The 56,156-nt window shown below is 69.3% G+C and carries 49 protein-coding genes and 3 pseudogenes (2 of these 52 cut by a window edge); 29 read left to right on the top strand and 23 right to left on the bottom strand.

All coding sequences use genetic code 11. The annotated features are described in order from the left end of the window. Window positions 1-171: the beginning of a class I SAM-dependent methyltransferase gene (locus tag ACFVJQ_RS31715; RefSeq protein ID WP_385788994.1), read on the bottom strand. The gene continues 549 nt to the left of window position 1, outside the view; the window shows 171 of its 720 coding nt (coding positions 1-171); it begins with the start codon at window positions 169-171; its stop codon lies beyond the left edge, outside the window. 135 nt (window positions 172-306) lie between these two features. Next, window positions 307-744, bottom strand: coding sequence for a hypothetical protein (locus ACFVJQ_RS31710; RefSeq protein ID WP_385513840.1), 438 nt, complete (start codon window positions 742-744; stop codon window positions 307-309). Window positions 745-864: 120 nt separating this feature from the next. Here ACFVJQ_RS31710 and ACFVJQ_RS31705 point away from each other — a divergent pair, with 120 nt between their 5' ends. The 7 genes from ACFVJQ_RS31705 (at window position 865) to ACFVJQ_RS31675 (ending at window position 7,750) form a co-directional block, all read left to right on the top strand. Next, window positions 865-1,290 carry a VOC family protein gene (locus tag ACFVJQ_RS31705; protein ID WP_385513841.1) on the top strand — a complete coding sequence of 142 codons (426 nt, stop codon included), beginning with the start codon at window positions 865-867 and terminating at the stop codon, window positions 1,288-1,290. A 366-nt stretch (window positions 1,291-1,656) separates the two neighbouring features. Beyond that, a complete protein-coding gene (locus tag ACFVJQ_RS31700) occupies window positions 1,657-2,733 on the top strand; it encodes an ABC transporter substrate-binding protein (protein ID WP_385788991.1) in 1,077 nt (358 codons plus the stop codon). Then, window positions 2,730-3,587: an ABC transporter permease gene (locus ACFVJQ_RS31695; RefSeq protein WP_385788989.1), complete on the top strand. Its 858-nt coding sequence runs from the start codon at window positions 2,730-2,732 to the stop codon at window positions 3,585-3,587. The genes ACFVJQ_RS31700 and ACFVJQ_RS31695 overlap by 4 nt, the downstream gene beginning before the upstream one ends. Then, a complete protein-coding gene (locus ACFVJQ_RS31690; protein WP_385788987.1) occupies window positions 3,563-4,321 on the top strand; it encodes an ABC transporter ATP-binding protein in 759 nt (252 codons plus the stop codon). Before ACFVJQ_RS31695 ends, ACFVJQ_RS31690 begins: the two co-directional genes overlap by 25 nt. Continuing rightward, complete coding sequence (locus ACFVJQ_RS31685; protein WP_385788985.1) at window positions 4,318-5,655, top strand: LLM class flavin-dependent oxidoreductase; 1,338 nt, start codon at window positions 4,318-4,320, stop codon at window positions 5,653-5,655. Before ACFVJQ_RS31690 ends, ACFVJQ_RS31685 begins: the two co-directional genes overlap by 4 nt. Further along, the gene (locus tag ACFVJQ_RS31680; protein ID WP_385788983.1) at window positions 5,652-6,908 is read left to right on the top strand and encodes a vanadium-dependent haloperoxidase; all 1,257 of its coding nucleotides are present in this window, start codon (window positions 5,652-5,654) and stop codon (window positions 6,906-6,908) included. The genes ACFVJQ_RS31685 and ACFVJQ_RS31680 overlap by 4 nt, the downstream gene beginning before the upstream one ends. A gap of 191 nt (window positions 6,909-7,099) precedes the next feature. Beyond that, window positions 7,100-7,750, top strand: a complete 651-nt coding sequence (locus ACFVJQ_RS31675) for a DUF4360 domain-containing protein (protein ID WP_385513847.1) — start codon at window positions 7,100-7,102, stop codon at window positions 7,748-7,750. A 358-nt stretch (window positions 7,751-8,108) separates the two neighbouring features. Here ACFVJQ_RS31675 and ACFVJQ_RS31670 read toward each other — a convergent pair whose 3' ends face one another. The 3 genes from ACFVJQ_RS31670 to ACFVJQ_RS31660 are packed head-to-tail and all read right to left on the bottom strand — an operon-like array spanning window position 8,109 to window position 11,294. Beyond that, window positions 8,109-9,371 (bottom strand): sugar ABC transporter permease, encoded by a 1,263-nt coding sequence (locus ACFVJQ_RS31670; protein WP_385788981.1) that lies wholly within the window; start codon window positions 9,369-9,371, stop codon window positions 8,109-8,111. A 14-nt stretch (window positions 9,372-9,385) separates the two neighbouring features. Next, window positions 9,386-10,168: an ATP-binding cassette domain-containing protein gene (locus ACFVJQ_RS31665; RefSeq protein ID WP_385788979.1), complete on the bottom strand. Its 783-nt coding sequence runs from the start codon at window positions 10,166-10,168 to the stop codon at window positions 9,386-9,388. A gap of 37 nt (window positions 10,169-10,205) precedes the next feature. Continuing rightward, window positions 10,206-11,294, bottom strand: coding sequence for a sugar ABC transporter substrate-binding protein (locus tag ACFVJQ_RS31660; protein WP_385788977.1), 1,089 nt, complete (start codon window positions 11,292-11,294; stop codon window positions 10,206-10,208). 663 nt (window positions 11,295-11,957) lie between these two features. Here ACFVJQ_RS31660 and ACFVJQ_RS31655 point away from each other — a divergent pair. Next, entirely contained in the window at window positions 11,958-14,390 is a 2,433-nt protein-coding gene (locus ACFVJQ_RS31655) for a SpoIIE family protein phosphatase (RefSeq protein ID WP_385788975.1), read from the top strand. Further along, window positions 14,387-15,469 (top strand): sugar ABC transporter substrate-binding protein, encoded by a 1,083-nt coding sequence (locus ACFVJQ_RS31650; RefSeq protein WP_385788973.1) that lies wholly within the window; start codon window positions 14,387-14,389, stop codon window positions 15,467-15,469. Before ACFVJQ_RS31655 ends, ACFVJQ_RS31650 begins: the two co-directional genes overlap by 4 nt. A 20-nt stretch (window positions 15,470-15,489) precedes the next feature. Here ACFVJQ_RS31650 and ACFVJQ_RS31645 read toward each other — a convergent pair whose 3' ends face one another. Then, window positions 15,490-16,512, bottom strand: coding sequence for an MASE1 domain-containing protein (locus ACFVJQ_RS31645; RefSeq protein WP_385788971.1), 1,023 nt, complete (start codon window positions 16,510-16,512; stop codon window positions 15,490-15,492). Between the two features lie 92 nt (window positions 16,513-16,604). Continuing rightward, the gene (locus ACFVJQ_RS31640) at window positions 16,605-17,822 is read right to left on the bottom strand and encodes a PP2C family protein-serine/threonine phosphatase (RefSeq protein ID WP_385789028.1); all 1,218 of its coding nucleotides are present in this window, start codon (window positions 17,820-17,822) and stop codon (window positions 16,605-16,607) included. 438 nt (window positions 17,823-18,260) lie between these two features. Between ACFVJQ_RS31640 and ACFVJQ_RS31635 the strand changes: the two genes are divergently transcribed. Beyond that, the gene (locus ACFVJQ_RS31635; RefSeq protein ID WP_385513858.1) at window positions 18,261-18,998 is read left to right on the top strand and encodes a flavodoxin family protein; all 738 of its coding nucleotides are present in this window, start codon (window positions 18,261-18,263) and stop codon (window positions 18,996-18,998) included. Between the two features lie 383 nt (window positions 18,999-19,381). Beyond that, on the top strand, window positions 19,382-23,152 hold the full coding sequence (locus ACFVJQ_RS31630) for a S8 family serine peptidase (protein WP_385788969.1): 3,771 nt from the start codon (window positions 19,382-19,384) through the stop codon (window positions 23,150-23,152). 64 nt (window positions 23,153-23,216) lie between these two features. On the opposite strand, the gene ACFVJQ_RS31625 is transcribed toward ACFVJQ_RS31630, so the two are convergent. Both ACFVJQ_RS31625 and ACFVJQ_RS31620 read right to left on the bottom strand, forming a co-directional pair. Further along, the gene (locus ACFVJQ_RS31625) at window positions 23,217-24,218 is read right to left on the bottom strand and encodes a helix-turn-helix domain-containing protein (protein ID WP_385788967.1); all 1,002 of its coding nucleotides are present in this window, start codon (window positions 24,216-24,218) and stop codon (window positions 23,217-23,219) included. Window positions 24,219-24,335: 117 nt separating this feature from the next. Then, on the bottom strand, window positions 24,336-24,869 hold the full coding sequence (locus tag ACFVJQ_RS31620) for a MarR family winged helix-turn-helix transcriptional regulator (protein ID WP_385513861.1): 534 nt from the start codon (window positions 24,867-24,869) through the stop codon (window positions 24,336-24,338). A gap of 246 nt (window positions 24,870-25,115) precedes the next feature. Here ACFVJQ_RS31620 and ACFVJQ_RS31615 point away from each other — a divergent pair, with 246 nt between their 5' ends. Continuing rightward, window positions 25,116-26,189 carry an alkene reductase gene (locus ACFVJQ_RS31615; protein WP_385788965.1) on the top strand — a complete coding sequence of 358 codons (1,074 nt, stop codon included), beginning with the start codon at window positions 25,116-25,118 and terminating at the stop codon, window positions 26,187-26,189. 168 nt (window positions 26,190-26,357) lie between these two features. On the opposite strand, the gene ACFVJQ_RS31610 is transcribed toward ACFVJQ_RS31615, so the two are convergent. Then, window positions 26,358-28,805, bottom strand: coding sequence for a SpoIIE family protein phosphatase (locus ACFVJQ_RS31610; RefSeq protein WP_385788963.1), 2,448 nt, complete (start codon window positions 28,803-28,805; stop codon window positions 26,358-26,360). A 400-nt stretch (window positions 28,806-29,205) separates the two neighbouring features. Between ACFVJQ_RS31610 and ACFVJQ_RS31605 the strand changes: the two are divergent. The 3 genes and pseudogenes from ACFVJQ_RS31605 to ACFVJQ_RS31595 all read left to right on the top strand — a co-directional run. After that, window positions 29,206-30,153: pseudogene (locus tag ACFVJQ_RS31605) on the top strand (thiamine pyrophosphate-dependent enzyme); the annotation flags it as partial. 32 nt (window positions 30,154-30,185) lie between these two features. After that, window positions 30,186-31,844, top strand: coding sequence for an NAD-dependent malic enzyme (locus tag ACFVJQ_RS31600; protein WP_385788961.1), 1,659 nt, complete (start codon window positions 30,186-30,188; stop codon window positions 31,842-31,844). Between the two features lie 147 nt (window positions 31,845-31,991). Continuing rightward, window positions 31,992-32,378: pseudogene (locus tag ACFVJQ_RS31595) on the top strand (LysR family transcriptional regulator); the annotation flags it as partial. 83 nt (window positions 32,379-32,461) lie between these two features. On the opposite strand, the gene ACFVJQ_RS31590 reads toward ACFVJQ_RS31595, so the two are convergent. Next, a complete protein-coding gene (locus ACFVJQ_RS31590) occupies window positions 32,462-32,620 on the bottom strand; it encodes an Arc family DNA-binding protein (RefSeq protein ID WP_385272963.1) in 159 nt (52 codons plus the stop codon). Window positions 32,621-32,670: 50 nt separating this feature from the next. On the opposite strand from ACFVJQ_RS31590, the pseudogene ACFVJQ_RS31585 reads away from it, so the two are divergent. Continuing rightward, window positions 32,671-33,901, top strand: a pseudogene (locus tag ACFVJQ_RS31585) (RNA-guided endonuclease InsQ/TnpB family protein). Window positions 33,902-33,919: 18 nt separating this feature from the next. On the opposite strand, the gene ACFVJQ_RS31580 reads toward ACFVJQ_RS31585, so the two are convergent. The 7 genes from ACFVJQ_RS31580 to ACFVJQ_RS31550 form a co-directional block, all read right to left on the bottom strand. Continuing rightward, a complete protein-coding gene (locus ACFVJQ_RS31580) occupies window positions 33,920-34,729 on the bottom strand; it encodes a CE1759 family FMN reductase (RefSeq protein ID WP_385788959.1) in 810 nt (269 codons plus the stop codon). 147 nt (window positions 34,730-34,876) lie between these two features. After that, on the bottom strand, window positions 34,877-36,064 hold the full coding sequence (locus ACFVJQ_RS31575) for a CE1758 family FMN-dependent luciferase-like monooxygenase (RefSeq protein WP_385513930.1): 1,188 nt from the start codon (window positions 36,062-36,064) through the stop codon (window positions 34,877-34,879). A 99-nt stretch (window positions 36,065-36,163) separates the two neighbouring features. Further along, complete coding sequence (locus ACFVJQ_RS31570) at window positions 36,164-36,730, bottom strand: NADPH-dependent FMN reductase (protein ID WP_385513866.1); 567 nt, start codon at window positions 36,728-36,730, stop codon at window positions 36,164-36,166. A 90-nt stretch (window positions 36,731-36,820) separates the two neighbouring features. Then, window positions 36,821-37,198: a DoxX family protein gene (locus ACFVJQ_RS31565; RefSeq protein WP_385513867.1), complete on the bottom strand. Its 378-nt coding sequence runs from the start codon at window positions 37,196-37,198 to the stop codon at window positions 36,821-36,823. A 137-nt stretch (window positions 37,199-37,335) separates the two neighbouring features. Beyond that, on the bottom strand, window positions 37,336-38,067 hold the full coding sequence (locus tag ACFVJQ_RS31560; RefSeq protein ID WP_385513868.1) for an NADPH-dependent F420 reductase: 732 nt from the start codon (window positions 38,065-38,067) through the stop codon (window positions 37,336-37,338). 4 nt (window positions 38,068-38,071) lie between these two features. After that, window positions 38,072-39,103, bottom strand: coding sequence for an LLM class flavin-dependent oxidoreductase (locus ACFVJQ_RS31555; protein ID WP_385788956.1), 1,032 nt, complete (start codon window positions 39,101-39,103; stop codon window positions 38,072-38,074). After that, window positions 39,096-40,145: an LLM class flavin-dependent oxidoreductase gene (locus ACFVJQ_RS31550; RefSeq protein WP_385513870.1), complete on the bottom strand. Its 1,050-nt coding sequence runs from the start codon at window positions 40,143-40,145 to the stop codon at window positions 39,096-39,098. Before ACFVJQ_RS31550 ends, ACFVJQ_RS31555 begins: the two co-directional genes overlap by 8 nt. Before the next feature lie 107 nt (window positions 40,146-40,252). Here ACFVJQ_RS31550 and ACFVJQ_RS31545 point away from each other — a divergent pair, with 107 nt between their 5' ends. The 6 genes from ACFVJQ_RS31545 (at window position 40,253) to ACFVJQ_RS31520 (ending at window position 44,806) form a co-directional block, all read left to right on the top strand. After that, window positions 40,253-40,726: a MarR family winged helix-turn-helix transcriptional regulator gene (locus ACFVJQ_RS31545; protein WP_385788954.1), complete on the top strand. Its 474-nt coding sequence runs from the start codon at window positions 40,253-40,255 to the stop codon at window positions 40,724-40,726. 325 nt (window positions 40,727-41,051) lie between these two features. Next, entirely contained in the window at window positions 41,052-42,002 is a 951-nt protein-coding gene (locus tag ACFVJQ_RS31540) for an NmrA family NAD(P)-binding protein (RefSeq protein WP_385513872.1), read from the top strand. Between the two features lie 220 nt (window positions 42,003-42,222). Beyond that, complete coding sequence (locus ACFVJQ_RS31535; protein WP_385513873.1) at window positions 42,223-42,690, top strand: MarR family winged helix-turn-helix transcriptional regulator; 468 nt, start codon at window positions 42,223-42,225, stop codon at window positions 42,688-42,690. A 226-nt stretch (window positions 42,691-42,916) separates the two neighbouring features. Then, a complete protein-coding gene (locus ACFVJQ_RS31530) occupies window positions 42,917-43,120 on the top strand; it encodes a hypothetical protein (RefSeq protein WP_385513874.1) in 204 nt (67 codons plus the stop codon). A 119-nt stretch (window positions 43,121-43,239) separates the two neighbouring features. Further along, window positions 43,240-44,346, top strand: a complete 1,107-nt coding sequence (locus ACFVJQ_RS31525; protein WP_385788951.1) for an LLM class flavin-dependent oxidoreductase — start codon at window positions 43,240-43,242, stop codon at window positions 44,344-44,346. A 25-nt stretch (window positions 44,347-44,371) separates the two neighbouring features. Continuing rightward, window positions 44,372-44,806 (top strand): tetratricopeptide repeat protein, encoded by a 435-nt coding sequence (locus ACFVJQ_RS31520; protein ID WP_385513876.1) that lies wholly within the window; start codon window positions 44,372-44,374, stop codon window positions 44,804-44,806. An 84-nt stretch (window positions 44,807-44,890) separates the two neighbouring features. Here ACFVJQ_RS31520 and ACFVJQ_RS31515 read toward each other — a convergent pair whose 3' ends face one another. From ACFVJQ_RS31515 to ACFVJQ_RS31505, 3 genes are all read right to left on the bottom strand, one after another. Next, complete coding sequence (locus tag ACFVJQ_RS31515; RefSeq protein WP_385788949.1) at window positions 44,891-45,811, bottom strand: NADP-dependent oxidoreductase; 921 nt, start codon at window positions 45,809-45,811, stop codon at window positions 44,891-44,893. 421 nt (window positions 45,812-46,232) lie between these two features. Then, a complete protein-coding gene (locus ACFVJQ_RS31510) occupies window positions 46,233-46,649 on the bottom strand; it encodes an SsgA family sporulation/cell division regulator (RefSeq protein ID WP_385788947.1) in 417 nt (138 codons plus the stop codon). 128 nt (window positions 46,650-46,777) lie between these two features. After that, complete coding sequence (locus ACFVJQ_RS31505; RefSeq protein ID WP_385788945.1) at window positions 46,778-47,227, bottom strand: hypothetical protein; 450 nt, start codon at window positions 47,225-47,227, stop codon at window positions 46,778-46,780. Between the two features lie 350 nt (window positions 47,228-47,577). Here ACFVJQ_RS31505 and ACFVJQ_RS31500 point away from each other — a divergent pair, with 350 nt between their 5' ends. After that, window positions 47,578-48,111, top strand: a complete 534-nt coding sequence (locus tag ACFVJQ_RS31500; RefSeq protein WP_385788943.1) for a MarR family winged helix-turn-helix transcriptional regulator — start codon at window positions 47,578-47,580, stop codon at window positions 48,109-48,111. 299 nt (window positions 48,112-48,410) lie between these two features. Here ACFVJQ_RS31500 and ACFVJQ_RS31495 read toward each other — a convergent pair whose 3' ends face one another. Continuing rightward, window positions 48,411-49,445: a TrmB family transcriptional regulator gene (locus ACFVJQ_RS31495; RefSeq protein ID WP_385788941.1), complete on the bottom strand. Its 1,035-nt coding sequence runs from the start codon at window positions 49,443-49,445 to the stop codon at window positions 48,411-48,413. A gap of 238 nt (window positions 49,446-49,683) precedes the next feature. Here ACFVJQ_RS31495 and ACFVJQ_RS31490 point away from each other — a divergent pair, with 238 nt between their 5' ends. Further along, a complete protein-coding gene (locus tag ACFVJQ_RS31490) occupies window positions 49,684-50,154 on the top strand; it encodes a MarR family winged helix-turn-helix transcriptional regulator (protein WP_385789025.1) in 471 nt (156 codons plus the stop codon). 273 nt (window positions 50,155-50,427) lie between these two features. Further along, window positions 50,428-50,835 carry a hypothetical protein gene (locus tag ACFVJQ_RS31485; protein ID WP_385513882.1) on the top strand — a complete coding sequence of 136 codons (408 nt, stop codon included), beginning with the start codon at window positions 50,428-50,430 and terminating at the stop codon, window positions 50,833-50,835. A 679-nt stretch (window positions 50,836-51,514) separates the two neighbouring features. Here ACFVJQ_RS31485 and ACFVJQ_RS31480 read toward each other — a convergent pair. Next, window positions 51,515-52,351 (bottom strand): helix-turn-helix domain-containing protein, encoded by an 837-nt coding sequence (locus tag ACFVJQ_RS31480; protein ID WP_385788939.1) that lies wholly within the window; start codon window positions 52,349-52,351, stop codon window positions 51,515-51,517. Window positions 52,352-52,464: 113 nt separating this feature from the next. On the opposite strand from ACFVJQ_RS31480, the gene ACFVJQ_RS31475 reads away from it, so the two are divergent. From ACFVJQ_RS31475 to dapE, 4 genes are all read left to right on the top strand, one after another. Beyond that, window positions 52,465-53,061: an NADPH-dependent FMN reductase gene (locus ACFVJQ_RS31475; RefSeq protein WP_385788937.1), complete on the top strand. Its 597-nt coding sequence runs from the start codon at window positions 52,465-52,467 to the stop codon at window positions 53,059-53,061. Between the two features lie 112 nt (window positions 53,062-53,173). Beyond that, window positions 53,174-55,066, top strand: a complete 1,893-nt coding sequence (gene nhaA / locus ACFVJQ_RS31470) for a Na+/H+ antiporter NhaA (RefSeq protein ID WP_385788935.1) — start codon at window positions 53,174-53,176, stop codon at window positions 55,064-55,066. 38 nt (window positions 55,067-55,104) lie between these two features. Further along, on the top strand, window positions 55,105-55,884 hold the full coding sequence (locus ACFVJQ_RS31465; RefSeq protein ID WP_385788933.1) for an SDR family NAD(P)-dependent oxidoreductase: 780 nt from the start codon (window positions 55,105-55,107) through the stop codon (window positions 55,882-55,884). A gap of 194 nt (window positions 55,885-56,078) precedes the next feature. Beyond that, a protein-coding gene (gene dapE / locus ACFVJQ_RS31460) for a succinyl-diaminopimelate desuccinylase (protein WP_385789023.1) crosses the window boundary here: on the top strand, window positions 56,079-56,156 show its beginning. The gene runs 1,005 nt beyond the window's last position; the window shows 78 of its 1,083 coding nt (coding positions 1-78); it begins with the start codon at window positions 56,079-56,081; its stop codon lies beyond the right edge, outside the window.

Genomic DNA, 56,156 nt, shown 5'->3' with positions numbered 1-56,156 from the left:
ATCGTGTCTCTTGAAGAGCGCCGCGGATGTGCCCCGCCCGCACCCCAGGTCGACCACCTGGTCCGGCGCGCCCGGCGCGCTCATGACTTCGTCGAGGTAATAGCGCGAAGTGACCTGGCGGGCGTGGTCGTCGGGGATGCAGTCGTGCATGAGGTCCCACAGGGTCGCCATGCCCCGAGGCTAGGGACGTGCCGCACCCGCGGACCAGGATCCGGTCGGCGGTTCGCGGCAGCCGCCACCCATAAGGCGTGACGGCCATGCTGCCGCCGTCCGGCAAGCAGCTGGTCTGCGGCGGATCGCCCGGCGTCAGGCGGCGGCCGGGTCGTCGACCTCGGCGGGGGTGCGCTGCCTTTCGTAGCGGAGGGCCGCACCCGTCGCCACAGCACCGAGTCCCTCCCACAGGCCCACGCCGAGGAAGGCGGTCGGCGCTCGGCCGCTGATCACAGCGAGAGTGAAGACGGTGCAGGTGAGCAGGCGGAAGGGGACGGTCCAGCGGAAGAATGCCTTCCAGTCGGCGAGCGAGGCCAGCACGTAGTACACGCCCATGTTGAGCGCCGCCATGGAGGAGGCGGTGAGAAAGGCCAGAGTGTGGTCCGCCTCCGCGCGCGTACCCGCTACGGATGTAAGGCCCATGAGGGTGAGCAGGGCGTTCGGGGCGATCAGCCCCACCGCGCCCATGGCGGCGGCGAGAACACCGAAGACGGCTATGGTCCAGCCGGGGAAGGAGCGGGGGAGAAGGTGCACGAAGTCCTCCGTATGCCAAGGGAAGTTGACGCCTGAAGCACCCTTGCATACCCACGTCGGCCCTCAACCGTGGTCGGGTCGGTCAGGCCTTCGGCCACCGAACCACGGCACACTGAAGACATGAACGCAGACGACCGGAGCCTGCTGGCCCGGGCACGCGTGGCGACCAGACTTCCCGCCCAGAACCTGGACCGGGCACGCCGGTTCTACGCCCAGCGGCTCGGCCTCGAACCCGTGGACGAACGGCCCGGTGGGCTGCTGTACCGGTGCGGCGGCGTGGACTTCGTGGTGTTCCAGTCGACGGGTGCCTCTCCCGGAACCTTCACCCAGATGGCGTGGGAGGTCGACGACATCGACACCCTCGTGTCGGAGCTCAAACGGCGCGGTGTGGTGTTCGAAGAGGTTGATGTACCTGGGTTGCGCACCAGGGACGGGATCGCCGACGTCGAAGGCAACTACCCGAGCAAGGGCGCACGTGGAGAACGCGCCGCTTGGTTCCGTGACAGTGAGGGGAACCTGTTGGGAATCGGCGAGCCGGTCGTCTGAGAAAGCGCCGATCGACGCCCGTACGGTTCCTGAGCGATCGCCGGTGACAGGGCTCGGCCGGCACCCGCCACGCTGATTTGTTACGCATACATGGCGCGCCGACGAAGCTGTCATTGCAGTGGCGGCGAAACCAATGCCCGCTTCTTGACCGGTTTTTGACGTACGGCTAGCTTCGTCGGCATGCGGAAGCCCCGGCAGTTCCGAAAGAGGCGAGCCATCGATCTGATGCGCGTCGCCACCGCGGTGTGTCGCTGACCTGCACCCAACTGCCCGCGCCGCACGTCTCCATTCCGGTTTCGCTTTCACCGTCTCCGGTGTCACATCCCGTTTTCTGGAGCGGTTTCTCCATTCTCTGTGAAGGCCATCATGACCCCTCGCATACGCATGCCCGGATTTCGGCCCCTCACCATCGTGGCCGCTGTGGCCCTCCCTTTCGCCCTCACCTCATGCGTGGACAGCGCGCAGTCCACGGCCGACAGCAAGGACGTCTCCGCCGAGAAGATCCCGGGCACGGTCTCTCCCGGCACCACCCTCACGGTCGGCGCGCCCGATCTCAAGGTCGCCCTGGAGCTGTCCGGGCAGATCGACAAGCTGCCCTTCAAGGTGAAGTGGGCCAATATCAGCGGCGGTCCCCAGTGCTCCGAGGCCTTCCGGGCCGACGCGCTCGACATCTGCTCGGCCGCGGAGATCCCGTCGATCAACGCCCACTGGACGGGACTCGACACCAAGCTCGTGGCGGCGAAATTCCGCAAGGACCCCATCGAGAACCCGATATACGAGTTGGGCACCGCCCCGGGCGCCGACATCACCACCCTCGCCGACCTGCGCGGAAAGAAGATCGCCTACAGCCCGGGACAGGCCCAGGGCGCCCTGGTCCTGCGTATCCTGGCCAAGGCCGGTCTCACTCAAGAGGACGTGGAACTGGTGGAAATCGCCAGCACCGGCGACGTCTATCCCACGGCGCTCGGAAACCGGCAAGTGGATGCCGCCCCCATTGGGGACGTCAATATCAAGCGCTATCTGACGAAGTACGGAAAAGACGGCGGCACGACGATCAAACACGGGCTGCGCGACGACCCCGCCCATCTGTGGGCCCTCACCGAATCCGTCAGCGACGCACAGAAGTCGGCCGCGATCAGGGAGCTCATCACCTTCTGGGCGCGAGCGCAGATCTGGATCGACCAGCACCCGAAGGAATGGGTCGCGGGCTACTACGTCAAGGACCAGGGGCTGAGCCGCGAGGACGGTGAGTATCTCGTCGCGCGCGCCGGTCACCCGGACATTCCCGCGGACTGGACCGCCGCCATCCGCCGTCAGCAGCAGACCATCGACCTGCTCGCCAAGGAGCAGAACCGGGAGCCCTTCACCGCGGACCTCCTGTTCGACCGCCGCTACGAGCCGGTGGCCGCCGAGGCCATCGCCGGAGAAGGGACGCCGTCATGAGCAGCACGGCCTTCGACCGACAGGCCGCGCCGGCCGTGCACGCCCCGGCGCCCGTCATCCCAACTCGTCGTACCGGCCGCAAACGGCTCGGCCCCGGCCGGGCCGTACCCTACGGCTGGGCGATCGGCCCACTGCTGCTGCTCGCGCTCTGGGCGGCGGGCTCCGGCCTCGGCCTCATCGACGCCCGCAGTCTGCCGGCACCGTGGATCATCGCGCAGACCACCGGCGATCTCGTCGCCGACGGACGGCTCCAGTCCCACCTCGCCACCTCCGCCCAACGCGCCCTGCTCGGACTGCTCTTCGGCGTGCTCGCCGGGCTCGTCCTCGCGCTCGTGTCCGGTCTCAGCCGACTCGGCGAGGCGGTGATCGACGGCCCCGTGCAGATCAAGCGGGCCATCCCCTCGCTGGCGCTGATCCCGCTGCTCATCCTCTGGTTCGGCATCGGCGAGACGATGAAGGTGATCACGATCGCGCTCGGCGTCTTCGTCCCGATCTACATCCACACGCACAACGGACTGCGCACCATCGACAACCGCTACGCCGAACTCGCCGAGACGGTACGGCTCAGCAGGCTCGGCTTCGTCCGCCATGTCGTCCTGCCCGGGGCCCTCCCCGGCTTCCTGCTCGGCATGCGATTTGCGGTGACCGCCGCCTGGCTCGCCCTGGTGGTCGTCGAACAGGTCAACGCCACCAGCGGCATCGGCTACATGATGGAGCTCGCGCGGACCTACGGACAGACCGACATCATCATCGTCGGACTCGTCGTCTACGGTCTGCTCGGCCTCGTCTCCGACGCCCTCGTACGGCTCGTGGAGAGGAGGGCCCTGTCATGGCGACGCACCCTGGCGGGCTGAATGACACCGACGGCCGCCCGACGGTCCGGATCGAGAACCTGGTGCGTTCCTTCGGGCAGCGCAGGGTGCTGGACGGACTGGACCTGGCCATCGCCCCCGGAGAGTTCGTGGCCCTGCTCGGGCGCAGCGGATCCGGCAAGAGCACCCTGTTGCGCGCGCTGGCCCGGCTCGACCACTACGTGGCGGGCAGCGGCGACCTCACCGCCCCCGAGCATGTCTCCGTCGTCTTCCAGGACGCACGGCTGCTGCCCTGGAAACGGCTGCTCGACAACGTCGTCCTCGGCCTGAACGGGCCGCTCGCCGAGGAGCGCGGCAGGGCCGCCCTCGCCGAAGTCGGCCTGGCCGGCCGCGAGCAGGCCTGGCCGGTGGAGCTGTCCGGTGGCGAGCAGCAGCGTGTCTCCCTCGCCCGCTCCCTCGTACGCGAGCCGCAACTGCTCCTCGCCGACGAACCGTTCGGCGCGCTGGACGCACTCACCCGGATCAGGATGCACGCGCTGCTCAAGCGCCTGTGCGAGCGGCACCGGCCCGCCGTGCTCCTGGTCACGCACGACGTCGACGAGGCCATCGCTCTGGCCGACCGCGTCGTCGTGCTCGACCGTGGCCGGATCGCGGCCGACGTTCCCGTGGAGCTGTCGGCGCCACGCCGCCACGGCAGCACCGAGCACGCGGCACTGCGCGGCCGGCTGCTCGTTCAACTCGGAGTGGACCTCATGGAAGAGGACAGCGCGGCATGAGCGCCCGGAAGCTGCATCTGAACCTGTTCGTCTACCCGGGCGGCCACCACGAGGCCGCCTGGCGCTACCACGGCACCGACCCCGGCCGAATCCTGGACATCGGCTTCTACCAGGACCTCGCCCGCCGGGCCGAACAGGCCACGCTCGACGCCGTCTTCTTCGCCGACGGCCCGTCCCTGGCCGACAACGTGCGCTACGCCAGCCGCTTCCGGCTGGAGCCGTTCACCTGGCTGTCCGCGATCGCCGCGGCCACCGAGCGCATAGGGCTGATCGCCACCGCCTCGACCACGTACACCGAGCCGTACAATCTGGCCCGGCTCTTCGCGTCGCTGGATCACCTCAGCCGGGGACGCGCCGGATGGAACATCGTCACCACCGGTGCGCCGCAGGCCGCCGGCAACTTCGGCCTGGACGCGCACCCGGTGCACGCCGAACGGTACGACCGGGCACGGGAGTTCGTCGAGGTCGTCACCAGGCTGTGGGACAGCTGGGAGGACGAGGCCCTCGTCGCCGACCAGAAGAGCGGGCTGTTCGCCGACACCGACCGCATCCACGAGATCAACCACACGGGCCGCCATCTGAAGGTGCGCGGACCGCTCAACCTGCCCCGCTCTCCGCAGGGCCGCCCGGTCTACGTCCAGGCGGGATCGTCCGAGGACGGCCGTTCCTTCGCCGCGGCCCACGCCGAGGCCGTGTTCACCGCCCACCAGACCCTGCGCAGCGGCCAGGAGTTCTACGCCGACCTCAAGGCGCGGACCGCGGCCCTCGGCCGGAACCCGGACCGGGTTCTGGTCCTGCCCGGCATCAGCCCCTTCATCGGGTCCACCGAGGCGGAAGCACGCGCGCTGCACGAGGAGTTCAACGACCTCACCCAGCCCGAGTACTCCCTCCACCTGCTCCACCGGCTGCTGGGCCTGCGGCTCAGCGCCGACGAGCTCGACGGCCCCGTACACCGCAGGCTCATCGAGACCGGCGGCGAACGCGGCAACGGCAGCCGCTTCCAGCTCGTCCTCGACATCATCGACCGCGAACAGCCCACCGTGCGCCAGCTTCTGCACCGCCTCGCGGGGGCGCGCGGCCACCGCGTCGTCACCGGCACACCGGAACAGGTCGCCGACCAGATCCAGGAGTGGTTCGAGCAGGGAGCCGCCGACGGCTTCAACATCATGCCGCCCTGGCTGCCCGGCGGCTTCGACCTCTTCGCCGACCAGGTGGTGCCGATCCTGCAGGCGCGCGGACTGTTCCGCACCACGTACGACGGCACCACCCTGCGCGAGCACTACGGACTGCCGCGTCCCACCGCCGTCCCCGCCTCACCCAAGGAGTACGCGTGACCCCGCCCGGATCCCTCCCCACCCGCCGCACCATCGTCGCCCTCGGCGCGTCCGCCGTACTCACCGCGTTCGCCGCCGTCCCGCAGGCCGCCGCGGCCGACCGCACCTCCACCGTCCTGACCTGGTACGACGCCACGGCCGAGACCCTCGCGGCGGCCGGAGCGTCCACCCAGGTCACCAACAGCCGCACCTGGGCCATCGCCTGGCTCGCGGCGGCCCGCGCCACCCGCAGCGTGCCCGGAGGCGTCGACCGCGCCGCATACCGGGAAGCGGCGCTCGCCGCGGCCGTACATCACACGCTGGTCACCCTGGCCCCGAGTCGCACCGAGCATCTCGACACGACGCTGCGGCAGACGCTCGCGTCACTGCCCGACGGTGAGGCCCGAGACCGCGGCATCGCGGCTGGACGACGCGAGGCCCGGCTCGTCCTCGACTCCCGGCAGGGCGACGGCCTCGATCCCGCCTCGGTCAACGCCCCCTACCCGGTGCCGGCCCCGGCGCCCGGCCGGTGGCAGCCGACGCCACCGGCGTATGCGCCCGCGACGCAGTACGGCAACCGTCTGGCCAAGTCCTTCCTGCTCAGGACCCCGAGCCAGTTCCGGCTCGGCCCGCCGCCGGTGCTGGATTCCCGCCGCTACGCCGCCGACCTCGCCGAGGTACGCGCCTACGGCGCCGCGGACAGCACGGTGCGCAGCGCGCACCAGACGGAGACGGCCAACTTCTGGCTCGGCTCCTCCCTCACCCTCTACACCGAGCCGCTGCGCGTGGCACTGTCCCGCTCCCTGCACGCAACGGCCGAGCAGGCACGGTGGATCGCCCTGTTCCACGTCGCCCTGGTCGACACGCAGGTGGCGACCTCCGACAGCAAGTACGCCCACACACGATGGCGTCCGGTCACCGCGATCCGCACCGGAGCGATCGACCCGGACCCGAACTGGACGCCGCTGCACACCACGCCGGCCCATCCCGACCACCCGAGCGGCCACACCACCTACTCAGGGGCCGCGGAGGCCGTACTGTCGGCACTCTTCGGGGCACGCACCGCCCCCTTCGACCTGACCAGCCCCACCGCGCCAGGCGTGAGAAGGACGTACACCATGTGGAGGCAACTCTCGGACGAGAACGTCGAGGCGCGCATCCTCTCCGGCATCCACACCAGATCGGCCGACGAGGCGGGCATCGAGCTGGGCAGGCAGGTAGCCCGATTCGTGCTGGAACACGCGGGGGAGCTCTTCACCCACGGGCGGGTCTGAGCGGCATCTGTGCCTGCGGAATGGCCGGACATCGCTCTGGCCTCCCGATGCCTGGATACGTACGCTGCGAGCGCTCCCGGCATTCACAGGTTGTCCACAGTTTCTCTTCGAGTCGCTGCAGATTGGCATGTGCATGCCTGGAGCGCTGCATGGTCGCCACCCCCCGCACGGAAGTACCAGAAGGGAGAACCATGGCTGCTGGGCTGCTCCTGAGCAGTGCGATCGCCGCTCTGTTCGCCACCGCGGTACCCGCACAGGACCCGTCGTCCGGGTTCGTCGACCCGCCCCCGGACCGGATCGTCATCAAGATCGCCACGGTGAATGGCTCCGGCTGCCCGCAGGGCACCGCCGCCGTCGCCGTCTCCGCGGACAACACGGCCTTCACGGTGACCTACAGCGAATACCTCGCTCAGGTCGGCGGCAATGCCGAGCCCACGGCGTTCCGCAAGAACTGTCAGCTCAACCTGGTCGTCCATGTGCCGCAGGGCTTCACGTACGCCATCGCCAGCGCCGATTACCGGGGCTTCGCCTCGCTCCAGCCCGGTGCCAGTGGCGTTCAGCGGGCCTCGTACTACTTCCAGGGCTCTTCGAACACGGTCTTCAAGAACCACCCCTTCAGCGGCCCCTACAGCGACAACTGGCAGGCCACCGACACCACGGACTGGGCCCAGCTGGTCTGGGCGCCGTGCGGTGTCCAGCGCAACTTCAACATCAACACCGAGCTGCGGGTCAGCGCCGGCACCTCCGACCCCGCCAAGAGCAGTTTCATGACGATGGACTCGACCGACGGGGACATCAGCACCGTCTACCACCTGGCATGGAAGGAGTGCCCCAACTCCTGATGCCGCCTCCCCGGTGGGCGGCAAGTGCCGCCCACCGGGGCTCGATCCCAGGACCCGCCACGTGTCCGCCTCACCCGATCGGCCGACATCACCGCGCGCTCCGGGCACGCCCGCCCTAGCGTGGATCTCGGACGCGCCGCCGAACCTCGTGCGGCGGGCCGTGCGTTGGTGGTCCAAGGCAAGACGTCCCGCTCCCCGCGGGAAGATGCAGGTGCAAGGCCTGCCCAACGCTCGACCGACGGCCCCGGCCCCTGCACCTGTGCAGGGGCCGGGGCCGCTTCGGTGTCGGGGGGGAGGGGCCACAAGGGGGAGGGGCCACAACCCTGATGTGCGAAACGTGTGCCGGGAACCGGACGGATCAAGCCCGCCCATGCGCTTCCTGCGAGCGTCGTGACAGGGCGTCGAAGACCACCGCGGCGAAGAGCACCCCGCCCGTGATCATGAACTGCACGGCAGTGTGGATGTCCGTGATCGCCATGCCGGAGGCGATCGACTGGATGACCAGCATGCCGAGCACCGCGGACCAGGTCGTGCCGCGTCCTCCGAACAGGCTGGTGCCCCCGATGACGGCCGCTGCGATGGCATTGACCAGCAGGACACTCGAACCTGAGCTCTGGCTCACCGACGTGATACGGGAGGCCAGGAACAGGCCGCCGATCGCGGCCATGGTGCCCGAGACCGCGAGCACTGCCGTCTGCACCTGCGTCACCCTGAGGCTGGCGCGACGGGCCGCCTCGACGCCGCCGCCGAGTGCGTAGACCTGTCGCCCGTAGTGCGTGTGGCGGAGAACGATGTCCAGGCCGGCCACCACCACGAGGAAGATCAGCAGGGCGAGCGGCAGACCCTGGAACTGGTTGAGCAGATACGCGGCGGCGAACGCGATCACGGCCACCGCTCCCGTGCGCACCGCGATTCCCCGAAGTGAACGGTGCGGCATGCCGACGGCCTTGCGGCGGCGCATGTCCTGGTAGGGCATGAAGAAGACGAGGCCCGCGCCGACCGCCGCTACCGCGTAGGCGGCGGCGTCGTTGGTGAAGTAATAGTTGGTCAGCTTGGCGACGAGCCCGTTCTCGTCGAGGTTGACGGTGCCGCTGGTCCCGAGGATGTAGAGCATGAGGCCGTTCCAGGTGAGCAGCCCCGCGAGTGTGACGACGAAGGCCGGTACCCGGGTCCTGGCGAAGGAGAAGCCCTGGATGGTTCCCGCCGCGGTACCTGCGAGCACCGCGAGGATGAGGGCGAGCCATTCAGGTACGCCGTTGTTCACGTTCAGAACGGCGAAGACGGCCGCCGCGAGCCCGCTGATCGAGCCGACCGACAGGTCGAGCTGACCGAGCAGCAGTACGAAGACGATGCCGACCGCGATCAGACCCGTACCCACGATGTCCACGCTGAGATTGGACAGGTTCCGGGGCGAGAGGAAGTTCTGGTTGAGGGACTGGAAGACGATCCAGACTGCGGCAAGAACCAGGACGACGGGAAGTGAGCCCAGTTCGCCGGCGCTCAGCTTGCGCCGGAGGACGCCCACCCAGCCCTCCACGGCACGGGCGGCGGCCCGCCCGGGGTGCGGAGGACGGGCCTCGGGGGTGGGTGCGGCGGGGGCGGTCCGCGTGTTGTCCGCCATGTTGCGCAGTCCTTTCACCACACCGCGTCCCGGGTGGCCGGTCGGCGGGGCACGTTTTCGGTGGCGCCGGTGATGGAGGAGATGATCTGTTCCTGGGACGCGGTGTTCACGTCGAAGAAGCCGTTGTTGCGACCGAGCCGCAGTACGGCGGCCCGGTCCGCGAGAGCTTTGACATCGCCCAGGTTGTGGCTGATGAGCAGTACTCCCACGCCGCTGTCACGCAGTTGGTCGACGAGGTCCAGCACCTCGGTGGTCTGCTCGAATCCCAGAGCTGCGGTGGGTTCGTCCAGGAGGAGGACGCGTGGGCCGCCGAGGAGCGAGCGAGCGATGGCGACCGTCTGGCGTTGGCCGCTGGACAGTGAGACGACGGGGGCGCGCAGATCGGGGACGTTCCTGGTCAGGCGTTCCAGCAGACGCCTGGTGCGGCGCTCCATCTCCATCTCGTCGAGGAATCCGAACCTGCGGATCTCCCGTCCGAGGAACACATTGCCGACGACATCGAGGTTCCCGCACAGCGCCAGGTCCTGGTACACGGTGGCGATACCGAGGTCCCGGGCGTCATGGGGGCGCCTGATGTGGACCGTCCCGCCCTCCCACTTGATCACGCCCTTGTCCGCCGGGGCGACGCCGGAGATCACTTTGACCAGGGTGGACTTACCGGCCCCGTTGTCGCCGAGGAGAGCGACGACCTGGCCGGCGTGGATTTCCAGCTCGATGTCTGTGAGGACCTCGACGACACCGAAGCGCTTGCACACCCCGTGCAGTGCCAGCAAGGGGGGAGCCGGCACGGAAACCATCTCCTTCCGGAGCCCGGGCCAGGTCGGAACCGGCGCGTCAGGCCAACCCGGCCCTGTTGCAGGCGGACGTGAGTGGGGGGGTGCAGATCTGCTGGACGGTGTACACGCCGTCCTCCACCAAGGTGTCCTTGATGTTGGTGACGGTCACGGACACCGGGGTCAGCATGACGGCCGGAACCGCCTTTCCACTGCTGCTCCTCACCGTGTCCGTGGCAACCGGGTCGAGGCTTTCACCTCGGGCGGCGGCCACGGCCATGTCGGCGCCGGCGGAAGCTTCTGGCCGGAAGGGCTTGTAGACGGTCATGTACTGATCGCCCGCGACGATACGCCGCACGGCTGCGAGCTCGGCGTCCTGCCCGGTGACGGGGGGCAGCGGGTTGACCTTGTTGCTTTTGAGGGCGGTGATGCAGCCGGCAGCGAGACTGTCGTTGGCGGCGTAGACCCCGTCGATGTTCTCGGCGCCGAGAGCGGAGATGGCGCCGGACATGTTCGTGTTCGCCGCCTCCGTACTCCACTGGTATGTGTCGTACGCCTTGCTGATCTTCACTCTTCCATCGAGCACGGACAGCGCGCCCTTCTTGAACGAGATCGCGTTGGGGTCGCTGAGGTCGCCGTTCATCATGACGATCTGGCCGCCGTCCGCCCTGTCGCCCATGGCCCGCAGCAGCGCCCTGCCCTGGAGCCTGCCGACCTCCTCACCGTCGAAGCTGACATAACCCGAGATCGGGCCCTCCGCGAGGCGGTCGTAGGCGATCACGGGGATGCCGGCGTCGGCCGCCTTCGTGACCGCGGGGGCGAGCGATCTGGCGTCCACAGCCACGAGCACCATCGCATCCACCCCCCTGGTGATCATGGCGTTCACCTGCTGCTGCTGAGTAGCCACATCGCCCTTGGCGTTAGCGTGCTCGACCGTGCAGTCGGCGCACAGCTCCTTGATCCTCTTCTTGAAGAAGGGACTGTCCTGTGTCTCCCAACGAGCCGTGGTGGCGTCCGGCAGCAGCAGACCGATCTCCGGCCCGTTTCCGCCGTTCGAGTTGTTCCCGGTGCCCGGCCCGCAGGCCGCAAGGGCAAGGGCCGTCGACACCGCGGTCAGGGCGATGGCCGCATCCCGTGTCCAGGCCTTCATGTGAGAGACCTCCTACGGGTTCCCGGTACCGCGCCCCGTCGGCGTTGCCGCGCGCGTGGGACATCGAGGCGTGTGCATCGCGGCGTCAAGGCTTCGTCCGCAATTCGGCCGGGCCGCACGGTGGAGGGCCCGGTGGGACAGGCCTCGCTGAGCCGGATGGCCACGTCGGCACGGAGCGGCTCGGGCGGTCGCAAAGCGACGTCGCCCCACCCCGGCGGGGTGGGGCCTCGGCCCGACCAGCCCAGCACCGGCGGCTACCTCATCGAGCATGGCGACACCCGGCCTCCTCACCATGCCACGCGTACGTGGAACGCACCGCGTGGAAGTGGCGAGACGGCCACGTCGTCAGTGTGACACCGGCTGCGGTGATCTGCGAACGCAGCGGAAACGGCCATCGCTACTCGACGCCGGGCACCCGCTCTGGGACCGGTGACCCGGGCTGCCAGGCCTGCCACGATGGCTGAAGGGACTCTGTCCGGTTGGTCCGCATATGCGATTCTGGAACGTGACTGCCCCGAGCTTGTCGGCATCTGCGGCATGGACGGGAGGTAGGTGGCGGACATGCCTCATGACGGCCCTGCCCGGCCCGGCGCCACGGAGCTGCGGGCATCCGGGACCGGCGCCGCAGGCACAGGTTCTCCGCCTCCGGAGCCGGCGGCCGCCATGAGCGATCGGGCCCTGACGTTCGCCGCAGCGGAGCTGGCAGCGGTCTATGTGCCCGGTATCGGGAGCGAAGAACTGCGGTTGGTGGAAACGGCTGGATGCGCCCCTTCCCGTTACCGGCTGCCGGAGTCCTTGCCCCTGTCCGGTGACGCACCTGCCGCGCAAGCCTTCCGCACCGACCAGCCGCTGTGGCTGAACTCCGCCGAACTCGCCTCCTACTCCGCAGGCGGGCCGACACCGCCGCCGGCGGAGGCGTCGCTCGGCGCGCTGCCGCTCCGGACCGGGAGCACGCGGCTGGGCTGCCTCGTCGTCCTGGGGAGTTCCCCGGGCGGCTTCGACGCCGAGCAACGGCGATTCCTGGAGCGCTACGCCGACGCCGTCGTCGGCGTGCTCCAGGCCGGGACCGACCGCACCACGCCGTCGTCGCTGCTCGCTCCCGCCCTGCGGAGTCTGCGTGTCGGCTCCTTCGTCCTGGTGCCGGACACGGGCCTGATCGAGGCGGACGAGACCCTGCTGGAGCTGGTCGGCATCGCGCCGGACGACTTCGACGGCAAGGCGGAGACCCTGCTCGCGCATGCCTTCCCGGAGGACATGCACGCGCTGATGTCGGTACTGGAGCCGTCCACCCAGCCGTCGGTCCGGCGGGAGCTGGAGTTCCGTGTCCGCTGCTCCACTGGTGAAATCCGCTGGCTCAGCCTGAGCAGCCGGGTGGTGGCGAGCGCGGACGACCGGCCGGAGCAGGTGCTGGGCGTGGTGACGGCGACCTCGGTCCAGCGGCGGGGCGACGACGACGTGTCCAGGATCCAGTGGCTGACCGCCGCACTCGACGATGCGGCAACCGTTCGTGACGTCAGCCGGGTGATGGTCACCGCGCTGCGTGAGCCGCTGGGCGCCGACCGGGTGGCGCTCGCCGACTTGCAGGACGACCGGCTCATGGTCACCTTGCTCGACCCGCCACAGCCCGCCGCCTGGCCGGAGATATGGCGTCCCCAGTGGCGTTCGGAGTGGCCCGACGCACCGGTCAGCGCGCTGCCCACACTTCAGTTGGCCCTGCGGGACGGACGCGTGGATCTGTGGCCCGCCGGGACGGCCTTCGAACCCGGACTTGCAGGGATCGGCACCGGAGGTCTGGCCGTCCTGCCGCTCCCTGCCAAGGGCCGGGTCGCAGGCGTGTGCCTGGTCGGCTGGGATCGGCCGCACGAGTTCGTCCCCGAGGAGCGGTCCCTGCTGACCGCCACCGCGGCGCTGGTCGGTCAGGCCCTCAAGCGTGCGCACGAGCACGACGCCGAGCAGGAACTCGCGACGATGCTGCAGCGCAGTCTGCTGCCCCGGCGCCTCCCCGTGCTGCCCGGGGGGACGGCCGTGGCCCGCTATCTGCCCGCCAGGCGGGGGCTGCAGGTGGGCGGTGACTGGTACGACGTCATCGATCTCTCCGAGGAACGCGTGGCGCTGGTCATCGGTGACGTGCAAGGACACAGCGCCGGAGCCGCGACGATCATGGGTCAGATGCGTACCGCGGTGCGGGCCTACGCGGTGGAGGGCCACCCGCCCGACGTGGTCGTCTCACACGCCAACCGTCTGCTCGTCGGTATGGAGACCGACCTGTTCGCCACCTGCTGCTATGCCGAACTGGACATGGAGGAAGGCAACGTCCTGTTCGTCCGGGCCGGGCACCTGCCACCGCTGCTACGCCATCCCGACGGCCGTACCGAGGAGGTGCACGTCGAGGGCGGGCCCCCGCTGGGCATCATCGCGGATGCGGAGTACCCCATGACCGCATGCGCACTGGCCCCCGGCACGGTGCTCGCCCTGGTCACCGACGGCCTGGTCGAGGCCGCCGACCTGCCCCTGGACGAGGGTCTGCGGCGGACGCGCACCGCGCTCGGTGCGGCCGATCCTGCCGATCCGGGGAGGATGGCCGACGAACTGCTCGGCGACATCGGCCGTCGTGAGGACGACGTGGCACTGTTGCTGCTGCGCTACGACGGCATGAAGACCCGGCCGATACGGGCCGGCTGGGCGGTGTGGCGGCTGCCCGACGCGGTGATGCACGCCCGCCGTTTCACCGCGCGCACGCTGCGTCGGTGGAAGGTCGAAGAGGGAGCCGATGCGGTGCTGCTGGTCGTGTCCGAACTGGTCACCAACGCCCTGGTGCACACCGGCGGTCCGGTCCACGTCGACCTGATACTCCGCGGGGACCGGCTGCGCGTCAGCGTCAACGATGCCTCGCCGCGTGCGCCCGCCAAGCCGGTGATCGTGGACTGGGAGTCGACCGGCGGGCGAGGCCTGCTCCTGGTCGAGGCGATGTCGGAGTCCTTCGGCTCGGTGCCGGTGGCCGGCGGCAAGCAGGTGTGGAGCGAGATCGCGGTGCCCCGGCGCGAGCCGGCTCCCTCGGACTCGGACCTCCCGACGGAACGAGGAGGTCTGCCATGAGTACCCGTGTGTGGCGCGCCGTCGCGGCCCTCGTCGCGGGACTCATGACGATGTCCCTGACCGCCTGCGGAGAAGACGACGACGCGGGCACGGACAGTTTCCGCGTCGGTCTGCTGCTCCCGAGCCGAGCGGTTCCCCGCTGGGAGCACTCCGACAAGCCGCTGATCGAGCAGCGGCTGAAGCAGCTGTGTCCCCGCTGCACCATGGAGTACGCCAACGCCGAGAACGACGCGGCACGGCAGCGGCAACAGATGATGTCCATGATCACCAAGGGCGTCAGGGTCATGATCCTCGATGCCACCGACACCAGAGCGCTGCGCTCGTCGATCCAGGAGGCGCACGAGGCGGGCGTACAGGTCATCGCCTACGACCGGCTCGCCGAGGGCCCGATCTCGGGCTATGTCAGTTTCGACGGCGGGCAGGTCGGCAGGCTCCAGGGCGAGGCGCTCCTGACGGCCATGGGCGACAGGGCGGACGGCGGGAACGTCGTCATGATGAACGGCGATCCGACCAGCCCCAATGCGGCGTGGTACAGGAGGGGCGCGCTGTCCGTACTCAAGGGCAAGGTCAAAATCGGCAGGTCCTACGACACGGTGGGCTGGAGCACGGACAACGCCCACGCCAACATGGACGCGGCCATCGCGGCTCTGGGCCCGGACCGGATCGGCGGCGTCCTGGCGGCCAACGACACGATAGCCGCAGGCGTCATCTCCGCTCTCAAGAAGGCCGGTGTCAGGGACCTTCCGCCCGTCACCGGTCAGGACGCCGACCTCGACGCCGTGCGACGCATCGTCAAGGACGAGCAGTACATGACGGTGTACAAATCCTTCAGAGCGCAAGCCGCCGCAGCCGCCGCCATGGCCGTCGCCCTGGGCCGCGGTGAGGAACTCCAGGAAGTCGCCACGACGACGACGGACAGCCCCACCAAGAAGCACATCCCGTCCGTCCTGCTCACTCCGCGCGCCGTGACGGTCGACAACATCAAGCAGACACTCGTCAAGGACGGCGTGTACACCATCGACCAGATCTGCACGCGGGAACTCCGGTCCGCCTGCGAGCGGGCCGGGCTCGCCCCGTAGGAAGACCCCGTGTCGACTGATCACGCCGGTCGTGGGGTCCGTCCGCCCTTCTTTTCCTTCTCGCCCTCGCCCTCGCCGTCGCGGAGCGTCGGGCGGCGGCGGCCGGCGGCGATCTCCGTGACCATGTCGGCGAGCTGTGCGCAGGCCCGCTCGATCTCCTTGTGGGCTTGGTTGCGTTCGCTGACCGCGGCCCCGAGCAGCAGCGCGGTCAGCGAGGCAGAGCCGTTGAACGCCTGCAGAGTGATCATGTTGGTGAGCAGGTCATGACCGGCGAACGGGCCTGCCCCTTGGGCAGCGGCGATGATCGCAAAGGTCGACACGGCCAGCGCGCAGGGCGCCGCCCCGGCCAGCTGGAAGCGGAAGGCCGCCCAGATCAGCAACGGGAAGCCGAGAAACAGCAGCGGCGTTCTGTTGACCTCGAGGAAGCCGACGCAGACAACGGCTGCCAGAAGCAGCAATCCCTCCACCCAACGCGACAGCCGCACGTTCCTCGGCCAGTGTGCCGAGCGGAGAACGAGCAAGACCGGCGCAACCACCAGGACACCCATCGCGTCACCCGTCCACCACACCGACCACGTCGGCCAGAACTCGTCGGCACTCAGCACACCGGCGAGGACCAGGGTCCCGCTGCCTGCCGTGGCACTGATGAGCATCCCGGTGAAAGCACCGAGAAAGATCAGTGCCAGCGCATCCCGCAAACGGTCCATTTCGCTCCGGAATCCCGTACGGCGGAGCAGCAGGTACGAGCCGACGGGTGCGAGGGTATTGCCCGCCACGATCGCGAGCACGGCCGGGATCGACGGCCCGAGCGAGACGTTGACCAGGAACGCGCCGAGCGCGATCCCGGGCCAGATCCGCGGGCCGCGAAGGAGCAGGCCCGCCAGGGCGACCCCGGTCGGCGGCCATAGCGGGGTGACCTGGCCGCGCACCAACTGCTGGAACAGTCCCAGCTTGGCCGAGCCGTAATACAAACCGGCAACGGCGCAGATCTCCAGAGCAGTCACACCACCGCGCCGGAGCCGTTCATGCCGCGCGACAGTCATGGGGCGACCTCCGCATCAGTCACCGAACTCCATCATCCGTCGGATCCCCCGGCTCCTCCACGGCACCGCTACGGCGTCGGCAGACTCGGGGCTCAGGCCTGCGGGGTGCGCAGGGCGAGCACGGCCATGTCGTCGTGACCGTCGCTGGGATGGTGATCGGCCAGTGCTTGAACGAACTCCTGCAAGGGCAGGGCGGCATACCCGGTGGCGAGCTCGGCGAACTCGTTCAGACTCTCGTCGATGGGATGGTCAGGATGCTCGATCAGCCCGTCGGTGAAGAAGACCACGGTGGCGCCCCGGGGCAGGAAGCGCGAGTGGTCGGGGCGGGGCTGCTCGGGGTCGACCCCGAGCGGCAGCCCGGGCTCGGCAAACAGAAATTCCGCTCCGCGCTCAGGGGTGATCAGCAGCGGTGGGACATGCCCCGCAGTGCTCCAGTGGAGTCGCCAACCCGGTTCCTCCGGTTCGATGCGCGCCAGGGTGGTGGTCGTGACGGGATTGTGCGTGATGGCCTGCAGGGTGCGGTCGAGCTGGGCAAGGATGGCGCCCGGCGGATTGCCCCGGTCGAACAGCAGAGCGCGCAGCATGTTACGGGTGGAGGCCATGGCGGCCGCGGCGTGCAGATCGTGGCCGACCACGTCACCGATGACGACGGCCACAACGTTCTCGGGCAGCGGGACGGCGTCGTACCAGTCCCCGCCGAGTCGACTGGGCTCGGCAGCGGGCCGATAGACGGCGGCGGCGGTGAAAGGCCGCAGGTCGGGCAGCGTCGGCAACAGAAGCCGCTGGAACTGCTCGGCTCCGTGCCGAACCCGTTCGAACAGGCGGACGTTCTCGATCGCGATGGCGGCGGCGCTGGCCAGGGCAACGACGACGTTCTCGTCGTGGACGTCGAAGGGCTGTTCGTCGAGCCGCTCGGAGAGGTAGAGGTCACCGTAGATCTCGCCGCGAACACTGATGGCGACGCCGAGCAAGGTGCGCAAGTGCGGGTGGCCGGGCGGGAACCCGACGGAGGACGGATGAGCCGAGATGTCGTCGACCCGCAGCGGCTCGGGGTGGCGGATCAGGTGCCCGAGAACACCCAGACCGCGAGGAAAGTCGGTCCCGGCCAGATCAGCGCGTTCCTGCTCGGACAGGCCGGCAGTGATGAACTGCTCCACGCGCTCTCCGGACTCGTCCAGTACGCCCAGCGCCCCGTAACGGGCACCGACCAGGTCCATGGCGGTGGTCACGATGCGGTGCAGCACCGCAGGCAGCTCCACCTCCCGGCTGATGGCCACCACGGCATCCAGCAGGCCCTGCAGCCGGTCCATGGCGTCGAGCAGGGAGCGCAGTTCGTCGTCGATCCGTCCCAGCTCGGCACGCAGACGCACATGCAGGTCGGGGAGGTGCGGCAACCTCGATTCTTTCCCTCCCTTCTCGCCTGCCATCACGAGCGCCTGGTCCGGCTCGCTCGGTACAGCCGAGTCGACGTCCGCACCGACACGGCCGGGCACGCCCGGCGGGCAGGACGGATCCGCTCGTACAGCCCCTCACTCGAGCGGTACATTCCGTCCTCCTGACACGATCCTGATCAATCGAGACGGCAAACGACGTAGCCGAGCGTGGACACCTATTCCATGGTGCACCGAACGTCCTCGACCTGTTCGTTCGGCGGTACTGCTGTGGTGGCAGCCGGGGCCCGGCCACAAGATGGACGGCAATGCGCCACTGTGAACGGCACGGTGGTCGGTGCTTCATGGGAGGACCGTGTGACCGCTTCGTCACCAGCTGCCGACGCAGCGCCGGGCCGTTACGACGACCTGCGCGCCCTGGTGATCAACTGCACCCTCAAGCGGTCACCGGAGCCGAGCAACACCCAGGGACTGATCGACCGCAGCACCGCCATCATGGACGCACAGGGCGTGCGGGTCGACGTCCTGCGGGCCGTCGATCACGACATCGCCACCGGCGTCTGGCCCGACATGACGGAGCACGGCTGGCAGACCGATGCGTGGCCGCAGCTGTACGAGCAGGTCATGGCGGCCGACATCCTCGTGCTGGCCGGCCCCATCTGGCTCGGTGACAACAGCTCGGTGATGAAGAAGGTGATCGAGCGCCTCTACGCCTGTTCCAGCCTGCTCAACGACAGGGGCCAGTACGCCTATTACGGACGTGTCGGCGGCTGCCTGATCACCGGGAACGAAGACGGCGTCAAGCACTGCGCCATGAACGTCCTCTACAGCATGCAGCACCTGGGATACACGATCCCTCCCCAGGCGGACGCCGGCTGGATCGGCGAGGCCGGGCCCGGCCCCTCCTATCTCGATCCCGGGTCGGGCGGCCCGCAGAACGACTTCACCAATCGCAACACCACCTTCATGACCTGGAACCTGCTGCACCTGGCCCGGGCGCTGAAGGACCTCGGCGGCATCCCCGCCTACGGCAACCAGCGCACCGCCTGGGACGCCGGCTGCCGCCGCGACTACGAGAACCCCGAGCACCGGTAGGCGTACCCCGGTCAGTGTGGTGACCCCATACGTTCACCTGGTTCGGGCTCCAGGCTTCCCGGCCGTGTTTTGCAGCTGCGTGAAGCAAAGGCAACATCGCTGATCTCGACGGCGAGGTCGGCGATCGGCGTCCACGGTGATCTCGACCTGCCCTTGCCGCACGCCTCCCCGCGGCAAGGCGTGCGCCGACGCCATGCGGGCCTGCCTCGCGTTGCTGCGCCCCCGCAACTTCCGGCCGTCGTTGCCGTGATGTGCCGCGCCGTGTCGCCATTGGGACAAGGCCCATCCCTGCCACGCGAATTGAGTGACAGGTCTCCCTTCCTGACCGGATTCTGTCCAGCGCGTGAACACCTTTTCGCGCTGAGTGGAAGGGCTTGGACCGAATGAAAAGAACCCGCCTACTGGTGGCGACGGCCTTGGGGCTCGTGCTGAGCGCCGGCGCCGTGCCACCGGTATCGGCAACGACCGGCACCGCGGATGCGGCGCCGTCCGGGGCCGCCGCCATGGGGAAGACCGCGACCGTGCGGCTGATCACCGGTGACCGGGTGACGGTCACCACGGGTGCCGCGGGCAGGAGCACAGCCTCCGTCGAGCCCGGCACCGGGCGACGGGGAGTGCTGTTCCGCACCATCGAGCAGGACGGGCATCTGTCGGTCATCCCGTCGGACGCCTCTGACCTGGTCGCCACGGGACGGCTGGACCGCGAGCTGTTCGATGTGACCGCGCTCGTCTCCCAGCAGTACGACGAGGCGCACACCGACGCGCTGCCGCTGATCGTGGAGCAGGGCAAGGGCGTGGCGGACGGCACCATGAGCCGGCTCACCCGTCTCGCCGACGACGGCGCACCCGCGCACCGGCTCGACAGCATCGGGGCGCTGTCGCTCCGGGTCGCCGAGAACGACCTCGGCACGTTCTGGAAGCAGCTGGCTTCCGGCGGTTCGGGGGACGGCGCCCGCGCCCAGGGCACGCCCAGGGTGTGGCTGGACAGCCGTGTCCGTCCGTCCCTGGACCGGAGCACCGCCCAGATCGGGACCCCCGCCGCATGGCAGGCCGGGCTGCGGGGCGAGTCCGTCAAGGTCGCGGTCCTGGACACCGGCGCCGACGCCTCCCATCCCGACCTGGCCGGCCGGATCGCCAAGGCCGAGGACTTCTCCGGCAGTTCCGGCACCGGCGACGCCTTCGGCCACGGCACCCACGTGGCGTCGATCGTCGCCGGCAGCGGCGCCGCGTCCGGCGGCACGCGCAAGGGCGTGGCACCGGACGCCGACCTGCTGATCGGCAAGGTCCTCGGCGACGACGGCTACGGCACCGAGTCCCAGGTCGTCGCCGGTATGGAGTGGGCGGCTGCCCAGGGCGCCGAGGTGGTCAACATGAGCCTGGGCTCGGAGGGCGCCAGCGACGGCCAGGACCCGATGAGCCTGGCCCTGAACGCGCTGACCGAGAGCACCGGTGCGCTCTTCGTGGTGGCGGCCGGCAACGCCGGTGAGCAGGGGCAGAGCACCGTCGGCTCGCCCGGCGCCGCGGACGCGGCCCTCACCGTCGGTGCGGTCGACCGCACCGACTCCCTCGCCTCGTTCTCCAGCCGGGGCCCGCGCGCCGGGGACAAGGCCGTCAAGCCCGATGTGACCGCGCCGGGAGTCGGGATCGTGGCGGCACGCGCGGCCGGCACGACGATGGGCAGCCCGGTCGACGCGCACCACGTTGCGGCGTCCGGTACGTCGATGGCCGCCCCGCATGTCGCGGGCGTCGCGGCCCTCCTCGCCCAGCGGCACCCGGACTGGGGCCCGGAGCGGCTGAAGGACGCGCTGGTCAGCACCTCCCGCACGGTCGTCGGCCAGAAGGTCACCGAACAGGGCGGTGGCCGCGTCGACGTCGCCGCCGCCGTGCTGGGACCGCTGACCGCCACCGGCACCGTCGCTCTCGGTACGTACGAGACCGGTGACGGCACCCCCCGCTCGACGAACGTCCGCTACACCAACCACTCCGGCGAGGACCTCACGCTCGCGCTCGACGTCCGGCTGGCCACCACCGCGGGCCGCGAGGCCGCCAAGGGCGCGGTGCGCCCCGGCACGGATTCGCTGCGGGTCGCGGCGGGCCAGACCGTCGACGTGCCCGTGACGGTCGACCCCTCCCGCCTCCAGCGGGGCGCCTACTACGGCTATGCGACCGCCACTTCCGCCGACGGCGAGGTGAAGGTCCACACCACGCTGAGCCTGCTGGTCAAGGGACCCGTCCACCGCCTGACGGTCACCACCTACGACCACAAGGGCAACCGCTCCGGCGCGCTGCCGACGATCTGGGGGACCGACGGGTTCGTCCGGTACGCCGACGAGGACCGGGGCATCGCCGAGGTCGAGGAAGGCACCTACCAGCTCGATCTTCCCTCCATCGCATCGGACGGCTCGGAGCTGCGCCATGTGATCATGCCCGAGGTGAAGGTGACCAAGGACATGGCGGTCACGTTGGACGAGCGCAAGACCACCAAGGTGGAGATCCGCACCCCGCGGCCGGCGGAACAGCGCGGCATCGTGCACTACCAGATGCACCGTGAGATCGACGGTGTCGGCCTGACGCAGGGCGTCATGTACTTCGACAGCGCCCAACGGATCTACGTCAGTCCCACCGCCGAAGTCACCGAGGGAACCTTCGAGTTCGCCTCCCGCTGGCAGCTCGTCGCACCGCTGCTCCGGGCGGAGGTCCCCGGGTCCGGCATCGACCTTCAGGCCTACTACATGCCGCAGTCCCCGCTTCTCGACGACCGCGGCCGGCGCCTGACCGCCGTCGACGCGGGTGATCTCTCTGCGCCGCGCTTCGACCGCGCCCGCGGCAAGCTCGCCGTGGTGACCAACCGCGACAACATCCACGAGCCGGACACGCTGACGAAGGCCGCCGAGGCCGGGGTCGCGGCCGTGGCCCTCGTCCACTTCAGCAACCAGCCGTGGACCCGTTGGGAGCCCGACGGCGACCGCTGGGCGCTGCCCACCGTCAGGATCGGCGCCGACGCGGGTGCCGAGCTACTGGCCCGCATCAAGGACCGCAGGACTCAGGTGCACTTCACGGGCACGGCCCGCAGTCCGTACCTGTACGACGTCATGCAGGTCTCCTCGCAGCGCATCCCCAGCAAGGTGGTGCACACCGTCACGGAGGACAACAGCGCCGTCATCCGCACGACGTACGCCGACAACGGCGGTACACCGTGGGCGTCCGAGCAGCGGTTCGCCCGCCGTCCGTACCAGGATTTCGCCTGGCTCCAGTACTCCCGGTTCGTCCCGACCGGCTTCGAGCGCACCGAGTACGTCTCCGCGGGGGACACCGCCTGGCAGCACAAGGTGCACCACGAGACCATCAGCCAGGACCGCGAACTGACGGTCGGAATGCGCAGCGCCCCGCGCACCTACCGTGCCGGTGAGCAGCTGCGGGAGACCTGGAACGGATCGGTCGTGCGTCCGTCGATCCCGCGCGGCGCCGGTCTCGCCTCCGTCCGCGACGGGAGCGTCCTCGCCCTGCGCATACCGGAGTTCACCGACTCGACGTCCGGGCACTGGTCACGCAAGCTCGAGAATTCGGGCGACGGTGGCGGCGTCGGCACGGGCGCCGGCGCCTCCCAGCAGGGCGACACGGCGAAGGCGGTCCTTTTCCGCGACGGCAAGGAGATCGCCGAGGCGGGCAGCGCCTGGACGGACTTCGAGGTACCCGCCGGGGCGGCCGACTACCGGCTGGACCTGTCGACCAGCCGGGCGTCGCAGGAGTGGGCGTACGGCACCGCGACCCAGACGTCCTGGTCGTTCCGGTCCGCGGCCGGCGGCGAGGCGAAGCTGCTCCCGCTGCTCCAGCTCGACTACGACGTTCCGGTGGACGAGCGCAACGAGGTCAAGTCCGGCCGTACGCATGCCGTTCGGCTGGCGGTCCGGGCCCAGGACGGGCTGGCCGCACCGAAGGGCGTGGTGATGAAGGTCGAGGCGTCGTACGACGACGGCCGTACCTGGAGTCGTGCCTCGCTGCGTGACAGAGGGACAGGCGCCTACGAGGCGACCGTCACACGGCCGTCCGGCGTGCGCGGCGACGCGTACGTGACGCTGCGGGTCACCGCCCGGGACGCCGCCGGCAACAGTGTGCGGCAGACCGTGACACGGGCCTACCTGCAGCAGGGCTGACAGGCCCACCGCTCAGAGGTGGTGCGGCCGGCGATGTGCGTCGGCCGCACCGCTGTTCTCCGACTCAGACCCAGTTGCGGCGCGCGGCCTGCCAGCCGAGCTGCATGCGGGTCGCGACACCGGCGATGGTCATCAGGTGCTGGATGCGGCGCTGGACGGTGCGTCTGCTGACGCCCATCTGCCCGGCGATCGACTCGTCCGTGAGGCCCGCGACCATCAGGGAGAGCAGGCGCTGGTCGTCGGCCGTCGGCGAGTCGGCATCGGACTCCAGCACGTGAGCGCCGATCCGACCCTCCGGAGTCACCCGCAGTGGAGCCCCGATCTCCCAGTACCGCTCGAACAGCGCGACAAGTGCTTCCAGCAGACTGCTGCCCCGCACGACGACCGCCGTCACCTCACGCGGGTCACCCGCCGGACCGGCCGGTGCCAACGGGCAGATCGCCAGGCACCGGTCGGCGATCGCCATCCGCAGCGGCAGCGTCGGCACAGCACGCGCGGTCTCGCCGGCCCGCACCGCCCTGACGATGTTCTCCATGCCGCCGGTGTCGTCGAAGAAGGCCTGCTCGTACAGGACCCGGTAGCTTACGCCGCGCGCCAGGGCGTCGAACTCGGCCTGGTTCGTGCCGGACGGCATGGCGACGTACTGCGCCCTGCAGAACCACAGCATCTCTTCGCGTGCGCTGTCCTGAACCTGCCGCAGCCGCTGGCGCAGCGCCCCGGCCCCGGTGACGAACTCGACCACCTCACCCGCGTCGCGGATCCAGGCGTTGCGCCGGTAGGTCTCCATCAGTTCGGACACGGCCGAGCGGGCCTTGCCGAGCTCGTCGGCGCGGCGTTCGAGCCGCGGCAGCAGGGTCACGTCGGGCGGGTTGGCGGCGAACCGTCCCGAGGCCCCCTCCACCCTGCGGGCCAGCCCCTTCTCCTCCAGCGCGCCGAGCAACCGCTCGGCGGTCCGGGTGTCGAGTCCCGTCGTCGTGGACACCTCGCCCGCCGACGCCGTGACGGCGACGACCAGCGCGCGGTACACATCCGTCTCGGCGACCGACAGCCCCACCGACTCCAGCATGTTTCCCTCCCCAGCCCCTTGCCGGCACGGACTGCTCGCGCACCACTTCAAAGGCAACGAGGGACTCTACGCCGAAGCTGTGCCGGAGATCGACCACTGGCTGCGCGGTGCGGTCCCTCAGGCGTGCTGCGCCGTGGCCGTGGCCCGCGCCAGGTTGTCTTCGATCCGGGCCAGGACCTCGAGGGCTTCGGCCTGTTCGTCAGGGGTCAGTCCGTCGACGACGCTGGCCTCGAGATCGAGCCACACGCGCTCCACCTCGTGCCGCAGGGCATTGCTGGCGGCCGTGGGTTCGACGATGGTGACCCGCTTGTCGCTGGGGGAGGGGCGGCGGCGGACGAAGCCCGCGTTCTCCAGGCGTTGAATCGTGCGGGTCATCGTGGCGGCGTCCGAGCCGACCAGGCGGACGAGGTCGGTCTGGCGCTGGGGGCCACGGTCCCACAGCTGCAGCATGACCAGTTCCTGGCCGACATGGAGGCCGACGCGGCGCAGCAGCTGCCCGGCGAGCATGCGGTGCAGGCGCGCCACGCGGAAGATCGCGTGACTGACGGTGCGGGCGGCGACGGAACACGGCAGCGGCGTGGGTGCGTCCGCCGACGCCGTGGTCTCGGCTGCGTCGGACCGACTGGTGCCCGTGCTTTCCGGCTGGCTCATGTCTTCCTCGTTGTGCGGTCTGAAGTTGGTTGAGCAAGGAAAGGTTACCGCTCCGCTGTGAACCCGAGGGTTGTGGGGGGCGGCCCGTGTTGGCAGGGCGTAGGAGGGGCGAGGTGACGTGGATCACTGGCGCGGCGGGATCGATTCATGCGGTTTACTTGTTCGGACAGTAAACGGCGCGATCAGCGCTCATCCGTCATGGGCTGCCGGAAAGGGTGGCCCGCTCTGAGACAAGGAATGTGATTCATGTCGACGGCCTTCCAGCCCTACGACCTCAATGGCAAGCGCCTGGCCAACCGCATCGTGATGGCTCCGATGACCCGCAGCCGTGCGTACGGGGATGGGCAGTGCGCGACCGACCTGATGGCCACCTACTACGCGCAGCGGGCGAGTGCCGGTCTGATCGTCACGGAGGGCGTCCAGCCGTCGGTGGTCGGCCAGGGCTACCCGGACACGCCGGGTGTCCACTCCGCTGAGCAGGTCGCGGCCTGGCGCAAGGCGACCGACGCCGTGCACGCCGAGGGCGGTGTGATCTACCTGCAGCTGATGCACACCGGCCGGGTGGGCCACCCGAGCCTGATGGGTCTGCAGCCGGTCGGCCCGTCCGCGGTCGCGGCCAAGGGGCAGGTCTACACGCACGAGGGCCCGAAGGACTTCGTGACGCCGAGGGAGCTCACCGAGGCTGAGATCCTCGAGACGATCGCCGACTACGCCTCGGCCGCGCGCAACGCGATCGAGGCCGGCTTCGACGGCGTGGAGCTGCACGGCGCCAACGGCTACCTCATCCACCAGTTCCTCGCCCCGAACTCCAACCAGCGCACCGACGGTTGGGGTGGTTCGCCGGAGGCCCGGATCCGGTTCGCCGTGGAGACCGCCAAGGCCGTCGCCGAGGCCATCGGCGCGGACAAGACCGGCTTCCGCCTCTCTCCCGGAGTGCCCCTGCAGGACATCGACGAGTCCGACCCGGCGGACCGGGAAGAGACCTACACCGCGCTGGTAGACGCGCTCGCCCCGCTGAACCTGGCCTACCTGCACCAGATGGAGGTCCCCGGGATCCGCGACCTGACTGTCCGCCTGCGCAAGCAGTGGCCGGCCACCTACATCCTCAACCCCGCCACCGCCCCGCGCCCCACGGGCCCGGAGGAGCTGCAGCTGATCGAGGACGGCATCGCCGACCTGATCGCCTACGGCAGCCTGTTCCTGGCCAACCCCGACCTGCCCAAGCGGCTCGCCGCCGGCGGCCCGTTCAACACCCCGGACCCCACCACCTTCTACGGCGGTGACCACCGCGGCTACACCGACTATCCGACCCGCGGCTGACCTTCGGCCGCCAGGCCTGTACGAGTGCGCCCGGCCGGGTGGCTGGCCGGGCGCACTGCGGCGTCATTAGTTGTTCGAACAGTTCACGGACTCGTCCTCGAAGAGTATGAAAAAAAGAGGACACCTCGACGAATCGCGTGCATCAGCCCAACTCCCTTTCTGGAACGCTCAGGTCGGCGGCAACCCGGATGAGCGCACGGCAGTAGCCGATGTGCCGCCCGTTACCGGTACACGCTCCTCTGGTGTGGGGATGAGTTGCTCTGCCCAGATGGTCTTGCCCTCGCGGATGTAGCGGGTGCCCCATCGCTGGGTGAGTTCGGCGACCATGTACAGGCCGCGGCCGCCCTCGTCGTAGACGCGGGCGCGGCGCAGGTGGGGGCTGGTGCTGCTGCCGTCGGAGACCTCGCAGATCAGCGTCTCGTCTTTGATCAGGGTCAGGCGGATCGGGCCGCTGGCGTGCCGGATGGCGTTGGTGACCAGTTCGCTGACGATGAGTTCCGTGATGAACGCGGCCTCTTCCAGCCCCCAGGCGGCCAGTTGGTCGCCCGCGCGTCGGCGTGCCTGGGCGACGGCCGCGGGGTCGACGGGGATGTCCCAGGAGGCGACGTGGTCCTCGTCGAGGATGTGGGTGCGTGCCAGGAGCAGGGCGATGTCGTCGGTGTGCGGTTCGGGGTGCAGTGCGTCCAGGACGGCGTCGCACAGCGTGTCGAGCGAGGAGGTGGGCTGGGCGAGAGCACGGCGCAGCGTGGAGAGTCGTTCGTCGATGTCGTGGTCGCGGCCGGTGACGAGGCCGTCGGTGAACAGGGCCAGCAGGCTGCCTTCGGGCAGGGTCATCTCGGTCGCCTCGAAGGGCAGGCTGCCCAGGCCCAGCGGGGGCCCGAGGGGCAGGTCGACGACGGTGCTGGTGCCGTCCGGGTGGACCAGCAAGGGGGCGGGGTGGCCGGCGCGGGCCAGGGTGCAGGTGCCGGGGAGCGGGTCGTAGACGGCATACAGGCAACGGGCGCCGACATCGCCGGGGATATCACCGGTGGCATCCGCCCCTTGCTCGTCGTCGGTGTGGCTGACGATGTCGTCCAGGTGGGTGAGGAGTTCGTCGGGTGGCAGGTCGATGTCGGCGAGGGTGCGCACCGCGGTGCGGAGCCTGCCCATGGTGGCCGAGGCGTTGATGCCGTGGCCGACGACGTCGCCGACCACCAGGCCGATGCGCGCGCCGGGCAGGTCGATCACGTCGAACCAGTCGCCGCCGGCCTGGGCGCCGCCGCCGGCGGGCAGGTAGCGGGCGGCCGTCTCGGCTGCCTGGTGCTCCGTCAGGCCGTGAGGGAGCAAGGCGCGCTGCAGCGCCAGCGCGATGTCGCGCTCGTGGGTGAACCGGCGGGCGTTGTCCAGGCAGATCGCGGCCCGGGCGACCAGGTCCTCCGTGACGGCGAGACAGTCGGGGCCGAAGCGGTCACGGGTCGTGGCGCACCTGACGAACAGGGCCGCGCCGAGGATGGCGCCGCGGGCGCGGATGGGCACCGCGATCAGCGAGTGCGCCCCGCACGCGCGGGCCTGCGCCCCCTGGGCGGGATCCTCGGTGAACCAGCGGACGACCTCGGGATCCGCGAGGCGGTGCAGTACCGCCCGGCCCGTGGCCAGGCACCGGGCGATGGGCGAGGAGGCCGGATGGCGGCTGATCTCACCCGGAGCGAGGCGGTCCCAGGCGATGCGGGACGCAGTCTGCAGCGCCGCCCTGCGCAGCTGGACCGGGCCGGTGAGGACGGGTGCGGGCAGGTCACCTCGGGAGACGGGCTCGAGCAGGTCGACCGCGACGACGTCGGCGAAGCGGGGCACGGCGACCTCGGCGAGCTCCTGGGCGGTGCCGGCCACCTCCAGGCTGGTGCCGATCCGGGTGCGGGCCTCGCTCAGCAGCGCGAGCCGTTCCCGGGAGTCGTACTGCTGGGAGTAGTCGGACGCTGCCAGGCCCGCCCCCTGCGTCCGGCCGGCCGCGTCCCTGAGCGGGAAGACGTCTATGGCCCAGGCGTGCGCCCTCGGCTCGCCCGGCGCTCGGACGAAGGGCTCGAAGGACTCCGGCTTCCCGCTCTCGAGCACCCGGAAGATCCGCCGCTCGATGTTCTCGTACGCTTCCGGGTGGAGGAACTCGGTGAGGAACTTCCCACGGACTTCCTCCTCGCCGTTGTATCCGCTGATCCGGGTCATCGCCAGGTTCATCTGCTGCAGCCGGGCCTCGCGGTCGTACAGTGCGAAGGGGGTGGGGAGATGGTCGAACGCGCACTGCACCAGTGCGTCACCCGCGGGCTGCTCTGCGCTGTTCGCCCGGCGCTGTGCCGTCAGCAGGAACCCTGTCTCCCCCTCGGCGTCCAGCAGTGGACGCAGGTGCACCTGGACATCCAGCGGGTGGCCGTCGCGGTGCAGGACCGTGTCGTCGGCCGAGAGTAGATCGGTCACCGGCCTGCCGATGATATCCGCCGCGGTGTATCCGAGCAGTTCCTCCGCCTCGCTGCTCCAGCAGGTCACCCGGCCGTCCCGGTCCGTCACCGCGACGGTCGCGGCCATGTCCGCATCAGCGCTGGTCAGCCGGCAAGCGCGCCGGTCGACCAGCTTGCGGAATCCGTCCATGGCGCCTTCCTGAACTCTCCTGCCGCAGGTGCAGGCACCATCCACGATGGTCCTGGGGCCACCGGATGGCAAGGCGAGCGGAGCGGGTAGGTGCTCGGCCACCTCACCTGCGCCTTTACCCCAGTGCGCATGGTCCGAGCCGTTCACTGAGAGGGCGGTCGGGATGCGGGGCGCTACCGGGGCAGGAAGAGGGCCAGGAGCAGGCCGACGGCCATGGCAGCGGTTGCGATCAGGAAGGAGACGCGGAAACCGTGCATGGTCGGGGTCTCGATACCGCCAACGGTGTCCGCGGTGGTCGCGAGGACCGGGCAGCGAGGAGTAGGCGAGGCCGAGGCCCACACCGAGCATCACCGAGGCGCTGTGAGCTGCAAGGGTGAGCGTCACGTCGAAGTTGTCCAAGCACGACGCCGACCTGGTCGTCCTGCTGGGCACCGACTTCCCGTACAACGACTTCCTGCCGCAGGCGCGCACCGTGCAGATCGACCACGACGCAGGCCACCTCGGCCGCCGTACGGTGCTGGAACTCGGTGTCCACGACGACGTACGGGAGACGTTGCGCGCGGTGCTGCCGCTGGTTGAGGCGAAGCGGGACCGCTCCTATCTGGACCGCATGCTGCGCAAGCACGCCAAGTCCCTGGAGACGGTGGTCTCCGCCTACACCCGCAACGTCGAGCGGCACATCCCGATCCACCCCGAGTACGCGGCCTCGGTCCTGGACGAACTTGCCGCCGACGACGCCGTGTTCACCGTCGACACCGGGATGTCCAACGTCTGGGCGGCGCGCTATCTGATCCCCAACGGGCGGCGCCGGGTGATCGGTTCGTTCCTGCACGGCACGATGGCCAGCGCGCTGCCGCACGCCATCGGCGCGCAGTTCGCCGACCGCGGCCGCCAGGTGATTTCGATGTCGGGCGACGGCGGACTCGGCATGCTGATGGGCGAGCTGCTCACGGTGAAGTTGCACGACCTGCCGGTGAAGACGATTGTGTTCAACAACTCCTCGCTCGGCATGGTGAAGCTGGAGATGCTGGTCGAAGGCCTGCCCGATCACGAGACCGACCACGGGCCGGTGGACTACGCGGCGATCGCCCGCGGCGCGGGCATCGAGGCGATCCGCATCGAACGGCCCGAGGACGTCGTCGAGAGCCTCAAGCAGGCGCTCGCCCACGACGGACCGTTCCTGGTCGACCTGGTGACCGACCCCAACGCGCTGTCGATCCCGCCGCACATCTCGGCCGGTCAAGTGAAGGCGTTCGCCTTCGCGGCGGGCCGGATCGTGCTCGACGGGGGCGTCGGCAAGATGCTCGACCTGGCGCGCGCCAACCTGCGCAACGTCCCCCGTCCCTGACACCCGTCCACCCAGCCCATCCGAGGAACGTCATGACATCGACCAACCCAGCCCGCGCCCACGGGGCGGCCCTGCTCGCCGATCCACTGCTCAACAAGGGAACCGCCTTCAGCCCGCAGGAGCGTGCCGAACTCGGCCTGGACGGGTTGCTGCCGCCGGCGACGGAGACGCTTCAGGAGCAGGCGGACCGTGCGTACGAGGCGTTCCTCGCGTACGACAAGCCGCTCAACCGGCACATCTACCTGCGGCAGCTGCAGGACACCAACGAGGTGCTCTTCTACCACCTGCTCACCCGGCATCCGGAGGAGCTGCTGCCGATCGTCTACACCCCGACGGTCGGCGAGGCCTGCCGCCGCTTCAGCGAGATCTACCGCAGGCCACGCGGTCTGTTCCTTACCTACGAGGACCGGCACCGCTTCCGCGAGATCCTGCGCAACCGACCCAACCGCGAGGTCGACGTCATCGTCGTCACCGACGGCCAGCGCATCCTGGGCCTGGGCGACCAGGGCGTCGGCGGCATGGGCATCCCGATCGGCAAGCTCAGCCTCTACACCGCCATCGGCGGCATCCACCCGGCGCGCACCCTGCCGATCCTGCTCGACGTCGGCACCGACAACGAGGTACTGCTGGCCAGCGAGCACTACCTCGGCCGCAGGCGGCACCGTGTCACCGGTGCCGAGTACGACGAAATGATCGAGGCGTTCGTCTCCGCCGTGGAGGCCGAACTCCCCGGGACCCTGCTGCAGTGGGAGGATTTCGCGACCGCCCACGCCCGTCCGATCCTCGGCCGCTACCAGGACCGGCTGCTGACCTTCAACGACGACATCCAGGGCACCGCGGCCGTGGCGCTCGGTGCGCTGAGCACCGCCACGAAGGTCGCCGGATCACGGCTGACCGACCACCGCATCGTGGTCCTGGGCGCGGGATCGGCGGCGATCGGGGTCGTCGACATGATCCGCACGGCACTCGTCGACGAAGGCCTCTCCCAGCAGCAGGCGGCCGACCGCTTCTGGCTCGTCGACGTGGACGGCCTGCTGGTGCGCTCCCGCAGCGACCTCACGCCCGAGCAGCGGGTCTACGCGCGCGACGACGCGGAGGTACGGGAGTGGGGCGCGGGTGCGCCCGATCTGGCTCGGGTCGTGGGCGAGGTGAAGCCGACGGTGCTGATCGGGTTGTCCACGGCGTACGGCGCGTTCACCGAGGAGATCGTGCGGACGATGGCCGACACTGTTGACCGGCCGGTGATCCTTCCGCTGTCCAACCCGACCTCGCACTCCGAGGCCGACCCGGCCGACATCGCCCGCTGGACCGACGGCCGGGCGTTGGTCGCCGCCGGTTCGCCCTTCCCGCCGCTGAAGCTGGACGGGCGCGAAGTGCCGGTCGCGCAGGCCAACAACGTCTACGTCTTCCCCGCCGTCGGGCTGGCCGTGGCCGCCTGCCGGGCCTCCCGGGTGACCGACCGCATGATGGTGGCGGCGGCGCGGGCCGTGGGGGAGTGCGCGGTGCGAGCGGGCTCCGACGGGGTGACCCCGCTGCTGCCCCCGCTGGTGGGCATGCGGGACGCAGCCCGCGAGATCGCGCTGGCCGTGGCGCTGGCCGCGGTCGAGGACGGCGTCGCACCCGAGGCCACGGAGGCCGAGCTGCGTGCCGCGATCTCGGCGGCGCAGTGGACACCGCGGTACGCGTCCTGACCGATGTGTCGTGCACGCCTTGCTGCATCGCCGTAGGACGGAGGCCCGTAGGGGTCGAGGCATACATTGCGTCTGCCTACACCGGGGGCGGCGCCCGGCAGGCCGGCAGCCCCGGCCGTACCCCGGGTCCTGACGGAGAATCCCGACATGGACATCCGGCAGCTCGAGTACTTCCTCGCGATCGTGGACCACGGCGGTTTCAACCGGGCGGCCTCGGCGCTGTACGTCTCGCAGCCGGCGCTGTCGCAGACGGTGCGGTCGCTGGAGCGGGATCTGGGCGCCGCCCTGTTCCACCGCATCGGCAAGCGGGCCGTCCTCACGGAGGCGGGAACGGCACTGATCGAACCCGCCCGCGCGGCCGTACGCAGCATGGAGACCGCGCGGGCCAGCGTCGATGCCGTCCAGGAACTCCGCACCGGCAGGCTCGACATCGCCGCGATGCCGTCCCCGGCCGTCGAACCGCTCACCTCGCTGGTCAGCGGCTTCAGCAGAAGCCATCCCGGGGTGCAGGTGCGCGTCCGGGCCGCCTTCACCGGAATCTTCCGAGGATGCCCCGGCCTTCAGGCCGGGGAGGAATCGGACTCCTGCGGAGCAGGGCAGGGAAAGGCGAATCGCCTTCAGGGCGATTCGCCGTCTGCCTCAGCAGCGTCGCGCTCGACCTCCAGGCGGTACACGATCTCGGAGTTGAGAGACCTGCGGGCTGACTTGGCCTGAGCGACCAGCCATTCGTGGAGGTCGACGGGCAGGCGCAGCGTGATACGTGTTGTCTCATCCATGACTCCAGACTAGTTGCTTGATGGCGCCTGAGGAGTGGTAGCGTGACACCATGACGACGCGGCAGAGGGCCGAGGATGCCGGGCACGCCCGGTACACCTACCGGCTGCGTGTGTCGTCGACCGCCCGCACCACCCTCATGGCGGAGTGGGACCGGTGCCGGTGGATCTGGAACGAGTGCGTAGCCAAGTCGAAACAGACCCACGCCCGCAATCAGGAGCGGCCCGAGGCCGCCGAGAAGCTGACCTGCGGCCCGGCGCAGCTGGACAAGATGCTGACCGAGGCCCGCACCTGTACGCCATGGCTGGCCGAGGGCTCGTCGGTGCCGCAGCAGCAGCTCATCCGGGACTTCGGCCGTTCCCGCGCGAAGGCACAGAAGGACATCAAGGACCGGCTGCCGAGGCACCGCCGGGCCGGGATGCCGAAGTACAAGAAGAAGCGCGAGGCGCTGCCCACGCTGAACTACACCAAGCGCGGGTTCCGGCTCAAGGACGGCCGTCTGCACCTGGCAGGCGGCATCGTCGTGACGGTGGTGTGGTGCCGCGAGTTGCCCGCCGACCCCACCTCGGTACGCGTGTACCAGGACAGCATCGGCCACTGGTACGCCTCGTTCGTCGTCGCCACCGAGGTGCAGCCGTTGCGCGAGACCGGCAGGGTCCTCGGCGTGGACTGGGGCGTGAAGGAGACCGCGACCACCACCTCCGACGCACACGACCTCCCCCCATGCCCAGCACGGGAAGAAGGCCCAGGCCACGCTGAGCCGGTACGACCGGATGATGGCCCGCCGCAAACCGAAGAAAGGCCAAGCCGCCTCCAAGGGCTACCGGGAGGCGAAAAGGTGGCGTGCGAAGACCTACGCGAAGATCGCACGGCAGAGACAGGACACCGGCCGCAAGTGGGCCAAGCGCGTCGTGACCGACCACGACGCCATCGCTGTCGAGGACTTCAAGCCGAAGTTCCTCGCCAAGTCCTCGATGGCCCGCAAGGCCGCTGACGCCGCGATCGGCGCCACCAAGCAGGCCCTGATCGAGATGGGCCGCAAGCACGGGCGGGACGTCCGCCTCGTGCACCCCACGCACACCACGATGGACTGCGCATCATGCGGAGCGAGAACCAAGCACGCACTGCCGCTGTCCGAGCGCACCTACACCTGCACCGCGTGCGGTGTCGTCTCTGCCAGGGACAAGAACTCCGCACGTGTGATGCTCGTCCGGGCAGGTCTCAACCCGGCTGGTGTCGAGGGCATAAGACCTCCGGAAGCGCCGCTCCCAGAGGCAGCCTGAGCCAGGAATCCCCTCCCTTCAGGGAGGGGAGGATTCAAGCCCCAGGACGTCATCGACATGGTGCGCACGGGAACCGGCGAGCTGGGGCTGCTGCCCACACGCCGTACCGCGGTGACGGTCACCGGCCGCAGGATCGGCAGATCGGTCGCCTGCTCGAAAGCGGCGAAGTAACGCGGCACCGCCAGGCGACTGGGCTCGTCGGGGTCGACGGGCGGTTGGGGGAAGTCGGGCAGGTCGAAGATGCCGTTCACTGTCGGCGATCTGCCGGCCGGCTCCGCTGCGCAGCATGACGGAGAGCTCCTGTGCGGCTCGGGCGATGCGCTTGCCCAGGTCGGTCGATCCCCAGTCCTCGGGTGCGGCATACAGGGAGGTCGGCATCGGGATCGCCCGGAGGAACGCGAACAACGGCCGGAGCTGTTCGTCGACGACCATGGCGTGTCGTGCGCTGCCGCCCGTCGCGGCGAGGACGATCGGTTTGGCGATGAGAAGGTCGTTGTCGATCAGGTCGGCGAACGACTTGAACAGGCCGCTGACACCCGCCTTGTAGACCGGGGTGGCGGCGATGACCGCGTCGGCGGAGGCGAGCAGCTCCATGGCCGACTGCACCGCCGGATTGAGCATGCCGGAGGCGATGCCCTGCGCGATGTCCGTGGCGAGAGGGCCGAGGCCGATTGAGCGCACGGTCGCCGTCGTGCCGGACGCCCGGAGGGTGTCGACCGTCTTCTGGGCGATACGGTCGGCGAGCAGCCGGGGCGAGGAGGGGTCGCTGACGCCGGCGTCGACGACGGCGATCGTCACCGGTGTCGCGGCGGGGGTGAGGTCGCTCATGCGGTGTTCCTTGTGGGGATCCTCGAGGGTGCTTTCGGGCGGTGGTGGCCGGGGACGCGGCGACCGGCGCGGGGTCGCGCGCGAGGGTCGCCTGGGCCCGGAACATTGCCTCCGGTGCTTCGTTCGCCAGGCGGGTGGTGGCGGTCATCAGAACGCCGTCGGGAAGCTGGCTTGGACGGCCGGGTTGCTGTCCTGGTACGGCGAGGTGCCTGACAGGTTGTCGCCCCGGTTCGGGTTCGGACGCGGCTGACGCGGCTCGGCGTCGCCGTACTTCGCCTTGACCAGGGAAGCGTGCGTCGGAGCGTCCGGGACGCCGGGCTTACGGCGGGCGGCCATCTCCTTGCGCAGCACGGGCACGACCTCGGTGCCCAGAAGTTCGACCTGCTCCAGTGCCATGTCGACCGGCAGGCCGAGGGCGTCGACCGCGAAGAGCTGGCGCTGGTAGTCCCCGAAGCCCTCCTGGAAGGTGAGGACCTTCTCGATCACTTGCTGTGGGCTGCCTACGGTCAGGGGTGTGGCGGCCATGATGTCCTCCAACTTCGAGCCGCGGAAGACGGGGTAGTTCTCGAAGTAGGGGCGGTAGGTGTTGACCGCGTCCTGGGACCGCTTGGCGATGAACGCCTGTCCACCGAGCCCGACGATCGCCTGCTCCGCCGTGCCGTGGCCGTAGTGCTCGAACCGCTTCCGGTACAGGTCGACCAGCGGCTTGAAGTGGAAGTTCGGCGCCAGGATGTGGTTGGCGAAGAACCCGTTGCCGTAGTACGCCGCCTGCTCGGCGGTCTCCGGCGTGCGGATCGAGCCGTGCCACACGAACGGTGGCACGTCGTCGAGCGGGCGCGGGGTCGAGGTGAAGCCCTGCAACGGGGTGCGGAACCGGCCCTCCCAGTCCACGACGTCCTCGCGCCACAACCGGTGCAGCAGGTTGTAGTTCTCCAGCGACAGCGCCACGCCCTCACGGATGTCCTTGCCGAACCAGGGATAGACCGGGACCGTGTTTCCGCGCCCGAGCATCAGGTCCAGGCGTCCCTTGGCGACATGCTGCACCATCGCGTAGTCCTCGGCGATCTTCACCGGATCGTTGGTGGTGATCAGCGTGACAGCCGTGCTCAGGATGATCCGCTCGGTCAGAGCAGCGATGTGGGCGAGCAGGGCCGGCGGAGAGGACATCACGAACGGTGGGTTGTGATGCTCTCCCAACGCGAACACGTCGAGGCCGACCTCGTCGGCGCGCTGGGCGATTTTGATCAGGTTGCTGATCCGCTCAGCCTCGCTCTGGGTGTGACCGGTGGTCGGATCCGGTGAGATGTCACCGACACCGAAGATGCCGAACTGCATCATGCAACTCCTTGGGTCAACAAGTTGACGCATCATCAGACGGATGCCGGGCCCGGTGGCACCGGGCCCGGCATGGGGAGGGGTTACACCTCAGGGGACTCAGGCGGTCGCAGAGCGGAGCGGCGCCAGGGCTCCGCTCCAGGCGACGACCTGGTCGAGCATCGTGCCGACGGCCTGCACGTTGTACTCGCCGGGCTTGAGGACGCTGAAGTTCTCGAACTCGGTCATCAGCGACAGCGCCACCTGCTGGCGCACGTCGGCCATCTGGAGCTCGCCGACGACCAGTCGCAGGTGCTCCACGGCGCGGGCGCCGCCGACGCCGCCGTACGACACGAAGCCGACCGCCTTGTTGTTCCACTCCGTGTACAGGTAGTCGATGGCGTTCTTGAGCACGCCGGAGGTGCTGTGGTTGTACTCGGGGGTGACGAAGACGAACCCGTCGAAGGAGGCGATCTTGTCCGCCCACTTCTTCGTGTGCTCGTTCTGGTACTGGCCCATCGACGGAGGCAGCGGCTCGTCCAGGTGGGGCAGCGGGAAGTCGCGCAGGTCGACGAGCTCGAACTCGGCGTCGCTGCGGCGGGAGGCGATGTCGTAGACCCACTTGGCGACCTGCTCGCCGTTGCGGTTGGGGCGGGTGCTGCCGAGGATGATGCCGATCCTGGTCATGGAAATTTCCTTAACAGTGTGGTGGATTGTGCTGTCCTGAACGGATGTTCAGGAAGTGTGAGGGAGGTGTTGGGCGGGGACCGGTTGCCGTCAGAAGGCGTGCGGCCCGAACCGGCCCCAGGCCACGAATACGGAAAGGCCGAGGAGGATTATGTTGACGACGACCGACTGGGCCTCCCCGCGCCGCATATGCGTGATACCAGCGCCGAACATGGTCAGTGCCAGGCCGGAAGCGGCCAGCGGAACCAGATCCGGGGCGATGTCCACCGCCGCGGGCAGAATCAATCCGAGCGCGCCGAGGACCTCGAGGAGGCCGATCGTCTTGATCACGCTCGGCGAGAAGTCCTCGGCCCAGCCCATGGACGGTGAGGCGAGGAGCTTCTCCTTCGGCTGGGCGAGCTTGGCAGCGCCGGCGCCGAGAAACACCAGAGCGAGCAGGGTCGCGACAGCCCACAGGGTGACGTTCACAGATACCTCTTGTGATCGGGTTGTGCGGACTCGCCCTGGCGGCCCCGCAGCGAATTGCTTGATGCGTCACTTAAATTAGCGGAAGGTCGATGACGTATCAACTTTGGGTCGGGATCGTGTGCCCTGGAAGTGAGCGGTCAGGCCCCGTCTGTGGTCGATGCCGAGGCAGCGGCCCGCGCGTCGGCAACAATTCGCCCACGCTCCGATTCCGGGAAGCGGTCGAGCATCGCGCGCAGTTCCCCGGCGTCGACGTTGGCGCCGAAGGGCTCGGTGCCCGGTTCGAGCCGTACCCCTGCGGCGAGGGGGCCAGCCATCACGGGGTCGAAGCCGAAGTCGCCGACGAGGCGCGCGACGGTCATGAGGTCGTCGGGATCGTCACCGGCGATCGCGATCGCCTTGCGGCCACGGATTCCTGTGGGTCGGGCCTCGTCCTCGAGGTCGTGGTAGCCCATGTGGTTGAACGCCTTGACCACGCGTGCTCCGTGCAGGAATTGCTGCACGATCTCGCTCGACGAGGTGCGGGGGTCGGTGAGGTCCTCGCGGATGCCGTCGACCTCCCACCAGTAGTTCATCGCGTCGATGACGAGCTTGCCCTCCAGCGCATCTGCCGGAATGGTGCGGTACTTGCCGAGGGGGAGGGCCAGGACCGCGATGTCTGCCTTCGCCGCGGCCTCCGCCGCGGTGACCGGGACCGCGCCGGGGGTGAGGACCTCGACGGTGAGGGCGATCTTGGCGGGATCGCCCGATCCGGCGATGAGGACGCGGTAGCCGGCCGCCAGGGCCAGTCGCGCCAGCACGGTGCCGACCTTCCCCGCGCCCAGGATGCCGACCGTGCGCACGCCCGTGGAGTCCATGTCTTCTCCGTTCATGGCGTCAGCCTGCGAGGATGTCGCGGACCATCGGGACGACCTTCGTGCCGTACAGCTCGACGGCGCGCAGCCGTGCGCTGACCGGCTGCGCCCCCGTGGTGTAGATGAGGTCGAACCGGCCGACGCCGAGCGCCTTGATGGCGCGCGCCATCTTGCGGGCGACCGTCTCGGGCGAGCCGATGTACAGGGAGCCGCGCTCGATCTCGGCCTCGTACTCCTCCTTGCGGACCGGCGGCCAGCCTCGCAGCGCGCCGATGCGGTCACGCATGACCTTGTAGTGCGGCCAGTGCACCTCGCGGGCTTCCGCGTCCGTGCCGGCGATGAAGCCGGGCGAGTGCATCCCGACCGGATGAGCGGTCGTGCCGAACTTGTCGGTGGCGCGCTCGTAGAGGTCGATGTAGGGCGCGAAGCGTTCCGGGCTGCCGCCGATGATGGCGATCATGAGCGGGAACCCGTAGTGCGCGGTGCGGATGACCGACTGGGGCGAACCGCCGACACCGACCCACGTGGTCAGGTGTCCGGACTCGGTCTTGGGGAAGACGTCGGCGTTCTCCAGCGGAGCCCGCTTGGTGCCGCTCCAGGTGACCGGCTTCTCCTCCAGCAGCTTGGCGAAGAGCTCGAGCTTCTCCTCGAACAGCACGTCGTAGTCGCTCAGGTCGTATCCGAAGAGCGGGAACGACTCGGTGAAGGAGCCGCGCCCGAGGATCACCTCGGCCCGGCCGTTCGACAGTGCGTCCACGGTCGAGAACCGCTGGAAGACGCGGACGGGATCGTCGGAGCTCAGCACGGTCACGCCGGAAGCGAGACGGATGCGGTCGGTGCGCGTGGCGATGCCGGCGAGGACGGTCTCTGGAGTGGAGATCGCGAACTCCGGGCGGTGGTGCTCACCGAGGGCGAGGACGTCGACACCGACCTCCTCCGCGAGAACGGCCTCGTCGACGACCTGCCGGATGGCCCGCGCGTCGGACACCGGGTTACCGGAGTCGTCTTCCGGCACATCGCCGAACGTGTCCAGGCCGAAGACGAGATCAGACATGAGTGGGCTCCTTCGCAAGCAGTTCCCGCACCCGCGGGGCGACTTCGCGGCCCAGTAGCTCGATCGTGCGGGCACGGGCTTCGCGGGGCAGGTTCATGACGTCGTATTTGAGGTCGAAACGGTTCAGATGCAGATCGCGGGCCATGGTGGCGATCTTGCGGGCGACGGTCTCGGGGGAGCCGACGAAGAGGGCGCCCGTCTCGATCTCCGCCGCGTAGCGTTCGCGGGTCGGCTTGTAGAACCCTCGTTCCTCCGCGAGTCGGGTCACGACCGGCTGCCAGTACTGCCACCAGATCTCGGCGGCCTCCTCGTCGGTGTCCGCGATGAGACCCAGCGAGTGCTGACCGACCGGTTGCCTGGGGTGCCCGAGCTGGTCGAGGGAGCGGTGGTAGAGGTCGACGAGGCCGGCGAAGCGCTGGGGGCGGCCGCCGATGACGGCCATCATGAGCGGCAGGCCGTAGCGGGCGGCGCGGACCGCGGAGTTCGGACTGCCGCCGACACCGATCCACGTGGGGATGCCACCGGGCGGCATCCGGGGATGCAGCCGCTGCTCGATGAGCGGAGCCCGGACCTTCCCCGACCAGGTCACTGCCTCCTCGCGCTGAAGGCGCATGAACAGGTCGAGCTTCTCCTCGAACAGCTCCTCGTAGTCCGCGAGGTCATAGCCGAAGAGGGGGAACGATTCGGTGGCCGATGCCCGCCCCAGTACGAGCTGGGCCCGGCCGTTCGAGACGGCGTCCAGAGTGGAGAACTCGTGGTAAAGCCGCACGGGATCGTTGGTGCTCAGCACGGTCACCGAGGTGCCGAGCCCGATACGTTCCGTCGCGGTGGCGATCGCGGCGAGCAGCACGGGCGTGGCGCTGTCGTTGTGGCCCTCGCGGTAGTGCTCGCCGACGCTGAACACGTCGAGCCCCACCGCTTCGGCGAGCTTCGCCTCCTCGACGAGCAGCCGAACGGTCTCGGCATCGCTCAGTGTGCGGCCGTGATCGGTCGCGACCTCGCCGAACGAGTTGAGGCCCAGTTCGAAGTCTGTGGCCGTCATGGGCTTCTCCTGTCCCGCTACCAGGTGGCCGAATGGCCGCCGGGGTGGTTGACACATCAATCCTTGCCCTAATCTAATTGACGTGTCAACCGCAGGAGGACGAAGCGATGAACGAGCGACGCAAAGCACTGCCCACCACCGAGGAACTGCGGATCTGGCGCGACTTCATCGAAACGGCCGAGGCGCTCCGCTCGGAGCTCACGTCACGCCTACAGAGCGAGTCCGCCCTGTCGCCGGGCGACTACGCCGTGCTCCTGGCGCTGCAAGAAGCGGACGGGCGCCGGCTGCGCTCCTCCGAACTGGCCGCCGGCATCGGCTGGCAGCGCAGCCGCCTCTCGCACCACCTCGGTCGCATGGAACGGCGCGGGCTCATTCGGCGCGAAGAGTGTGCCACCGACAATCGAGGCGCCGAGGTGGTCCTGACACCGGAGGGCGCCGAAGCGTTCCGGCGTGCATCCCTTCCCCATCTGCGTGCCGTCCGTGAGCTGTTCATCAGTCCCCTCACGCCGGCCCAGCTCGCCGCGGCCGACCAGCTGGCGGCGGCACTTCGAACCCGTCTCGAGATGTTGCGCGACACCTGACGGCCCCCTGCGCCTCGACAGGGCGGGTCGCTCGATGACGACCCGCTCTGGAGCTCCGTACGGTCCGACGCCCGAACAGGGCGTCGAGCGGCACGGTCGCCCTCCTGCCGACCGGCTCCGCCGCGATCAGATTCCCGGTCCGCGTGCCCGCCGTCAGATCCGCAGCGGTCGGAGTCTCCTGAACGAGCTCCCACTCCTGCGAGCGCCGCGCACCGGTTCCCCCGGAGGTGATCATGACTCGATCGCATCATTGAGGTTGATACATCAACCGGCTCGCTGTATGGTTAAGTTGATGCGTCAACCACTTCGAACAGGGGCAGCTGCCATGAGCAACAAGCAGGTCATCGCGGTCGCTGGAGCAACTGGCGCACAGGGCGGCGGCACCGCACGGGCGATCCTCGCCGATCCGGATTCGGGCTTTACGGTACGCGCGCTCACCCGGAATCCCGCCTCGCCCGCCGCCAAGGAACTCGCCGCCCTCGGGGCCGAGGTCGTACGGGCGGACTACGACGACGAGCCGACCGTGCACAAGGCGTTGGAGGGTGCCTACGGCGCCTTCTTCGTCACCAACTTCTGGGCGCATGGCTCCGCGGCCAAGGAAACGGAAGAAATCAATGCCCTGGTCCGGGCCGCCGAGGCCGCGGGCCTGCGCCATGTGGTCTGGTCGACACTGGAAGACACCCGCGAACTACTGCCTCTGGACGACAGCCGGATGCCCGTCCTGCAGGACAAGTACAACGTGCCGCACTTCGACGCCAAGGGTGAGGGCAACGAACTGTTCAGGCAGGCCGGGGTGCCGACGACCTTCCTGAACACCACCTTTTTCTTCCAGGGTTTCGTGCAGGCCTTCGCCCCCAAGCGCGCCGAGGACGGCGTGCTGACGCTGACGATGCCGCTGGAGGACGGCAAGCTCCTCTCCGGGGTGGACGTGGCGGACATCGGCCGGACGGCTCACGCCATCCTCAAGGGCGGCGAGCAGTTCATCGGCAGCACCGTCGGCCTGGCCGGCGACCACCTGACCGGTGCGCAGTATGCGGAGAAGCTGGGGGCCGTGCTCGGCGAGCCGGTGCGCTTCCGGTCCGTGCCCTACGACGTCTTCCGCGCCCTCGACGTACCGGCGGCCGAGGAGATCGCCAACATGTTCCAGTACTACGGCGACTTCGACCAGGAGTTCACCGGCGCCCGCGATCTGAACCGTCTGCGGGAGATCAACCCGGCGCTCAAGGACTTCGACGCCTGGCTGGCCGAGAACGCTTCGAGGGTCGAGGTGAGCTGAGGAAGCGCGAGCGCGTCAAGGCCCGGATCGCTGACCCCGGGCCTTTTGGCGTGCCGGGCGGCGGTGCCTGTCCCACGTACAGGCCCGGAGGCGCGGCCCGGGACAGTCAGGGCAGGACAGGTCGCGCCGCGCCTCCGGGGTTGTGGCTGCCCCTCAGGTAAGCCGGGCGGCATCGGGGGCAGGAGGTTGGTGACCTGTCAACGACGATTACACTTTCTGCATGGAAGAGACGGTGCGGTGGTTGACGTCGGAGGAGCAGCACGCGTGGCGGAGCTTTGTCCGGTTGCATGAGAAGCTCGTGGGCCGGTTGTCACGCTTGTTGCAGACGGAGTCGAATCTTTCGGCTGCCGACTTCGGGGTGTTGGTCAATCTGACGGACGTGCCGGAGGGGCGGCAGCGTTATCAGGACCTGGCCCGGGCGCTGGAGTGGGAGAAGAGCCGGATGTCCCATCACATCGCGCGGATGGCCGGACGGGGGCTGGTGGTGCGCGAGGAGTGTCCCGAGGACGGCCGCGGCGCCTTCGTGGTGATAACGCCGGCGGGGCGTGCGGCGATCGAAGCGGCCGCTCCGCTCCATGTGGAGGCCGTGCGTTCGCTGTTCCTCGACCATGTCACTCCGGCGGAGCTGCGGACGCTGGCCCAGATCTCCGAGCGCGTGGTCGCGAAGCTGGAAGAAGACCAGTCCTGAGTCGGCTTGTCGGGCCGCCGCGAGGGCGGCCGGCTTCGATCCCGAGGTCGGCTCACCAGGCCCGCACTCAGGCCCATGTGCGCCTGGAGCCCTGCGGAGGCGTCGCCCTTGAGCAGCGCTTTGGGCGCACCCGCGGCCCACGCCACAAGGGCGAGCAGCACGCTGAGAACGGCGGCGGTGATGTACATCGGGTGGGTCCTTCCCTGCGGCCCGCCAGGCGGGTGTCGTGGGCCAGTGGTTGTGTCCGGAGGGCGGGCGCGGCGCGTTCGTGGTCATCACCGAGGCGGGGCGGGAAGTGATCGCGGAAGCCGCACCCCGTCACGCGAACGCCGTTCGCCGCCTGTTCATCGACCCCCTGGCTCCGGGGGAGCTCAGCACGCTCGCCTGCCTGGCGGACCGCATTGTCGAGCAACTGGAGAAGCAGGCCTGATCGTCGGGCCCGCTTCCCGTGGCCCGGACCGGCTGACGTGCGCGGCCGGAATACAGGTGTGCCGGGGTGCGTTGCAAGGCCATAGTTGATGTATCAACTGCATGGAAAGGCTGAGCACGATGCAGTTCGGCATCTTCACCGTCGGTGATGTCGCCACCGACCCGACCACGGGCCGTACGCCGACGGAGCACGAGCGGATCAAGGCGATGGTCGCCATCGCGCAGAAGGCCGAAGAGGTGGGCCTGGACGTCTTCGCGACCGGGGAGCACCACAATCGGCCGTTCGTGCCGTCGTCGCCGACCACGATGCTGGGCTGGATCGCGGCGCGTACCGAGCGGATCATCCTCTCCACGGCCACCACACTGATCACGACCAACGATCCGGTGAAGATCGCCGAGGACTTCACGATGCTCCAGCACCTGGCCGACGGACGGGTCGACCTGATGATGGGCCGCGGCAACACCGGCCCGGTCTATCCGTGGTTCGGCAAGGACATCCGCCAGGGCATCAACCTCGCCATCGAGAACTACGCCCTGCTGCACCGGTTGTGGCGGGAGGACGTGATCGACTGGGAGGGCCGGTTCCGCACCCCGCTGCAGGGTTTCACCTCCACACCCCGCCCGCTGGACGACGTGCCGCCGTTCGTCTGGCACGGCTCGATCCGTTCGCCGGAGATCGCCGAGCAGGCCGCGTACTACGGCGACGGCTTCTTCCACAACAACATCTTCTGGCCGAAGGAGCACACCCAGCGGATGATCGACCTGTACCGGGAGCGGTACGCGCACTACGGCCACGGCAGCCCCGAGCAGGCCATCGTCGGTCTCGGCGGGCAGGTCTACATGCGCCGCAACTCCCAGGACGCCATCCGCGAGTTCCGCCCGTTCTTCGACCACTCGCCGCAGATGGGCGGCGGCGTCTCCATGGAGGAGTACATGGAGCAGACGCCGCTGACCGTCGGTAGTCCGCAGGAGGTCATCGAGAAGACGCTCACCTTCCGCGAGCACTTCGGCGACTACCAGCGCCAGCTGTTCATCGTGGACGGCGGGGGAGTGCCGCAGAAGGCCGTACTCGAGCAGATCGACATGCTCGGCGAGGAGGTCGTACCGGTGCTGCGCAAGGAGTTCGCCAGGAACCGGCCGGCCGGCGTCCCCGACGCCCCTACCCACGCCTCGCTGCTCGCCGCCCGCCACACCGAGCGTGTGCAGTCCGCCGATCCGGTGGCCTGAGACCGTACGAAAGGGTTGAGGACCGATGACCGACAACTTCAACGACTACCCGGCGCACGACGGCGTCGCGCCCGACCGTTGGGCAAGCGCCCTGCACCTGTTCGACAACGGCGTCGGGGCGCCGCACGAGGAGACGACTCTCGAGCGCTGGGAGAGGGCCCAACTGCTCTTCGAGGCCAGGGACTACATCGGGGCCGCCAAGCTGCTCGCCGCCGTCGTCGAGGAGGTCCCTGAGCAGACCGGCCCCCGGCTCCTGCTGGCCCGCGCCTATTACCACTCCGCGCAACTGCGGCGCGCAGAGGAACAGTTGCGCAAGGTCATCGAGCGCGACCCGGTGGAGCACTACGCCCACCTGTTGCTGGGCCGCGCCCTGGAACGCCAAGGGCGCCACGACGAGGCGGCGCCCTGGCTGCGTATGGCTGCCGCCTTCACGGGCGAGCTCCCGGCAGATGACGACTGAGCGGCGCGGGCAGTGAATGCGTGGGAGGCGGGCATCGGTCAACCGGCGCCCGCCGCCCACGGCTCGTGATCTGCTCCCTCGCGCCTATTGGGGAAGGATTACGATCTTGCCGCGCACGTGGCCCGCACGGCTCGCGTCGAGCGCGTCGGCTGCCTCCGTGAGGCCATAGGTGCGCGAGATCGGAACGTGCAGGTGTCCCTCCTCCATGAGGTCCAGGATCTCGCGGAGGGCCGGCCTGCCGTTCCCACCCGCGCCGCCGGTGTGAATCCGGATCCCTGTCCCGGCGGCGTCGAAGGCGACGAGGGTCAGGACCCGGTCAGGGCCTCCGGCGAGCTCGATCGAGTCGGGGATCTCGCCGCGGCCGGAGGCATCGATCACCGCGTCGACGCCGTTCGGGGCGACGGCCCGCACACGTTCGACCAGTCCCTCGCCGTAGGTGACCGGTACGGCGCCGAAGTCGCGCAGTTGACCGTGGTTGCGCTCGCCGGCAGTGCCGATCACCCGCGCGCCGCGGGCCACGGCCAACTGCACCGCGAAGGTGCCCACGCCACCGGCGGCGGCATGGATCAGCACCGTCTCGCCCTCGCTCACCTTGAGCCGGTCGAGGACAGCCCAGGCGGTGCTGCCCGCGCCGGCGATACCGCCGGCCACGTGCCACGGCACACGGGCAGGCTTGGCGACCAGCGCCCTGGTGTCGGCAAGGGCGAACTGGGCGTAGGACGGAGTGAGCGACATCCCGAGCACCTCGTCGCCGACACCGAACTCGGTCACCCCTTCCCCGACCGCGTCCACCACGCCGGCCACGTCGGAACCGAGGCCTGCGGGCAGCTCAAGCGGAAACTGCTCGCGCATCCAGCCATGGAGGATCTTCCAGTCGACGGGGTTGACACCGGCCGCGCGGACGGCCAGCCGTACCTGCCCCGATCCCGGAGTCGGCGGTGGTACGTCCACGACGCGGAGCGCGTCGCTGGTGCCGTATTCCGAGAACTGCACTGCGAGGGACATGTGCTGGACTCCATCTTCGTCGGGAAGGTGAAAAGGGTTTGCCCGACGAGGCTAACAATAAGTTGATGCATCAACAACTGGAGGAGCTCAGGCCAGTTTGAGCTTCTCCAGTTCCGCTCGGCGCCAGGCGTCCTCCCTCGTGATCGCCCCCTGCGGGGACGCCAAGTCGAGGCACAGCTCGGCAGTCGGACCGCCTGGCGGAAGGCCTCGTCGTCCCAGGCGTTCGTCGTGGTGGGCAGGATCCAGACGGGCGGGGGAGGGCCGGTGGGTGAACAGTTCCGGATGTCGTCGTTTGAGCTGGGCGTAGGCCCGGAGGCGTGCAGTACGCCGACGTTGAAGGATGTTCATGAGTGCCTCGGCAGAATGGAAGTACGCCGAGCGCGGGGCTGTCGGGGACGCACTCGTCTGGAGCTCAGCGCCCTCAGGCCGTGCCGGGCAGGAGTCGCGACAGTTCGGCGTCCCAGTCGAAGCCGTCGGCTTCATGGCCGGCCGGTACCACGCAGTATGTGCGCTGAAGCCACTGCGCCACCTGGGGGAGTGGAGCAGTCAGCCGTGCAGCCCCGTGGGGGGAGGACAGGGCAAGGTGCAGCTCGGCGTCGGGCCCGGATCCCTTCGGCCAGACGCGCACGTCCCCTTGCCCGCTCGGCCGGAAGAGACCCTCGGCCAGAAGGTCGCGGGCCAAGATCCATGTGACTGGGCGGTCGGTGTCGGGGTGGAAGACGATGTGCACGGCAAAGGGGTCGTGCGCTTCGTACGACAGGCGGGTTGGCACCGCGATCCGCTCGTCAGGCGCGAGCGCGAGCCCCATGTACAGCATTTGATCTACGTAGTCGGCCATGGCTCACTTGGCTCCTCGGCAGCCTGGGGCGCCGGCTGCACCACTGCGCCACGGCAGCAGTGCAGCCAACGGTCAAGGGGGACGGGGCCGGGCCGGTGCGCAGCACGCCCGGCCCGGGCCTCCGATGGTCAGCGGAAGATGCGGCGGTCGAAGTCGTGGGCATCGCCGATCACGATGCCCCAGGTACCGTGGCTCCACTTGTAGAAGCGGTGACCGTCGTAGCGGTAGCGCTGGCCCTGCTCACTGCAGTACCAGTTCTTGCCGCTGTGGTGCCACGTGCGGTGACCGTCCCAGCGGCTTGTCCCGGCTTGTCCCGGCTTGTCCCGGCTGTCCCGGCGGTCGTAGCGGTTGCGGTCGTGGCGCTTGCGGTCACTGCGGTTGTCATCGCGGTGGTCGTCGTAGCGCGAACTGCTCGAGGAGTGAGACGAACTCGAGGACTGGGAGATGGTAACCGCCGTGCGCTCAGCGCCCTGGCCCGACGACGCCGAGGCGGTGCCGCCCGCTGCGAGGAGGGTGCCCACCGCGACGGAGAGCGTGACGGCCGTGGTGGCGGCCCGCTGCCTGAGGACGTGACTCATGATCATTCTCCTTGGTCTGCTCCGGAGCCATGGAATGGAAGGCTCCGTTTGATGGGCGTGGGTTGCTCCGGTGCTCGTGGCACTGATGGGGTCCCATGCCCTGCCGCCGGCGTCCGTCAAGGGGCGGCGGCCTCCTGTGCCCCCAATGGGAGGGGCCTTCTTCCGGCGGGATCGGTTCCGGTCTGTCCGGCTCGGGGCTGTTGCCGCGATCGGGGATCGCGGCGAGAGCATCTCAACGAGCCCGCTAGTAGTTGATGCCTCAACTGGAACCTAGGTTCACTCATGCAGAGGGTCAAGCGGATGTGGGCCCATCACTTGATGTATCAACTATCTTGGCTAGTATGAACTGCATGGACAACGACACGAAGCTCCATCGGACGGAGGTGGGTCCTCAGCAACCCCGCTGGCTGACGAGCGGGGAACAGGACGCCTGGCTGTCGCTCGCTGCCGTGATGGTCAAACTGCCGGCAGCCCTGGACGCGCAATTGCAGCGCGACGCCGGTATCACCTTCTTCGAGTACCTCGTCCTCGCCGGGCTGTCCGAAGCGCCCGATCGCACACGGAGGATGAGTGACCTCGCCGTCCTCACCAACGCCTCCCTGTCCCGGCTGTCCCATGTGGTCAAGCGGCTTGAACGGCGCGGCTGGGTGCGCCGCGAGCCATGCCCCGAGGACGGGCGCTCCACCAACGCCATCCTCACCGAGGCCGGCTGGGCCAAGACGGTGGCCACTGCTCCCGGTCACGTCGAAGTGGTACGGCGACTCGTCATCGATGCCCTCGCCGCTCCGCAGCTCCGTCACCTGACGGGCATCGGCCATCGGATCCTGCGCCGCCTCGACCCGGACATCCCCTGTCCCACGGAAATTCCGCGCAGGGCCAAGTGATCAGCTGCCAGGCCTCTCTGTCCGCCTGAGCCAATCAAGATCGGACCCTGCGAAACCTGGGTGCCTTGGCGGTCTGTCCCTGAGGGAGACCGCCAAGGAGCGGGCCCGACGGCCAAGTCGGCCGACTGGTCCACGGGACATCGCCTGCTGCCCGGGTCCGTCCATCCGTCCACCCGCCTACTCCGCGCCCAGTGTGGGACGCGAGGGCTCGGTTAGCCCGGTCGACCAAAAGTGGTTGACATATCAAAAGAGCAAACAAATGATGTGGCTGTTGATGCGTCAACCAAATCAACCGTTGATCAGGAGGAGGCTGCCGTGAACCCATCCATCCCCGTGAGGGGCGGCCAGTCCCCGTCGCACAGCACGGCGGAGCAGCAGGTCAAGGGCGTCATACCGCTCTGGTAGGCAGCCGGGGTGTACGGCCTCGACCCCACCCCGGCACACTGCAAGCCCGGCGGACGCGGCACGGCTCTTGCTGTCGGAGCGATCCGGTGAGTTCCGTAACCGCCTGCGCATCGCGAAGAGTGAGAGTGCCGCGGAGCCTGCGGCGCGGAGCGGTGGGCGTGGCGGTGACCGTGCTTGCGTACGTCGTGCTCCTCGTGATGTCCGCAGGTGAGGAATCCTTCCTCGGCGTCGGTCCGATGTCTTCCGGTGCCGAACGCCTCAGCCCCCATGCGGCTGCCGTGGCGGACAGCGCGGCGGCGTTCGGACACGACGCAGCGCAGGTTCTCGACTCGATCCACACCATGGCTCAGTGGCCCTTGATGGCTCTGACCCTGGGCTGGCTGGTCCGCCGGGACCAGACCCTTTTCCATGCCGCCGGTGTCGTCGAAGAAGGCCTGCTCGTACAGGACCCGGTAGCTTACGCCGCGCGCCAGGGCGTCGAACTCGGCCTGGTTCGTGCCGGACGGCATGGCGACGTACTGCGCCCTGCAGAACCACAGCATCTCTTCGCGGGCGCTGTCCTGAACCTGCCGCAGCCGCTGGCGCAGCGCCCCGGCCCCGGTGACGAACTCGACCACCTCACCCGCGTCGCGGATCCAGGCGTTGCGCCGGTAGGTCTCCATCAGTTCGGACACGGCCGAGCGGGCCTTGCCGAGCTCGTCGGCGCGGCGTTCGAGCCGCGGCAGCAGGGTCACGTCGGGCGGGTTGGCGGCGAACCGTCCCGAGGCCCCCTCCACCCTGCGGGCCAGCCCCTTCTCCTCCAGCGCGCCGAGCAACCGCTCGGCGGTCCGGGTGTCGAGCCCCGTCGCCGTGGACACCTCGCCCGCCGACGCCGTGACGGCGACGACCAGCGCACGGTACACATCCGTCTCGGCGACCGACAGCCCCACCGACTCCAGTATGTTTCCCTCCCCAGCCCCTTGCCGAAGTCACCATCGAGGAGATCGCCCGTTCCGCGGAGTGGCGAACGAACTGCTGTCGCACCACTTCAACGGCAACGGCGGACTCTACGCCGAGGCTGTACGGGAGGTCGACCACTGGCTTCCATCGATGGAGTCCAATCATTTGGACTCATCAACCCTTCACAGCGTGTGACCGTTGCCGCTTTGATACGATGGTTGTGTGATCATGAACGCGGACCTGGCCGACACCCTGGAAACCGACCCCCTCGACCGGCTCGGCTTCTTGCTGGCCCGGCACGGCGCCATCGCCACCAGCCGGATGGAGCACGCCTTTGCACAGTGCGGACTGACACCCCGCCAGGGTGCGACGCTGCTCCTGCTCGGCCGGTCGGGCAACATGAGCCAGCAGGGCGTCGCAGGGGCTCTCGAGGTGGATCCGAGTGTTCTGTGCGGCATCCTCAACGACCTGGAGTCCACCCAGTTCGTCGAACGCCGTCGCGATCCGGCCGACCGGCGCCGTCACATCGTCGCGATCACCGAGGAAGGCAGCCGCGTCCTGGCCGAGGCCCAGGAGGCCATCGAGAAGGTGGAACGGGAGCTGTTCGCGGATCTCACCGCCGAGGAGCTCGGAACGCTGCGGGACCTGCTGAGCCGGGTCAGGACCTCCAAGGGCGACATCGCCTGCACCGAGCGCTGATCCGCCGGCCGCCACGAGACGGCAGGGTCGGCGCCGATCCCACACCCCAGGAACCAGTGCGGTTCCTGGGGTGTTTGTGTTTGGCGCACCCGCCCCACCCTCATCATGCGAATGAGTCGACGGTCACACCTCCACAATCATTGATGACCTTCAATGATTTGCTAGTGTCAACGCATGACGGCGATCAGTCGTACAGCGGCCACCGTCGCACGGCGTATCGCGTCGAACCATTCGCGCCCGCTCGATCAGCGGGCAACGCAAGGAGGCACCACCATGAAGCAGTTCACGCACCGACTCGCGACCGCAGCCGCCACTCTCACGGTCGCCGGCAGCGCACTCATCGCCGTCGGGAACCCCGCCGCGGCAGCCACCCCCACCGCCGACCGGCACAGCCACACCGGCGCCGTCGCCCGCGTCGCGACCGACCACAGCGACCGCGATCGGCCGCGCACGGACGTGCGTCGTGACTGGCGCAGCGACCGGGATCACCGGGATTACCTGTACTGGCGCGCCAGTGACGACGGACGCCAGCTGCGCTACGACGGCCGCCACGTCCACCAGCGGGTGGACGGACGGTGGATCGTCCTCACCCCGGCGGGCGAGCGCGCATACGGCTTCGACCGCTGGTACTTCGACCAGCTCTGGGACAGCTACGCCGCCTCGAGCCGTTCCGGCATCTGAGCGGGCCGGCCGGGCCCATCCGACTCGGCTCGAGGCTCGATCGCGCCGGACTCACATCGGCTCAGACGCTTCACCCTCGTGACCGCACCATCCGGCACTCCGTGCCAACGCCCCACCCGGAGAGCATCATGCAGCAAACCGCCCCCTTCATCACTGTGTTTCGGCGCCTCTGGCCGACCAACGGACTTGGTTCCGGCCGACACCGTGGAGAGCCCGCAGTCGAGCATGGCCCCGCCCTGGACCTGCCCGGGCCAGGCCGCCATCGCCGCACCGAGGCCAGTGCAGCGCTGACGAGACGATGACTGGCCCGTTCGGGGCACGGCCGGCCGCGGCGGGCACTGACCTGCGGCCCGCATTCCGGGCGGCGGCTCCTGTGAACCCTCTGGGCCGGGAGTCGCTGCACCCGCAAACGCCTGCGGCCTGAGCATGAGCGGCCAGGTTGCAGGAGGCCGCCGGGCAAGGGACGGCACCGGCGGCGAACCAGCGGACGTGAGGCGCCTGGGGAGGCAACTCGCGTCCCGCCGTGGGGCGGCATCCATCGGTCATGTGGGTGACCGAGCGATACACGGGCGGATGCCGCCCCCATCGGCGACGGGCTGCCTCGGCCGGCTCTTCCGGTTGACCGGACTCGAGGTGCTCCGCGCCGAACAACGACCTGTCCGGCCTTCCCAGGGCGTATTTACGAGATGGCCCGGAGCCGGCCGTGGGGCCGGCCGCGGAGTTGGTCGACGGCCTGGGCCGTCCTGTCGTCTGCGGGAAGGAAGACGACCAGTTGCTGGGCATCCGAGGAGAGTTCGAGCGTCTCGCGGAGCAGTTGCAGTTCGCACCCGGACGGGTGGTTGAGGCGGAGAGCTCCACGTCGCGGAACCTCGTGACGGTTCAGCCGGCGTGTGAAGTCGGGGCCGGCGACGGGCGCGAGTTCTGTGGTGAACCACTCGGAGTTCTCGACCGATGGTGCAAGCCACAGGTCGAAGGCCTGCTCGTCCGCGACGTCATCCCAGTCGGCGAAGAACGTCCGGGCGCGGGGATCGGTGAAAACGTAGCGGGTGAGGTTCGGGGTCTCGGAGTCGAGCAGACCGGTTCCGCTCGTCACCGACTCGTAGCCGCTGGTGTGGGCGAGGACGTCGCCCAGCCGGTTGGTCACCATGGCGATCCCGGGTTCGAGGAGGCGGAGTGTCTCCAGGACCGACGGGCGGACGTCGCGGCGCGGTGGTGCCAGCCGGGTGTGAGCGGAACATTCGCCGCCAGTGATCTTCGCGAGGTAGCGCAGGTGGTTGCGCTCCGAGGGGTCGAGGCTGAGCGCATCGGCAAGGGCGTTCACCACCGCGATCGAGGGATTGCGGTCACGGCCCTGTTCTATACGGGTCAGGTATTCGACGCTGATGCCGGCCCGCGCGGCGAGATCCGAGCGTCGCAGACCCGGTGACCGGCGGCGGCCGTGAACGGGCAGTCCCAGCGATTCCGGCTGGATGCTGTCGCGCTTGGCCCGGATGAAGTCCCCCAACGGCGTACCCATGCCTGGAGCATAAAGGTGCTGCCCGCTGATCGAGGACTGCTCAGGCTGGCCCTGCGGGGGCCAGCCTGAGCACGGTCTGGTTGGCGCCACGGTGCGGCCCGATCGTGGTGGTCATGGAGAAGAACAAGTCCAAGCTGGTGATCATCGTCGGAAGCGTCCGGGAAGGACGGTTCGGACCGGTTGTAGCCTCGTGGGTCGCCGAACAGGCCGGCATGCACGGTGGTTTCGATGCGGACGTCGTCGATCTGGCCGAGATCGACATCCCGTTGGCGCTGCCTGCGGCACCGCCGAAGTTCGCCGGCGACGGTTACCCCCGTCCGGCCGGGATGGCGGCACTGACGTCGGCTCTTGAGGGCGCTGATGCGTTCATCGTGATCACGCCGGAGTACAACCACAGCTATCCCGCGTCGTTGAAGGCGGCCATCGACTGGCACTTCACCCAGTGGACCGCCAAGCCCGTCGCCTTCGTCAGCTACGGCGGTGCAGCCGGTGGCCGGCACGCGGTGCTGCACCTGGAGAACGTGCTGACCGAGTTGCACGCGGTGACGATTCGCGATCATCTCGCCTTCCCGAACTACTTCACGGCGTGGCAGGACGGCCGTCCCCTCGACCCTGAGGTCCCCGGCTACGCCAAAACGATGCTCGACCAGTTGCACTGGTGGGCGGCCGCGCTCCGGTCGGCCCGCAACGCCGCTCCCTACCCGGCGTGAGCGCGGCGACGATGGAGTAGTCGCCTCCCGGATGTGACACCGTGATGAGGGAGGCTTGTGTCCGTCCCGGTTCCACGAGCCTCCGTATCCCTCGTCGAATGAGCGTCCGAGTATGTCCTTGCCCGCCGGCGACTACAGGGGACAGTCCGCGTGCAGCAGCGGCTCGCCCTCACCACTGCGCGACTTCCTGCGGACCGAGACCGGAAGCGCCGCGGTGCTGGTGGCGGCAGCATTCGCGGCGCTGGTCTGGGCCAACGTGGCGCCTGCGGGGTACGAGTCGTTCTGGCGGACCCACCTGTCCGTGGAGCTCGGCTCGTACGGGATTTCCCTCGAACTGCGCGAGTGGGTCAACAGCGGACTGATGGCGCTGTTCTTCTTCGTCGTCGGTCTGGAGGCGCGCCGTGAGTTCGACATGGGCGAACTGCGCGACCGCAGGCGGCTCGCGCTGCCGGTGGCGGCGGGAGTCAGCGGCATGCTCGTACCGATCGCCCTCTACCTGGCGATCAACGCGGACCACGGCACGATGCAGGGGTGGGGCGCCGCCATGTCCACCGACACGGCCTTCGCCCTGGGGATGCTGGCCGTGGTCGGGCGCCGTATGCCGCAGGGGCTGCGGGTCTTCATCCTCACCCTCACGGTGGTCGACGACTTCCTGGCCCTGGGTGTGATCGCCGTCGCCTACAGCGATCGCATCGTTGTGCCGCCGCTTCTGCTCGCGGTCGGCGTCTTCGCCGTGGTCCTGGCGCTCCGGCGGTTCCGACTGCGCCGAGGCATCGTGTACGCGCTGCTGGCGCTCGTCGGGTGGGGCGCACTGCTCGAGTCCGGTGTGGACCCGGTGGTCATCGGACTGGCCATGGGGCTGCTGACGTACGCCTACCCCGCGTCGCGCTCCGACCTGGAACACGCGACCGGACTGTTCCGGCTCTTCCGCGAGCAGCCCACCCCCGAACTGGAGCGGTTGGTACGTGAGGGAATCGCCACGGCCATCTCGCCGAACGACCGGCTGCAACGCATGTTCCACCCCTGGACGAGCCATGTCGTCGTACCGCTCTTCGCTCTGGCCAACGCCGGCATCCCGATCAGCGGCGACCAGCTCGCGCGGGCCTTCACCTCACCCGTCACTCTCGGCATCCTGCTCGGATACGTCCTGGGCAAACCGATCGGCATCGTGGGCGCGGCGGGACTGACGATTCTGCTGGGCCGGGGGAGGATCCGGCTTCCGGTCGGCTGGGGAGCCCTGGTCGCGGGCGGGACCCTGGCCGGAGTCGGGTTCACGGTCTCCCTGCTCATCGCGACCCTTGCCTTCGACGGCACCCGGCTGGCGGACGCCAAGATCGGCATTCTGAGTGCCGTGCTCGGTTCCTTCGTGCTCAGCAGGCTCGTCACGGGCGTCATCGGCTTGCTGCCGCGAGAGGCGCAACTACGGGCGCTGGTGGGGAAGGCGGACGCGATCGTCGATCTCGCCGTGGCCGTGGCCCCCGACCGGGACCACGTGCGAGGGCCTCGCCACGCCCCGGTGACCCTGGTGGAGTACGGCGACTACGAGTGTCCCCACTGTGGGCAGGCGGAACCGGTCATTCGCGAGCTGCTCGGCGACTTCGGGGACGTGCGCTATGTGTGGCGGCACCTGCCGCTCACCGATGTCCACGTGCACGCCCAGCTCGCCGCCGAGGCCGCCGAAGCGGCCGATCTGCAAGGCCGGTTCTGGGAGATGCACGACCTGCTGATCAGCCACCAGGGCGCGCTCCGGTTCGACGACCTGCGAGGATACGCGGCCGACAGCGGACTGGACATCGTGCGCTTCGAGCGGGACATGCGGTCCCGCGCGGGTGCGTCGCGGGTCGCTGAGGACGCGGAATCGGCGGAACTCAGCAGCGTCGCGGGAACTCCCACCTTCTTCGTCAACGGACGCCGGCACCACGGCGCCTACGACATCGCCGGCCTGTCCGCGGCCGTGCGGGCGGCACGTGCACACGCTGTCGTTGTCGCAGAGAGGACGCGGTGATCTGCCTGGGATCAGGGGGCTGCCTTAGGGTGCCCGGCATGACGACGCAGGGATACCTCTCGGAGCTGTTCTCGCTGGACGGACGCATCGCCGTGGTGACCGGCGGCAGTTCGGGGATCGGCCGGGCCGTCGCCGGTGCGCTGGCCCGGGCGGGCGCGGCCGTGGTGGTCGTGGCGCGCAAGGAGGAGCAGCTCGCCGCCACGGTGGACGAGCTGACCGCGGACGGCTGCCGGGCCGCGTGGGTGAGCGGCGACCTGAGCACCCGGGAGGGCGTGCGGGAGGTGGCGGAGAAGGCCGTCGAGCCGTTCGGTGAGCCGGACATCCTCGTCAACTCCGCCGGCATCAACCTGCGGCCCCCCATGGGCGAGCTCGGCGACGCCACATGGGATGTCACCATGGCGGTGAACCTGGAGGCGCCCTTCTTGCTCGGGCAGCGCTTCGGCCCCGGCATGGCGGAGCGCGGCTACGGGCGGATCATCCACATCACCTCGCAGCAGGCGCACCGCGCCTTCGTGCAGAGCGGGGCGTACGGAGTGTCGAAGGGCGGCCTGGAGTCGCTGGCCCGTTCGCAGGCCGAGGCGTGGTCGCCGCACGGCGTGACCTGCAACACCCTGGTGCCGGGCTTCGTCATGACGCCCCTGAACCAGCGGCTGTCCTCCGACCCGGAGAAGGTCTCCGTCCTCGCCGCCCGCACACTGGTCGGCCGCAACGGTCTGGCCGAGGACTTCGCGGGCGCGGCGGTCTTCCTGGCGAGCCCGGCGTCGGCGTACGTCACCGGGCACTCCCTCTTCGTGGACGGCGGCTTCTCGGTGCACTGAGACCGCGATCACGACCTGGTATTGGCCGGAAAGCCAAAGCACCCCTCGGCATCTTGGCCAATACGCACACCCCTCCCTACCCTCCCGTTCCGCATCATCAAGGGCGGAGTGGGAGCGGTGAGAGGAGTGGACGCGTGGACACGGTGCGGACGAGCCCGCGGAGGCCCGCGGGTGAGGTCACGGTTGCGGGCGGGCTGACGCGGCGGCGGGACGTCGCGACCTCGCTGAACCCGACCGCCGACCTGGTGGACATCACCCGTGCCCTGGTGGAC

It is taken from the genome of Streptomyces sp. NPDC127197, from assembly GCF_042672405.1.
GTDB lineage: Bacteria > Actinomycetota > Actinomycetes > Streptomycetales > Streptomycetaceae > Streptomyces > Streptomyces flavusporus.
This window is presented reverse-complemented; position numbering and strand designations above follow the sequence as displayed.

Coding starts and splice junctions, on each gene's coding strand:
- ACFVJQ_RS31705 (WP_385513841.1), top strand. CDS start 865: ATGAACGCAGACGACCGGAGCCTGCTGGCCCGGGCACGCGTGGCGACC.
- ACFVJQ_RS31700 (WP_385788991.1), top strand. CDS start 1,657: ATGACCCCTCGCATACGCATGCCCGGATTTCGGCCCCTCACCATCGTG.
- ACFVJQ_RS31695 (WP_385788989.1), top strand. CDS start 2,730: ATGAGCAGCACGGCCTTCGACCGACAGGCCGCGCCGGCCGTGCACGCC.
- ACFVJQ_RS31690 (WP_385788987.1), top strand. CDS start 3,563: ATGGCGACGCACCCTGGCGGGCTGAATGACACCGACGGCCGCCCGACG.
- ACFVJQ_RS31685 (WP_385788985.1), top strand. CDS start 4,318: ATGAGCGCCCGGAAGCTGCATCTGAACCTGTTCGTCTACCCGGGCGGC.
- ACFVJQ_RS31675 (WP_385513847.1), top strand. CDS start 7,100: ATGGCTGCTGGGCTGCTCCTGAGCAGTGCGATCGCCGCTCTGTTCGCC.
- ACFVJQ_RS31670 (WP_385788981.1), bottom strand. CDS start 9,371: ATGGCGGACAACACGCGGACCGCCCCCGCCGCACCCACCCCCGAGGCC.
- ACFVJQ_RS31665 (WP_385788979.1), bottom strand. CDS start 10,168: ATGGTTTCCGTGCCGGCTCCCCCCTTGCTGGCACTGCACGGGGTGTGC.
- ACFVJQ_RS31660 (WP_385788977.1), bottom strand. CDS start 11,294: ATGAAGGCCTGGACACGGGATGCGGCCATCGCCCTGACCGCGGTGTCG.
- ACFVJQ_RS31655 (WP_385788975.1), top strand. CDS start 11,958: ATGAGCGATCGGGCCCTGACGTTCGCCGCAGCGGAGCTGGCAGCGGTC.
- ACFVJQ_RS31650 (WP_385788973.1), top strand. CDS start 14,387: ATGAGTACCCGTGTGTGGCGCGCCGTCGCGGCCCTCGTCGCGGGACTC.
- ACFVJQ_RS31645 (WP_385788971.1), bottom strand. CDS start 16,512: ATGACTGTCGCGCGGCATGAACGGCTCCGGCGCGGTGGTGTGACTGCT.
- ACFVJQ_RS31640 (WP_385789028.1), bottom strand. CDS start 17,822: ATGGACCGGCTGCAGGGCCTGCTGGATGCCGTGGTGGCCATCAGCCGG.
- ACFVJQ_RS31630 (WP_385788969.1), top strand. CDS start 19,382: ATGAAAAGAACCCGCCTACTGGTGGCGACGGCCTTGGGGCTCGTGCTG.
- ACFVJQ_RS31625 (WP_385788967.1), bottom strand. CDS start 24,218: ATGCTGGAGTCGGTGGGGCTGTCGGTCGCCGAGACGGATGTGTACCGC.
- ACFVJQ_RS31620 (WP_385513861.1), bottom strand. CDS start 24,869: ATGAGCCAGCCGGAAAGCACGGGCACCAGTCGGTCCGACGCAGCCGAG.
- ACFVJQ_RS31615 (WP_385788965.1), top strand. CDS start 25,116: ATGTCGACGGCCTTCCAGCCCTACGACCTCAATGGCAAGCGCCTGGCC.
- ACFVJQ_RS31610 (WP_385788963.1), bottom strand. CDS start 28,805: ATGGACGGATTCCGCAAGCTGGTCGACCGGCGCGCTTGCCGGCTGACC.
- ACFVJQ_RS31600 (WP_385788961.1), top strand. CDS start 30,186: ATGACATCGACCAACCCAGCCCGCGCCCACGGGGCGGCCCTGCTCGCC.
- ACFVJQ_RS31590 (WP_385272963.1), bottom strand. CDS start 32,620: ATGGATGAGACAACACGTATCACGCTGCGCCTGCCCGTCGACCTCCAC.
- ACFVJQ_RS31580 (WP_385788959.1), bottom strand. CDS start 34,729: ATGAGCGACCTCACCCCCGCCGCGACACCGGTGACGATCGCCGTCGTC.
- ACFVJQ_RS31575 (WP_385513930.1), bottom strand. CDS start 36,064: ATGCAGTTCGGCATCTTCGGTGTCGGTGACATCTCACCGGATCCGACC.
- ACFVJQ_RS31570 (WP_385513866.1), bottom strand. CDS start 36,730: ATGACCAGGATCGGCATCATCCTCGGCAGCACCCGCCCCAACCGCAAC.
- ACFVJQ_RS31560 (WP_385513868.1), bottom strand. CDS start 38,067: ATGAACGGAGAAGACATGGACTCCACGGGCGTGCGCACGGTCGGCATC.
- ACFVJQ_RS31555 (WP_385788956.1), bottom strand. CDS start 39,103: ATGTCTGATCTCGTCTTCGGCCTGGACACGTTCGGCGATGTGCCGGAA.
- ACFVJQ_RS31550 (WP_385513870.1), bottom strand. CDS start 40,145: ATGACGGCCACAGACTTCGAACTGGGCCTCAACTCGTTCGGCGAGGTC.
- ACFVJQ_RS31545 (WP_385788954.1), top strand. CDS start 40,253: ATGAACGAGCGACGCAAAGCACTGCCCACCACCGAGGAACTGCGGATC.
- ACFVJQ_RS31540 (WP_385513872.1), top strand. CDS start 41,052: ATGAGCAACAAGCAGGTCATCGCGGTCGCTGGAGCAACTGGCGCACAG.
- ACFVJQ_RS31535 (WP_385513873.1), top strand. CDS start 42,223: ATGGAAGAGACGGTGCGGTGGTTGACGTCGGAGGAGCAGCACGCGTGG.
- ACFVJQ_RS31525 (WP_385788951.1), top strand. CDS start 43,240: ATGCAGTTCGGCATCTTCACCGTCGGTGATGTCGCCACCGACCCGACC.
- ACFVJQ_RS31520 (WP_385513876.1), top strand. CDS start 44,372: ATGACCGACAACTTCAACGACTACCCGGCGCACGACGGCGTCGCGCCC.
- ACFVJQ_RS31515 (WP_385788949.1), bottom strand. CDS start 45,811: ATGTCCCTCGCAGTGCAGTTCTCGGAATACGGCACCAGCGACGCGCTC.
- ACFVJQ_RS31510 (WP_385788947.1), bottom strand. CDS start 46,649: ATGGCCGACTACGTAGATCAAATGCTGTACATGGGGCTCGCGCTCGCG.
- ACFVJQ_RS31505 (WP_385788945.1), bottom strand. CDS start 47,227: ATGAGTCACGTCCTCAGGCAGCGGGCCGCCACCACGGCCGTCACGCTC.
- ACFVJQ_RS31500 (WP_385788943.1), top strand. CDS start 47,578: ATGGACAACGACACGAAGCTCCATCGGACGGAGGTGGGTCCTCAGCAA.
- ACFVJQ_RS31490 (WP_385789025.1), top strand. CDS start 49,684: ATGAACGCGGACCTGGCCGACACCCTGGAAACCGACCCCCTCGACCGG.
- ACFVJQ_RS31485 (WP_385513882.1), top strand. CDS start 50,428: ATGAAGCAGTTCACGCACCGACTCGCGACCGCAGCCGCCACTCTCACG.
- ACFVJQ_RS31480 (WP_385788939.1), bottom strand. CDS start 52,351: ATGGGTACGCCGTTGGGGGACTTCATCCGGGCCAAGCGCGACAGCATC.
- ACFVJQ_RS31475 (WP_385788937.1), top strand. CDS start 52,465: ATGGAGAAGAACAAGTCCAAGCTGGTGATCATCGTCGGAAGCGTCCGG.
- nhaA (WP_385788935.1), top strand. CDS start 53,174: ATGTCCTTGCCCGCCGGCGACTACAGGGGACAGTCCGCGTGCAGCAGC.
- ACFVJQ_RS31465 (WP_385788933.1), top strand. CDS start 55,105: ATGACGACGCAGGGATACCTCTCGGAGCTGTTCTCGCTGGACGGACGC.